General features: G+C 57.7%; 48 protein-coding genes, 1 tRNA gene and 1 pseudogene (2 of these 50 running past the window's edge). 26 read left to right on the top strand and 24 right to left on the bottom strand.

What is annotated here, in order from left to right; translation table 11 throughout:
- Positions 1-183 carry the 5' portion of a 3-hydroxybutyryl-CoA dehydrogenase gene (locus FS819_RS14425; RefSeq protein ID WP_070153043.1) on the bottom strand. The gene continues 690 nt to the left of window position 1, outside the view, so only the first 183 of its 873 coding nucleotides appear in the window; the start codon lies at positions 181-183; its stop codon lies beyond the left edge, outside the window.
- 574 nt (positions 184-757) lie between these two features.
- Between FS819_RS14425 and FS819_RS14420 the strand changes: the two genes are divergently transcribed.
- Entirely contained in the window at positions 758-3,091 is a 2,334-nt protein-coding gene (locus FS819_RS14420) for a methyl-accepting chemotaxis protein (protein ID WP_197434093.1), read from the top strand.
- Positions 3,092-3,285: 194 nt separating this feature from the next.
- Here the strand turns inward: FS819_RS14420 and FS819_RS14415 are convergent, their stop codons facing one another.
- The 5 genes from FS819_RS14415 to FS819_RS14395 all read right to left on the bottom strand — a co-directional run bounded on the left by FS819_RS14415 (position 3,286) and on the right by FS819_RS14395 (position 7,167).
- Positions 3,286-4,215: an electron transfer flavoprotein subunit alpha/FixB family protein gene (locus tag FS819_RS14415; RefSeq protein WP_156547960.1), complete on the bottom strand. Its 930-nt coding sequence runs from the start codon at positions 4,213-4,215 to the stop codon at positions 3,286-3,288.
- A 24-nt stretch (positions 4,216-4,239) separates the two neighbouring features.
- Positions 4,240-4,989, bottom strand: coding sequence for an electron transfer flavoprotein subunit beta/FixA family protein (locus tag FS819_RS14410; RefSeq protein WP_156547959.1), 750 nt, complete (start codon positions 4,987-4,989; stop codon positions 4,240-4,242).
- Positions 4,990-5,389: 400 nt separating this feature from the next.
- Entirely contained in the window at positions 5,390-5,968 is a 579-nt protein-coding gene (locus FS819_RS14405; RefSeq protein WP_156547958.1) for a cob(I)yrinic acid a,c-diamide adenosyltransferase, read from the bottom strand.
- Positions 5,969-6,099: 131 nt separating this feature from the next.
- Complete coding sequence (locus FS819_RS14400) at positions 6,100-6,297, bottom strand: twin transmembrane helix small protein (RefSeq protein ID WP_015917305.1); 198 nt, start codon at positions 6,295-6,297, stop codon at positions 6,100-6,102.
- A 36-nt stretch (positions 6,298-6,333) separates the two neighbouring features.
- Positions 6,334-7,167 (bottom strand): SDR family oxidoreductase, encoded by an 834-nt coding sequence (locus FS819_RS14395; protein WP_156547957.1) that lies wholly within the window; start codon positions 7,165-7,167, stop codon positions 6,334-6,336.
- 109 nt (positions 7,168-7,276) lie between these two features.
- Here FS819_RS14395 and FS819_RS14390 point away from each other — a divergent pair, with 109 nt between their 5' ends.
- On the top strand, positions 7,277-8,173 hold the full coding sequence (locus FS819_RS14390) for a YihY/virulence factor BrkB family protein (protein ID WP_156547956.1): 897 nt from the start codon (positions 7,277-7,279) through the stop codon (positions 8,171-8,173).
- Here the strand turns inward: FS819_RS14390 and gluQRS are convergent.
- On the bottom strand, positions 8,132-9,034 hold the full coding sequence (gene gluQRS / locus FS819_RS14385; RefSeq protein ID WP_156547955.1) for a tRNA glutamyl-Q(34) synthetase GluQRS: 903 nt from the start codon (positions 9,032-9,034) through the stop codon (positions 8,132-8,134). The genes FS819_RS14390 and gluQRS overlap by 42 nt on opposite strands.
- Before the next feature lie 38 nt (positions 9,035-9,072).
- On the opposite strand from gluQRS, the gene FS819_RS14380 reads away from it, so the two are divergent.
- Both FS819_RS14380 and FS819_RS14375 read left to right on the top strand, forming a co-directional pair.
- Positions 9,073-9,726: a DNA-3-methyladenine glycosylase family protein gene (locus FS819_RS14380; RefSeq protein ID WP_156547954.1), complete on the top strand. Its 654-nt coding sequence runs from the start codon at positions 9,073-9,075 to the stop codon at positions 9,724-9,726.
- Between the two features lie 98 nt (positions 9,727-9,824).
- Positions 9,825-10,382, top strand: coding sequence for an HNH endonuclease (locus FS819_RS14375; RefSeq protein WP_015917300.1), 558 nt, complete (start codon positions 9,825-9,827; stop codon positions 10,380-10,382).
- Positions 10,383-10,528: 146 nt separating this feature from the next.
- Here FS819_RS14375 and FS819_RS14370 read toward each other — a convergent pair whose 3' ends face one another.
- Together FS819_RS14370 and FS819_RS14365 are read right to left on the bottom strand one after the other, a co-directional pair.
- Positions 10,529-11,041, bottom strand: a complete 513-nt coding sequence (locus FS819_RS14370) for a disulfide bond formation protein B (RefSeq protein WP_156547953.1) — start codon at positions 11,039-11,041, stop codon at positions 10,529-10,531.
- Positions 11,042-11,064: 23 nt separating this feature from the next.
- Positions 11,065-11,655 carry a YqaA family protein gene (locus tag FS819_RS14365; protein WP_156547952.1) on the bottom strand — a complete coding sequence of 197 codons (591 nt, stop codon included), beginning with the start codon at positions 11,653-11,655 and terminating at the stop codon, positions 11,065-11,067.
- Between the two features lie 238 nt (positions 11,656-11,893).
- Between FS819_RS14365 and FS819_RS14360 the strand changes: the two genes are divergently transcribed.
- The 3 genes from FS819_RS14360 to FS819_RS14350 all read left to right on the top strand — a co-directional run bounded on the left by FS819_RS14360 (position 11,894) and on the right by FS819_RS14350 (position 15,545).
- Positions 11,894-11,978: transfer RNA gene (locus FS819_RS14360), tRNA-Leu, on the top strand.
- 554 nt (positions 11,979-12,532) lie between these two features.
- A complete protein-coding gene (locus FS819_RS14355) occupies positions 12,533-13,900 on the top strand; it encodes an enoyl ACP reductase FabMG family protein (RefSeq protein ID WP_156547951.1) in 1,368 nt (455 codons plus the stop codon).
- A gap of 745 nt (positions 13,901-14,645) precedes the next feature.
- The gene (locus FS819_RS14350; protein ID WP_156547950.1) at positions 14,646-15,545 is read left to right on the top strand and encodes an aminoglycoside phosphotransferase family protein; all 900 of its coding nucleotides are present in this window, start codon (positions 14,646-14,648) and stop codon (positions 15,543-15,545) included.
- 549 nt (positions 15,546-16,094) lie between these two features.
- On the opposite strand, the gene FS819_RS14345 is transcribed toward FS819_RS14350, so the two are convergent.
- The 6 genes from FS819_RS14345 to FS819_RS14320 all read right to left on the bottom strand — a co-directional run bounded on the left by FS819_RS14345 (position 16,095) and on the right by FS819_RS14320 (position 23,887).
- On the bottom strand, positions 16,095-17,228 hold the full coding sequence (locus FS819_RS14345; protein ID WP_234624540.1) for a hypothetical protein: 1,134 nt from the start codon (positions 17,226-17,228) through the stop codon (positions 16,095-16,097).
- The gene (locus FS819_RS14340) at positions 17,228-18,805 is read right to left on the bottom strand and encodes a DUF4150 domain-containing protein (protein WP_197434092.1); all 1,578 of its coding nucleotides are present in this window, start codon (positions 18,803-18,805) and stop codon (positions 17,228-17,230) included. The genes FS819_RS14345 and FS819_RS14340 overlap by 1 nt, the downstream gene beginning before the upstream one ends.
- Entirely contained in the window at positions 18,802-19,929 is a 1,128-nt protein-coding gene (locus FS819_RS14335; RefSeq protein WP_234624539.1) for a DUF2169 family type VI secretion system accessory protein, read from the bottom strand. The genes FS819_RS14340 and FS819_RS14335 overlap by 4 nt, the downstream gene beginning before the upstream one ends.
- A gap of 11 nt (positions 19,930-19,940) precedes the next feature.
- On the bottom strand, positions 19,941-22,205 hold the full coding sequence (gene tssI / locus FS819_RS14330) for a type VI secretion system tip protein TssI/VgrG (protein ID WP_156547949.1): 2,265 nt from the start codon (positions 22,203-22,205) through the stop codon (positions 19,941-19,943).
- A gap of 300 nt (positions 22,206-22,505) precedes the next feature.
- Positions 22,506-23,396 (bottom strand): GGDEF domain-containing protein, encoded by an 891-nt coding sequence (locus FS819_RS14325; protein ID WP_197434091.1) that lies wholly within the window; start codon positions 23,394-23,396, stop codon positions 22,506-22,508.
- A gap of 272 nt (positions 23,397-23,668) precedes the next feature.
- A complete protein-coding gene (locus FS819_RS14320; protein ID WP_156547947.1) occupies positions 23,669-23,887 on the bottom strand; it encodes a hypothetical protein in 219 nt (72 codons plus the stop codon).
- A gap of 586 nt (positions 23,888-24,473) precedes the next feature.
- On the opposite strand from FS819_RS14320, the gene FS819_RS14315 reads away from it, so the two are divergent.
- Positions 24,474-26,129 (top strand): AMP-binding protein, encoded by a 1,656-nt coding sequence (locus FS819_RS14315; protein WP_156547946.1) that lies wholly within the window; start codon positions 24,474-24,476, stop codon positions 26,127-26,129.
- A 12-nt stretch (positions 26,130-26,141) separates the two neighbouring features.
- Here FS819_RS14315 and FS819_RS14310 read toward each other — a convergent pair whose 3' ends face one another.
- The 3 genes from FS819_RS14310 to secA form a co-directional block, all read right to left on the bottom strand.
- Positions 26,142-27,425, bottom strand: coding sequence for a GNAT family N-acetyltransferase (locus tag FS819_RS14310; protein WP_156547945.1), 1,284 nt, complete (start codon positions 27,423-27,425; stop codon positions 26,142-26,144).
- A 20-nt stretch (positions 27,426-27,445) separates the two neighbouring features.
- The gene (locus FS819_RS14305) at positions 27,446-28,849 is read right to left on the bottom strand and encodes a lipopolysaccharide biosynthesis protein (protein WP_156547944.1); all 1,404 of its coding nucleotides are present in this window, start codon (positions 28,847-28,849) and stop codon (positions 27,446-27,448) included.
- Between the two features lie 164 nt (positions 28,850-29,013).
- Positions 29,014-31,713 carry a preprotein translocase subunit SecA gene (gene secA, locus FS819_RS14300; protein WP_156547943.1) on the bottom strand — a complete coding sequence of 900 codons (2,700 nt, stop codon included), beginning with the start codon at positions 31,711-31,713 and terminating at the stop codon, positions 29,014-29,016.
- A 262-nt stretch (positions 31,714-31,975) separates the two neighbouring features.
- Between secA and FS819_RS14295 the strand changes: the two genes are divergently transcribed.
- Positions 31,976-32,845, top strand: coding sequence for a peptidylprolyl isomerase (locus FS819_RS14295; protein ID WP_156547942.1), 870 nt, complete (start codon positions 31,976-31,978; stop codon positions 32,843-32,845).
- Positions 32,846-32,848: 3 nt separating this feature from the next.
- On the opposite strand, the gene FS819_RS14290 is transcribed toward FS819_RS14295, so the two are convergent.
- On the bottom strand, positions 32,849-32,974 hold the full coding sequence (locus FS819_RS14290) for a hypothetical protein (protein ID WP_267967312.1): 126 nt from the start codon (positions 32,972-32,974) through the stop codon (positions 32,849-32,851).
- On the opposite strand from FS819_RS14290, the gene argJ reads away from it, so the two are divergent.
- From argJ to FS819_RS14265, 5 genes are all read left to right on the top strand, one after another.
- Positions 32,928-34,169 (top strand): bifunctional glutamate N-acetyltransferase/amino-acid acetyltransferase ArgJ, encoded by a 1,242-nt coding sequence (gene argJ / locus FS819_RS14285; protein WP_156547941.1) that lies wholly within the window; start codon positions 32,928-32,930, stop codon positions 34,167-34,169. The genes FS819_RS14290 and argJ overlap by 47 nt on opposite strands.
- Positions 34,169-34,972 carry a GNAT family N-acetyltransferase gene (locus FS819_RS14280; protein WP_156547940.1) on the top strand — a complete coding sequence of 268 codons (804 nt, stop codon included), beginning with the start codon at positions 34,169-34,171 and terminating at the stop codon, positions 34,970-34,972. Before argJ ends, FS819_RS14280 begins: the two co-directional genes overlap by 1 nt.
- On the top strand, positions 34,969-35,391 hold the full coding sequence (gene mutT, locus FS819_RS14275; protein ID WP_156547939.1) for an 8-oxo-dGTP diphosphatase MutT: 423 nt from the start codon (positions 34,969-34,971) through the stop codon (positions 35,389-35,391). Before FS819_RS14280 ends, mutT begins: the two co-directional genes overlap by 4 nt.
- Positions 35,392-35,900: 509 nt before the next feature.
- Complete coding sequence (locus FS819_RS14270; RefSeq protein ID WP_070164437.1) at positions 35,901-36,221, top strand: hypothetical protein; 321 nt, start codon at positions 35,901-35,903, stop codon at positions 36,219-36,221.
- A gap of 237 nt (positions 36,222-36,458) precedes the next feature.
- Positions 36,459-36,647: a Flp family type IVb pilin gene (locus FS819_RS14265; protein WP_234624538.1), complete on the top strand. Its 189-nt coding sequence runs from the start codon at positions 36,459-36,461 to the stop codon at positions 36,645-36,647.
- Positions 36,648-36,703: 56 nt separating this feature from the next.
- Here FS819_RS14265 and FS819_RS14260 read toward each other — a convergent pair whose 3' ends face one another.
- Positions 36,704-37,573 (bottom strand): methyltransferase domain-containing protein, encoded by an 870-nt coding sequence (locus tag FS819_RS14260; RefSeq protein ID WP_156547938.1) that lies wholly within the window; start codon positions 37,571-37,573, stop codon positions 36,704-36,706.
- Positions 37,574-37,859: 286 nt separating this feature from the next.
- Between FS819_RS14260 and FS819_RS14255 the strand changes: the two are divergent.
- From FS819_RS14255 to FS819_RS14235, 5 genes and pseudogenes are all read left to right on the top strand, one after another.
- Positions 37,860-38,656 (top strand): annotated as a pseudogene (locus tag FS819_RS14255) (double zinc ribbon domain-containing protein).
- Between the two features lie 51 nt (positions 38,657-38,707).
- Positions 38,708-38,962 carry a glutaredoxin 3 gene (gene grxC / locus FS819_RS14250; protein WP_087729331.1) on the top strand — a complete coding sequence of 85 codons (255 nt, stop codon included), beginning with the start codon at positions 38,708-38,710 and terminating at the stop codon, positions 38,960-38,962.
- Between the two features lie 9 nt (positions 38,963-38,971).
- Positions 38,972-39,829, top strand: a complete 858-nt coding sequence (locus FS819_RS14245) for a carbon-nitrogen hydrolase family protein (protein ID WP_156547937.1) — start codon at positions 38,972-38,974, stop codon at positions 39,827-39,829.
- Positions 39,826-40,254 (top strand): DUF1178 family protein, encoded by a 429-nt coding sequence (locus tag FS819_RS14240; RefSeq protein ID WP_156547936.1) that lies wholly within the window; start codon positions 39,826-39,828, stop codon positions 40,252-40,254. The genes FS819_RS14245 and FS819_RS14240 overlap by 4 nt, the downstream gene beginning before the upstream one ends.
- A 2-nt stretch (positions 40,255-40,256) precedes the next feature.
- On the top strand, positions 40,257-40,838 hold the full coding sequence (locus tag FS819_RS14235; RefSeq protein ID WP_156547935.1) for a DUF3291 domain-containing protein: 582 nt from the start codon (positions 40,257-40,259) through the stop codon (positions 40,836-40,838).
- A gap of 21 nt (positions 40,839-40,859) precedes the next feature.
- On the opposite strand, the gene ubiG is transcribed toward FS819_RS14235, so the two are convergent.
- Positions 40,860-41,618, bottom strand: coding sequence for a bifunctional 2-polyprenyl-6-hydroxyphenol methylase/3-demethylubiquinol 3-O-methyltransferase UbiG (gene ubiG, locus FS819_RS14230; RefSeq protein ID WP_041697121.1), 759 nt, complete (start codon positions 41,616-41,618; stop codon positions 40,860-40,862).
- Between the two features lie 387 nt (positions 41,619-42,005).
- On the opposite strand from ubiG, the gene FS819_RS14225 reads away from it, so the two are divergent.
- Positions 42,006-42,881, top strand: coding sequence for an SH3 domain-containing protein (locus FS819_RS14225; RefSeq protein WP_156547934.1), 876 nt, complete (start codon positions 42,006-42,008; stop codon positions 42,879-42,881).
- Positions 42,882-43,036: 155 nt separating this feature from the next.
- Here the strand turns inward: FS819_RS14225 and FS819_RS14220 are convergent, their stop codons facing one another.
- The gene (locus FS819_RS14220) at positions 43,037-44,464 is read right to left on the bottom strand and encodes a virulence factor family protein (RefSeq protein WP_156547933.1); all 1,428 of its coding nucleotides are present in this window, start codon (positions 44,462-44,464) and stop codon (positions 43,037-43,039) included.
- Positions 44,461-47,073 carry a bifunctional lysylphosphatidylglycerol flippase/synthetase MprF gene (gene mprF / locus FS819_RS14215; protein WP_156547932.1) on the bottom strand — a complete coding sequence of 871 codons (2,613 nt, stop codon included), beginning with the start codon at positions 47,071-47,073 and terminating at the stop codon, positions 44,461-44,463. Before mprF ends, FS819_RS14220 begins: the two co-directional genes overlap by 4 nt.
- 506 nt (positions 47,074-47,579) lie before the next feature.
- Between mprF and FS819_RS14210 the strand changes: the two genes are divergently transcribed.
- From FS819_RS14210 to clpB, 6 genes are all read left to right on the top strand, one after another.
- Positions 47,580-48,854: an aspartate kinase gene (locus tag FS819_RS14210; RefSeq protein ID WP_070153119.1), complete on the top strand. Its 1,275-nt coding sequence runs from the start codon at positions 47,580-47,582 to the stop codon at positions 48,852-48,854.
- Between the two features lie 85 nt (positions 48,855-48,939).
- A complete protein-coding gene (gene ptsP, locus FS819_RS14205) occupies positions 48,940-51,204 on the top strand; it encodes a phosphoenolpyruvate--protein phosphotransferase (protein ID WP_156547931.1) in 2,265 nt (754 codons plus the stop codon).
- Positions 51,205-51,231: 27 nt separating this feature from the next.
- On the top strand, positions 51,232-52,311 hold the full coding sequence (gene prfA, locus FS819_RS14200) for a peptide chain release factor 1 (RefSeq protein WP_234624537.1): 1,080 nt from the start codon (positions 51,232-51,234) through the stop codon (positions 52,309-52,311).
- The gene (gene prmC, locus FS819_RS14195) at positions 52,308-53,189 is read left to right on the top strand and encodes a peptide chain release factor N(5)-glutamine methyltransferase (protein ID WP_156547930.1); all 882 of its coding nucleotides are present in this window, start codon (positions 52,308-52,310) and stop codon (positions 53,187-53,189) included. Before prfA ends, prmC begins: the two co-directional genes overlap by 4 nt.
- Before the next feature lie 426 nt (positions 53,190-53,615).
- Positions 53,616-54,482: a DUF4167 domain-containing protein gene (locus FS819_RS14190; RefSeq protein WP_156547929.1), complete on the top strand. Its 867-nt coding sequence runs from the start codon at positions 53,616-53,618 to the stop codon at positions 54,480-54,482.
- 329 nt (positions 54,483-54,811) lie between these two features.
- Positions 54,812-57,418, top strand: coding sequence for an ATP-dependent chaperone ClpB (clpB, locus tag FS819_RS14185; RefSeq protein ID WP_070153131.1), 2,607 nt, complete (start codon positions 54,812-54,814; stop codon positions 57,416-57,418).
- A gap of 81 nt (positions 57,419-57,499) precedes the next feature.
- On the opposite strand, the gene FS819_RS14180 is transcribed toward clpB, so the two are convergent.
- Positions 57,500-57,671, bottom strand: partial view of a peptidoglycan DD-metalloendopeptidase family protein gene (locus tag FS819_RS14180; protein ID WP_156547928.1) — the end only. The gene runs 1,775 nt beyond the window's last position; the window shows 172 of its 1,947 coding nt (coding positions 1,776-1,947); its start codon lies beyond the right edge, outside the window; the stop codon is at positions 57,500-57,502.

Raw genomic sequence — 57,671 nt, 5'->3', positions numbered from 1 at the left:
GCTATCCTCCATTTTGCCATTGGCAACCTGGCGCGCCATGTTACCGTTAATGGTGGCAAGCCCGGCTTCGATCCGCTCCTTACTCAGGTCATAAAGCGTGACATCATAGCCGGAGAGCGCCGATACATAGGCAATACCGCAGCCCATCTGTCCCGCGCCGACAATTCCAACATTCTTGATCATCACGTCTCCCATCCCTGCCTCGGGGCTTTATCAGCGCCCGCTTCCCATCTCGCTACCGGGCCTTAAGCCTGGCAAACCGTGACGCGCGCAGAGTGTGCCTACGGCTCATCCGGCGTGTCCTGGACGACAGTGATAAAGCCATGTATCGCCGTTTTCCAGCCCTGATCGCAGCCCGTTGCGTTATTCCTGCCGCCCCTTGGCCTCCGCCCCGGGATTATCTCGCTTCTGTCGGCGGAGCGGCCCGGCCTATCCCCAGCGCTTTAGGGTTATTTTAAGCCGCGACGATTAAAGTTGGCAAAAGGGTGGCGCGGCTTTTTCAGGTCACGCCATAAGGATGACTATAGCGCTCTGACGCATTCACTTTGGTCATGGTGTCGTACGCTCACATTTTGTTTATGCATCGATTGTTCAAACTCGGCTGAGGCCTCTGTTTTGATCGATGCACCAGGGGGGAAATCGCATGCGCATTGCGCGTAAGTTGCCATTATTTGTCTGTTTGATCACGATTCTGTCGATCGGAGCAGCCAGTTGGGCCACGTTGATTCAAAGCTCCACCCTGGTCAAAAAAGAAGTGATGCAGAAGCTGGAGGCGACGGCTGACGGTCGACGCAACGAGGCCAGGCTTTATTTCGAAAATCTGGTCACCAATCTGCGGGCTTTTTCCAGCGTCGCCACGACGGGGGAGGCCCTTTACAAGTTCAAGGCGGATTGGCGCTATCTGGGCGAAAAGCCACGCGATGCTCTTGTTGATCGCTACATCACTCAGAATCCCAATCCCGCCGGTCAGCGATTGCAGATGGAGTCGGCCCGTATCGACACCTATGATAGCAACCATGCAAAATTTCATCCGCTGCTGCGCATGGCTTTGCAGCAATACGGCTATGCGGATCTGTTCCTCATCGATCCGAAGGGTAATATCGTCTATTCGGTGCAGAAAAACGAGGAATATGCTGGCAATGTCGCTGATTCCTCGCTGAAAGACGGTCCTTTGGCCAAGGCCTATGCCCAGGTCGCCAAGAGCGATGACCGGCAATTCTATGCGCTGTCCGATTTTACCGCGTATGGTCCGTCCCGTCAGACGGTGGCTTTCCTGTCGACGCCGCTGTTCATGGGTGACATCAAGATGGGCGTGCTGGTCGTCGCCATTCCCTCGGAACGGCTGACCGCAATGTTTTCCAACCGGACAGGGCTTGGCGATACGGGTGAGACCATTCTCCTCGATTCCAATAGCATGATGGTCAATGATTCCGCGCTAACAGGTGAAAAGGATTCTCTTGTCACCAAGGTTGCCGCACCGATGTTGGGCGATGTTTTGAAGGGTGCCAAGGCCAGCGGCCAGATTGAAGGCTATCGCAATATGGTCAGCTATGCGGCAGCCATTCCCTTGTCCTTTGCCGGTCATAACTGGGCTGTCGTCGCGCTGATGAGCGAGAATGAGGCACTGGCCAATGTCGCGCATTTGCGTGATATCGTCCTGTTGATTGCCGCCGGTCTTCTGGTTCTGGCGATCACCGGCGCGGTTCTGTTTTCCCGCTCGCTGACCGGGCCGATCAACCAGTTGGTCGATAGCATGAAACGGCTGGCCGATGGCGATACCAGTGTGACGCTGGCCGGTGAGAACCGGGCCGATGAAATCGGCGACATGGTGCGGTCTGTGGCGATCTTCCGCGATGCGGCCATCGAAAAGGGCCGGTTGCAATCCGCCGCCGAACAGGATCGGCAGACGTCGGAAGCTGAGCGCCTGGCCCGCGAAGCCGCCCGCAACGAGGAAACCGCACGGCTTCAGCAGGCCGTCGATATTCTCGGCGCTGGTCTGCAACGGCTTGCTGCCGGAGACCTGACGACCACTATTGAGACGCCGTTCATGGAAGGCCTTGACCGGCTACGGACTGATTTCAACGATTCGATCCGGCGGTTGGCATCGACCGTGCGCCAACTGTCCGGCAGCACCGGCTCGATCAACGGCACCGCGACCGGAATGGTTTCGGCAACACATGACCTGTCGCGCCGCTCCGAGCAGCAGGCGGCGGCCATCGAGCAGACATCCGCCGTGATCAACCAGATCATGGAAGCCATCCGCACATCTACCGAGCGGGCTGAAAATGCGAGGCGCATGGTGGCGGATGCCAAGACCTCGACCGAACGCTCAGGAGCGATTGTCGGGTCGGCAATTGATGCCATGGGGCGGATCGAAGAGGCATCGCTGGCGATTTCGCAGATCATCAACGTGATTGACGAGATCGCCTTCCAGACCAATCTTCTGGCGTTGAACGCTGGCGTGGAAGCGGCCCGCGCGGGCGAAGCAGGCAAGGGCTTTGCGGTCGTGGCCCAGGAAGTGCGTGAATTGGCGCAGCGTTCCGCCAGGGCCGCCAAGGAAATCAAGGAACTGATCAGCAAGTCTGGCGAGGCGGTGAAAAGCGGTGTCGGTTTGGTGCGCAATACCGGCGACGCGCTGGGCGATATTGCCGGTCAGGTCGTACATATCAACGAGGAAATCTCGTTTATCGCCACGGCTGTCGGTGAACAATCGGAAAGCGTGCGGGAAATTTCCACGGCGATCCGCCAGATGGAAGAAACGACCCAGCAGAATTCCCAGATGGCTGACCGCACCAATTCCGACATGTCGCGGCTGACCAGCGATGCGGAAGCGCTGTCCAATCTGGTGTCGCAGTTCCGGGTGATGGATGGTGAGATCGTTCCCAACCCGGCAGCCTCTTCCTATCGTCCCGCGGCTTCGCAGCAACCGTCTGCCCCCAATACCCGTCAGGCCATCAGGCCAGCCGATCCGGCCAGCAGCCGTCCCGCCGCTTCGCCTGCCCGCGCCTTGATGGGCAAGCTGGCGACTGGGTTGAAGACCGGCACTGGCACGCCCGCCCCGAGCGGTGGCAACAATTGGGAAGAGTTCTGATCAGTCTCCACTGTCCCAAAATACCCCTGAAAAGCAAAAAGGCCGCGGAGATGCGGCCTTTTCCTTGTTTAGAGACTGTCAGGTTCATATTGAACCAGGCAGTCTCTAAGTTCTTTTGTTTTCGTTTGTCTTTTCGGGAAAACCGGATTCCACTTTTCCCTGACAAACTCTAAATTTCGTTGATCAAGGCGCGATCAAAGCGCCTTTTCAAACTCCGGCAGGGCCTCAAACAGGTCTGCGACGAGGCCGTAGTCTGCGACCTGGAAGATCGGGGCTTCCTCGTCCTTGTTGATGGCGACGATCACCTTGCTGTCCTTCATGCCGGCCAGATGCTGGATAGCACCGGAAATGCCGCAGGCGATGTAGAGCTGCGGTGCAACGACCTTGCCGGTCTGGCCAACCTGCCAATCGTTCGGCGCATAGCCTGCATCGACTGCGGCGCGCGAGGCGCCGACAGCGGCCCCCAGCTTGTCGGCCAGCGGTAGAATGACTTCCTTGAACTTCTCCGAGGAGCCAAGCGCTCGCCCGCCCGAGATGATGATCTTGGCGGATGTCAGTTCCGGGCGCTCCGACGACGACAGCGCATCCGAGACAAAGCTGGACAGGCCGGGATCGGCAACCGCTGCTACGGCCTCGACCGCAGCCGAGCCATCGGCAGCAGCGGCAGCAAAGGAGGCGGTGCGCACGGTGATGACCTTCTTGGCATCGCCCGACTGGACCGTCTGGATGGCATTGCCGGCATAGATCGGGCGCTTGAAGGTGTCGGCAGAGATCACTTCAACGATTTCCGAGATCTGCGCCACATCAAGCAGGGCGGCGACGCGCGGCGCGACATTCTTGCCGACCGAGGTGGCGGCAGTGATGATCGTATCGTAGGACGGTGCCAGCGACACGATCAAGGCTGCCAGCGGTTCGGCCAACTGGTTGCCAAGCTCGGCGCTATCGGCCAGCAGCACTTTCGAGACGCCGGACAGTTTGGCGGCGGCGTCTGCGGCGGGTTTGGCACCCGCGCCTGCGACGAGAACATGGATATCGCCGCCAATCTTGGCTGCTGCCGTCAGTGTTTTGGCGGTCTGTTCGGAAATGGTTGCGTTGTCGTGATCTGCCAGAAGAAGAATGGCCATTTTTCTATATCTCCCAATCCGAAATCAAAGCACGCCGGCTTCGTTCTTAAGCTTTTCGACCAGTTCGGCCACTGACTTGACCTTTATGCCCGCCTTGCGGCCACCCGGCTCCTCGGTCTTCAGCACCTTGAGACGTGGCGTGGTATCGACACCGAAATCGGCGGGCGTCTTCTTGTCGAGCGGCTTCTTCTTGGCTTTCATGATATTGGGCAGCGAGGCATAGCGCGGCTCGTTCAGGCGCAGGTCGGTGGTGATCACGGCTGGCAGTTTTACGGCAATGGTCTGCAAGCCGCCGTCGACTTCGCGGGTGACATTGGCCGAACCGTCGCCGATTTCCAGCTTGGAAGCAAAGGTGGCCTGCGCCCAGCCCAAGAGGGCTGCGAGCATCTGGCCCGTCTGGTTGCTGTCATCATCAATTGCCTGCTTGCCGACGATGACCAGGCCCGGGGCCTCGGCTTCAACGATGCCTTTGAGGATTTTGGCGACGGCCAGCGGCTCGACAGCATCCTCGGTTTCCACCAGAATGGCGCGATCCGCGCCCATGGCCAGCGCCGTGCGCAGGGTTTCTTCGGCCTTGGCCGGGCCGATGGAGACCACGACCACTTCCTCTGCCTTGCCCGCTTCTTTCAGGCGCAGCGCTTCCTCAACGGAAATTTCGTCGAACGGGTTCATCGACATTTTCACATTGGCAAGCTCGACGCCGGAGCCATCCGGCTTGACGCGGATCTTGACGTTATAATCGACGACGCGCTTGACGGGCACGAGAATCTTCATGGGGTCCTTCCTTGCTTCACGTTCTTGTGGGCCTTGCGCATGATGACATGCGGTGCCGCCACTGCTTGTTTCCTGCATCATTCCGTAGATCAGCGGTGATTTAGGGAATGATGCAGCCGCGTTTCCACTCTCTCTTCAATGCGATAGCCCCGTTTATCTGCCAGTCGAACCATCGGTGATCCGTTTCCAGGCAAACGCCAGACTGCGGCATTTTGCACGTCGGAGATTGTCAATTGGCGACATGGATACGCATTTTTTCCTCCATGACAACGGTGCCATTCATTCTTGCGATGCTCCTCCCGCAGACTGATGCTCCGAGGCCAGAATTACCTAACTTTTACGTTCACGTCAAATATTGCCTTTCATCCAACCAAAATCGGTTTTCTGCGCGATGCTCTTGCTACCGGTTTTTTCCCGGCACCCAGAGGACATCGGCCTTGCCAATCCCATTGGCATAGCGGGCGGCGACGAACAGGAAATCCGACAGGCGATTGACATATTTCAGCGCCGGTGCCGAGACGGCCTCGCCGGGGATCTGCATCAGATCGACCATGATCCGCTCGGCGCGCCTTGCAATGGTGCGGGCCAGATGCAGATTGGCGGAAGCTGGTGAGCCTGCGGGCAATACAAAGGATTTCAACGGTTCGAGATGGGCGTTCAGCGCATCGATTTCCTGCTCTATCCTGTCCACCTGGCTCTGGACGACGCGCAGGGGCTCCCATTCCAGTTTTTCGCCGGTATCGGGCGTGGCCAGATCAGCGCCGAGATCGAACAGGTCATTCTGAATGCGAAACAGCATGGCATCCAGCACCTCATCGGCTGTCGTATGCAGGCGGGCGACGCCGATGGCGCTGTTGGCCTCATCGATCGTGCCATAGGCATCGACACGCAGATCGTGCTTGAAGCGGCGCGGGCCGCAGACCAGCGCCGTGGTGCCGTCATCGCCGGTGCGGGTGTAGATTTTATTGAGTTTTACCATGGAACCATTCGTCTTGAGACAGCGGGTGGTACCCGCACTATTAGAGCTTGCCTTAGAGCCTGCTCAAGAATTGCTGCTGGCCAGCGGCGATTATTGGATAGGCTGCTAGGAAAAGTGGAGCATGACAGACGCTAGCGACCGCCGCCGGTGATCCATAAGGTCAGCATGATCAGCACAACGGCAATGGCTTGCAGCAGCACACGCATCTGCATCAGCTTGTTGGAGCGGTTGGCATCGCCGCCCTTCATCATGTTGAACAGCCCACGCACCAGAACCAGCGCGACAAGCCCCATGACGATAATGGCCAGAATGGTGGTGAATGAGGACATGATGCGCCGCTAACCTTGATGATGAATGTCTACCGATCAATCCAGCGCCCGCATCAGCCGATAGAAGAGATCGGACGGCATCAGCCGTTTGAGTGCGACGCCCTGTTTCGCCGGCTTCGTGACCAGATAATGTGGCCGTGGACGCTTCGCGGTCAAGGCGTGTTGCAGCACTTTATACACGGCATCCGGTCCAAGCTTGTGGCGGTTTTTCGGACCGGTGCCGTCAAGACGCGCCAATTGCCGCTGGTAATCTGCGGCATGGACCGAATTTTCCACGTCGATATTGCGTTTGATGGCCTCAAGGCAATTGGCGGTGAAGCGGCTTTCTATCGGACCCGGCTCGATCAGGCTGACCATGACGCCACTGCCGTCCAACTCCATCCGCAGGGTGAGCGACAGGCCCTCCAGGGCATATTTGGAGGCCGTATAGGCGCCGCGCCAGCGATAGGGAATGAGGCCGAGAATAGACGAGCATTGCACGATCCGGCCCGACCCTTGGGCGCGCATCACGGGCACGATCCGCCGCGTCAGGTCGTGCCAGCCGAACACATTGGTCTCGAACTGTTCACGAAGCGCCTCCGTTGGCAAATCTTCGACCGCACCTGCCTGGCCATAGGCACCATTGTTGAACAGGGCGTCCAGCCGCCCGCCGGTGCGCGACAACACGGTCTGCGTGAGGGCCGCGATACTTGCCGTGTCGCGGTAATCCATCAGCAGCGCTTCAAGGCCGTCATCCTCAAGCGATTTCAGATCTTCCACCTTGCGCACGGTGGCAAACACCCGCCAGCCATCCTGCTTCAGGGCGCGGGCGCAGTAGGCTCCAATGCCGGAGGAGCAGCCGGTGACGATAATGCTTTTCTGTGCAGCCATATGAGGTTTTCCTCTTACAAATACGATAGGGTCTCCCATATTCGACAGATATAGGCAATTGTGGCAGGCCGCTTGAGAAGCAGTCAGTGAAGAATGAACGGGAGACGGAATGCGGTCCTATCTGGGCAGGCTTTACAAGGTGGCCTTCGATGCGGTCTGGCATTTCACCGAGGACGATGGTTGGGCGATGGCGAGCCATGTGGCGCTGTCGATCCTGCTGGCCGTGTTTCCCTTCCTGATTTTCGGCACGGCGCTTGCCGGTCTTCTCGGTGCCAATACATTTGCACCAACCGCCATCCATTTCATCTTTGATACCTGGCCAGAGGAAATCGCCAAGCCGATTTCCGAGCAAGTGGTGCAGGTGCTGACCATTCCGCGCGGCCGGCTCTTGACGATTTCCGTGCTGGCGGCGGCCTATTTTGCCTCCAACGGGGTTGAAGCGCTGCGCACGGCACTGAACCGGGCCTACCGGGTCACGGAAACCCGGCCCTGGTATATTACCCGGCTTATCAGCCTCGGCTTTGTCATCATGGGGGTTGCCGCCTTCGCTGTGATCAGCGTGCTGCTGATCGCCGTGCCGATCGCGCTGCGCTTTGCCGAGCGGCAATTTCCGCTTTTGAAGGATTTCCTGGCGCTGGTCTCGAACTGGAGCGTGCTTGGTACGTTGATCCTGCTGACCATCGGCCTGACGATTTCGCATCTCTGGCTCCCGGCGGATCGGCGGCGTCTGATCGACGTTTTGCCCGGCATTTGTCTGACATTGCTGCTCTGGCTGCTGGGGGCGCTGGCCTTTGCCGCCTATCTCGCCACCTTTGCCAATTATGCCGCCACCTATGCCGGTCTGGCCTCGGTTATGGTGGTGATCATATTTCTCTACATGCTGGGTGTGCTGTTCTTGATCGGGGCGGAATTTAACGCGGCGCTGATGAAGTTTTCCAGGCCGCGCACGCGATCACGGCGAATGTCAGACCGCAATCCCCACCAGCCTACGGATGTCGAGGGGTGATAGCCCATCTGCGCGCAAATGCCGGAGCCCTGCCGATTGCAGGCTTTTCGACAGTTTGCGCCCATCCTCGCCCATCATCAGTCGATGGTGCGTATAGGCCGGAGCGGGCAGGCCAAGCAGGCTCTGCAACAGGCGGTGGACGGCGGTAGCCTGGTAGAGATCCTCGCCGCGCACCACATGGGTCACGCCCTGGAGCGCGTCATCGACCACCACCGACAGATGGTAGCTGGACGGTGCATCCCAGCGCCAGAGAATGACATCGCCCCAGATCGTCGGGTTGGCGTCGATCTGCCGCACCGTGTCGCCTTGTCTTTCCTCCCAATGTAGGGTGCCGCCAACCATGGAGAGGGCTTTGCCTGTATCCAGACGTAGGCTGTGGCGCTCGCCCCTGTCGATCCGTTGCTGCGCCAGTTGCCGGTCCATCTGCCGTTCGTCAGACGGATAATGCCAGGCCCCATCGGGGTCGCGGGGCCAGACCTTGCCTTGCGCCTCTGCTGTCTGCGCCTGCCGCTTGATCTCGGCGCGGCTGAGAAAAGCCGGATAGACCAGATCCATAGCCTGAAGCTTTGCCAAGGCTGCACGATAGGCGTCGATATGCTCGGACTGGCGGCGCACCGGCTTTTCCCATGTCATACCGAGCCAGGCAAGATCCTCGTAGATCGCCGCCTCGAACTCAGGCGTGCAGCGGTCGATGTCGATATCTTCGATCCGTAACAGCAGCCTACCACCGGCGGTCTCAGCCATATCCGCATTGATCAGTGCCGAAAGGGCATGGCCGAGATGAAGATAGCCATTTGGGCTCGGCGCAAAACGAAAGACTGGTTTTTGCGGAACGACTAAAGGAAACTGGAAATTGGACATGGTGTGTTTTGGCATGATTTGGCAGGTGAGGAAAAGAGATGGGCGAGACGATGCGTATTCGTAGCCAGGCGGATCTTGCCACCGGCCTTGAGGCCTTGCTTGGTATCGATCCCCGGCTGCATGCCATTGCCCGCGAAGCCGGACCTTTGCCGCTTCGGTTGACGGAACCGGGTTTCGAAGGGTTGGCCTTTATTATCGTCTCGCAAATGGTGTCGCGCGCCAGTGCTGATGCGATCTGGCGGCGGCTTTGTGGGGCGATGGGTATAGCCGACCCCGCCGCCTATCTGGCGCTGGGGGATGCAGCGCTTTCGCTGGGTCTTTCGCGCGCCAAACATGCCTGCCTGAGCGGTCTGGCCACTGCCGCCCAGGCCGGAGACATCGACCTCCTGGCAATCCTCGATCAGCCGGTGGAGGCGGGCATTGCTGAGCTGACCCGGCTGCGCGGCATTGGGCTGTGGACATCGGAAGTTTATCTGATGTTTTGTGGCGGTCACGCAGATGTGTTTCCAGCCGGTGATGTGGCGTTGCGGGCGGCTGTGGGGGATGGTCTTTGCCTTGCCGCGCGCCCGGACATCCGCGAAACCACCCGAATTGCACTGGCCTGGCGGCCATACCGCGCCATTGCGGCACGGTTGTTCTGGGCCTTTTATGCGGCGCGTTTACGACGCGAAGCGGCGCCGGTGCCGGTCTGATGGAGAATCAGTTCACTGCTTATTTATTGGGCTTCACAATCCTGTAACAGCAAGCCTAATATAGAGGGAGCAGATGCCGAATCGATCAGGAGAACGCCTTGACGATTGCAGTTTCGCCCCAGTCCTTGCCAGCGCTTGTGCTCAACGCTGATTATAGGCCACTGAGTTATTATCCCTTGTCGTTGTGGTCCTGGCAGGACGCGATCAAGGCGGTTTTCCTTGACCGTGTGAATATCATCGCCGAATACGATCATTCGGTCTGTTCACCCAGCTTTTCCATGCGGCTTCCCAGCGTGGTCAGCCTGAAAACCTATGTGCAGCCGACACGCAATCCCGCCTTCACACGCTTCAACGTGTTTCTGCGCGACAAGTTTCAGTGCCAATATTGCGGCTCGCCTGACGACCTGACCTTCGATCACGTCATTCCCCGCGCCCATGGTGGGGAAACCACCTGGCAGAATGTCGTGGCGGCGTGTTCGCCTTGTAATCTGCGCAAGGGATCGAAATTGCCGAAACAGGCCAATATGTTCCCGGCCCAGAAGCCCTATCAGCCAAGCGTGCAGGACCTGCATAATAATGGTCGGTCGTTTCCACCCAATTATCTGCATGAAAGCTGGGTGGATTATCTCTATTGGGATTCTGAATTGCAGCCTTAACAGTCCGTCCAATAATCGCCGCTGGCCGTCTGCAAATGGCAATTTCTGCGCTTGCCGAGCCTCACGTACCTTAAGTACGCTCCGTTCCGGTTCTCGAAATCACCATTTTCGCCAGGCCAGCTGCAATTCTTGAACAGACTGTAGCCTTATGTCCTTATGCGCCGTGCGCCCCAGAAGGCGATGGCGGCGAGAACGAGGCTGGTCAGGACATTCCAGCCGGCCAGTGACACGCCGAAAATCCTCAGCGCTGCTTCCGTGCAGGACGGCCCTTTGAAGCTGTTGAGCTGCGAGAGGATATCGCCGCTGCTGTTGAAGCCCGCGCCGCTGGTGGCCGAGCAGGCGCTTGGGCCCTCCCAGAAATGCCATTCAACGCCGGCATGGTAGACGCCAAGACCGGCGCTGACGATCATGATCAGGCCGAGAAGCAGGATCAGGCTTTTCGTGACTTTGGCGGGTAGGTTGATGATGGCGGCGATGACCGTCACCAGTCCGATTGCAGCGCCGATATAATAGGGCTTGCGCTGCAACAGGCAAAGCTCGCAGGGAATATAGCCGCCGAGATATTCAAAGGCCAAAGCCGAGCCGACGACCCCCGCCATGCCAAGGGTCAACAGGAGGGCAGGGGCAAGACCGGGCCGGGTGGACGAAAGCGTGGTCATGATGGTTCTCCGTTCCTCATCTTTCAATGGATAAGGAGGCGATAGGCGACGAACAGGGCGATCAGCACGACAGCGCCGATGGCAGCGATCAGGCCGAGGCGTTTTTCAATGAAATGGCGGATCGGCTCGCCATAGCGACGCAGCAGCCAGGCCAGCAAGAAAAACCGGCCTCCACGCGCGACGATGGCGGTCATGATGAACAGCCAGATATCCACATGCGCGACGCCCGACAGGATCGTAACCACCTTGATCGGCGGCAGATGAGCCAGACCGGAGGTGATCAGCAGCAGCACCACCGTCTCGTAATCGACCGACAGGCGCAGCTGGTCGAAGGCATCGGCCTTGCCGTAGAATTCCAGGATTGGCCGGGCAATGCTTTCATAGGCGTAATAGCCGAGAAACCAACCGGCTATGCCGCCCAAAACCGAGGTGATGGTGGCAATGGTGGCATAGCGCCAGACCTTTTCCGGCTTGGCCAGCGCCATGGGCAAGAACAGCACGTCGGCAGGCACAAGAAAGATCGAGCTTTCCACAAAGGAGATTGCCCCAAGCCAGGCTTCCGCGGATTTGCGGGCGGCAAGCGACATGGTCCAGTCGTAAAGGCGTCGCAGCATGATCGCTCCTTGGTCCTATGCAGAGGGTCTTTGCCATTGCGGCGCAGCATTCAAGATGACGAAAGACTGAATATCTGCCGTTCCGTCAAGTCTTTATGCGCAAAGCCCATGGGCTGTAAATGCGGCGAAAACAGCGATATCGCCCGGATGCCTGACTTTTGCGTGAAACCGCAAATTTGTAAAAAACCCGGTTGACCGCCCCCCCTTATTCCGTGTAGTTCGTCCTTCTACTCTAAGTGCCCCTTTGGCGGAATTGGTAGACGCGCCTGACTCAAAATCAGGTTCCGAGAGGAGTGCTGGTTCGATTCCGGCAAGGGGCACCATCAATATCATTGTTATATTGAAATCATTCAGAGTTTCAGGTGTTTTTGTCCCACCTTTTGCCGACGCTGGAATGCGTGGAATCAAACAGTTAATCCTCCAGATAATCATGATGGCCAGTGTTGTCGCTAAGCGGCCATGATTGCGACCGATAGCGGAAATCACTTGTGCTTTGCGCCTCCCGTGCCGGTCGTTCTCGCCACCTGCATTCGTTCGTGGGGGCTGTCGGTCTGCTGTTCGAGCAGTCACGTCCGGAATGCGGTCGATAGTGGAATTCGACAAAGATAGAACGCGCCAACATTGAGCCTCAGACAGCGCAATAGCTTTGCAAACATCCGCGGACGAGCACTTCCAGCGAACTCGTTTGGGTATCGCCGCTCCGATCTCCAACCGCCTCGGCATTTCGCCGCATGGTCGCAACAGAAGAGACCGAGTTCACGTTTTGAAATGAACGGTCACCGAAAATGAGTTCCCATTCGGTGCCAATGCGGGCATGTGTTTGTGAAAGCCCGTATGAGCCACTGCTCGACGACACACGAATCAAAGAGCTGACAGCATGGACACTCCGGTTTCACTAAATCGTCTTTCCGAGAACACGGTCTTTCGTAAGGGCGATGTTTTCGTACTCTTCGGCGAACTGTTCGGTCGCGGATACGCTACTGGATTGCTCGATGAAGCCAGGCGGGCAGGAATGGAGATTGTGGGGATCACTGTTGGGCGGCGCGACGAGAACAACGCGCTGCGACCGCTCGACGCCGAGGAACTGTCTTCGGCCGAGGCCCAGCTGGGCGGCAGGATCATCAACATACCTCTTATGGGGGGGTTCGATCTCGATGCGCCCGAAGACGGCTTAACTCCCACCGATCTCCTGGCAAAAATGACGCTTGAGAGCTGGGAACACGACAAGCTCGACTGGGACTATATCGCGCAATGCCGCGACATCGCCACTGCGCGTTTTACGGAGTCGCTTTCGAAAGTCATGACCGTTCTCGACGGAATGATCGCCGCTGGCCGCAATGTCTTCTTTGCCCACACAATGGCTGGAGGCATCCCGAAGGCGAAGGTATTCTTGGTCATCGCCAATCGAATCTACAAGGGGACCGGAAGTCGCCACATGTCGTCGCAGACCTTGCTCGACAGTGACATGGGAAAACTCATCCTGCAGAATTTTGACGAGGTTTCCGCAAACACCTTTCGCCATCTCATTGATTTCAGCGCGGCGATCCGCGAGCGCGTGGAAGCTTCGGGTGGTCAAGTCCGATATACGGCCTATGGTTACCACGGATCGTCAGTCCTCATTGACGGAAGCTATCGTTGGCAGACCTACACCAACTATACCCAAGGCTATGCGAAGATGCGGCTCGAAGGCATTGCAGAGCAAGCCTGGGCGAAAGGGATCAAGGCAACTGTCTATAATTGTCCCGAAATCCGGACCAATTCCTCCGATGTGTTCACGGGTATCGAGCTGCCCCTGATACCGCTGCTGCTTGCCTTGAAGAAAGAAAACGGTGGCAAATGGGCAGACGAACAGTGGCAGGCCTGCCAGCAGCTTCTGGCAGATGGCATAACCATGAAGGATGTGTTCCAGAAGATCGCCGACATGCAGGCCAGCGAGGTCATGCGTCCGTTCTATGATTTTTCGGCATGGCCCATGGCAAACAGCCAGTCACAGGCCGATTTGACCATCAGCACGTCCAACGGGATCACCCAGATGCATCGCAATAGCAAGGAGATGATCAGCGACCTCCTGAGCGGTCTCGTTGTGAAGGCAACCGGACAGCTGATTTTTGGCGAATCTTCAGACCCCTCCGGTCCCGTCCTATGGCTCAACCACGATATCGTGGCTCGGCGACTGAACGCTTCCCACCCGCATTCAAAGTCTCCCGCGCCTGGAATGGAATCTTCGCCCCTTGAGATGGTGTGACAGCTTCTTAAGCTTAATTTGAAAGCTGGGTGTTAGGCCATGAAGCGACGAATCTTGCGACAGGAACCGCCGCCCATTCTGGTCATTCACCATGCGGTAAGCGGTCCTGAAATCCGACGTTCGCGAGCACCCCACGTCATGGGCCCGGTCGTATGACACGGCAAAGAAGGCTATGATCTACGCATAGTTGACAAAAAAACGCCATCGTCGACGCACTGAAGTACCACATGTCGAGCGCATCGATATATTAAACTGCGAATTCAAGTTTGACGCCATTGGTATGTTGTACACGTTGTAGAAGATCGAGACGCCCGCTCCACTGCGATCGGGTAGCGCGTGGACCACTCCAGGGCGGCGCTCGTGTAAAGGATCCGCTCACCAAGGCGATGATAGCGTCCTGCACTGTTTGGTCTCGGCGGGTGAAACACTTGGTGAACTCTATCCGTCAGACCAGAGCGGTAGAATGTACCGGAAATCTTCTTGAATACGTCACGGGCTTCAGCCCTCGCGGCAGGTCTTACTCGCGGGGATCATTTCCACGTTTATGAAAGCCGCATGACGTCTGCTTCAGGCCAATAACGGAAGTCGGCGAACCGAGTTGCTCTGGCCGTTTTCGTCTTTTGCGCTCGAAAAGCAGTGAGACTGGAGACGGTCTCATTTCGGTCATTAGCGTCACAAATCGTCGATTCAAAAAGTCGTCATATATAAAGGTTACGGCAGCGTAGATGTTTGAGGAATGGCGGCGATGCATAGCGATCAAATAAACATCAACGCGGCGCACGTGAGAGATTTGATCGCTGACCAGTTTCCGCAGTTTCGAGGCGAAGAAATCATTGAACTGGAAACAGCAGGCACGGCCAATGCGATCTTTCGAATTGGTGCCAAGCACGCTGCCCGCTTTCCTCTGCGGATGATGGATACCGCCGAATGCACCCGTTTACTGGAAGCGGAAGCCAGAGCCAGCGCGGAATTCACCGAATGTTGCCTCTTTCCCAGTCCTAAGCCAGTCGGAATCGGGCGGCAAAGTTCTGACTATCCGCTGCCGTGGTGTGTACAAACTTGGATCGAGGGACAAATTTCTACGCCGACTGGACTATGCAACTCGCCTGTTTTTGCGCTCGATCTTGTAAGACTGATCATTACACTTCGCACAGCGAATTTGAACGGACGGACATTTGAGGGCCGGGGTAGAGGCGGAAATTTGACCGATCATGATGGATGGATGGAGGTGTGCTTCTCTAAGAGTGAACACCTTCTTGATGTTGATCATCTACGCAGCATGTGGAGAAGCCTTCGCGAATTGCCATCTCCAAATCGCGAAGTGATGAGCCACAAGGACATCATTCCTACAAATCTCTTAGTCAATGGCGAACACTTGGTTGGAGTGCTTGACACTGGCGGTTTTGCTCCTGCCGATCCATCGCTTGATCTCGTCGCCGGTTGGCATCTGCTAGATCGGGATACTCGAGCGGTCTTCCGTGAAGGTCTGCAAGTTGATGACCTTGAATGGCACCGAGGCGCGGCATGGGCATTCCAGCAAGCGATGGGCTTAGTTTGGTACTATAAAGACACGAACCCTATAATGGCCGACTTGGGCCGAAGCACAATTTCTCGGCTCATTGAGGATTACCCATCGCAGGTCTAGTTAATAGTTTTCAGTGACTGCTCATGATCATTCAATCTTCAAAACCACCGGTTCGCTTCTTCCCTTCGTTCCATTTAAATTCGACGCTTCACGCGCCAGACACACAAGCGCGAAAAGGCGACGGGGAATTAGCGGTCACTATATTCAGCGGCAAGTGCGCCGCCAGAGCAGGTAGATGCCGCCGGCTACGAATGCATAAGCAATACTCAGCAGTGGCCCGGTCACAAAGGTCACAACAAACGGGCAAGCAACATCATTGCATTCGTAGATCCCACTTAGCCCGGACCATACAGCCGTCTGATAGCCCAGGAAAATGCACAATACCGTCATTACGACGAATATAGTCGCAATCTTGAAAGCCTTCATGACTGGTGTTTCATGCATATTTGTGAGGCAGCGTTGGATGTTTACCTCGCTCTTGTTGCCAGTTTGCAATTAAAATCAGGTGCTTACTGCCTTTCGAAAGGGGTCGCACTTTCGGTGCCGTTCCACAACCAACTAACCTAAATGTTCAACACTCGCGTTAAATCGGCAATCGTAGCCACTTCGTCATTGCTTAGTCTTTGGCAATCCTTTGAAATCACGCTCCAGCAGTTCTGGAGGAATTGCGATATTAGTCCAACGTTCCCCGTCAAAGGTGTGAACACCATGCTTATAGTCGAAGTAATAAAGAACGTCGTCAACAGCCTGAATTTTTAGCGGCGTTGGAACGTTACGGTTTATACTGGCGTCAAGAACGGGTTTCAGTGGCGACAAAATGTGACCGTCAAACCAATGCAAAGCATAGCCTGAAGCAATGACGATCTGGCCATTAAACCGGGTGATGCTCAACAGACTTTTATCCTTATCACCATGAAAGGCGACATTGCGGAACCCGTCAGCCAAATTGCCTTTAAGAATTACTCCGCTTCCGCCAACTGCCCAGATTTGCTGAGGAGAGTCGATAAAAATGTCTCTCAATTCATCATCTGTACCTGTTTCAAGACGTTTCCATTCATCGTCTTTCTGCACCATAAGGAATCCAGTCGATACCTTTTCAAAACCTTGATCTTTGGCCCACCGCTCAGCTTGAGCGTTCAGTTCTTCAAAGCGTTTTAAATCGCCAGCTGCGGCAGCCTCTAACTGCGCCTTTTCGATGTCTTCGGGTGTTCTCCAGTACCTAGGAACAATAGTTCCGACTGCGTATAATTCTTCAGTCTCCGATTTCATCAAGGCAGAAAACCGACCTTGATGTGCGACAACGGCATCGCCTATCTGCACCCTTTGCCAGGACGCATTTGAATCTCGTTTATAGAGTTGCCCCCCAGCTCCAAATGCAAATAGTTGACCATCGATATATGAGATTCCTGTAATGCTGCCCGAGCCATCTGCGTCTTCGCTGTAAATTCCTGCTCCAGGAATTTTCTCAGTTGGCACCCCAGCATCAATAAAATAAATATCTCCTTCATCACTCACGGCGACAAATGGATTATTTTCAGCAGTACCATCAGGACGCGCAGTGATGCCAGAAATGTTCCGTTTGACTTCTATCCTGCTCCAAGGTTGAGGAAAATTACCGTCGTATTCAAGAATGATGGAAAATGGATCATCGGCGCGAAGCTCGTGAAGTGCAATACAGAAGTGGTTCCTAGAAATTGCGTAGGCCGCGCGAACATTTTGTGCTTCTTTCATTTTAATAGACATCAATAATGTCCTTTCCGCATAACTTCGATTGCATCATTCGACGGTAACGATACCGTAGTTCTTCCAGGCTTTGCCATTATAGGTAACATTTGCGCGAACGCTGCCGACTTTGCTATTTCCTTGCATTTTTCCGGAAGTTCTTTTATTGAGTCGATCGATACGGTTGCTGCCCTTACGATCCTAATCATCGGTGCAGTACCTGTTGGTACATTTTGTTGTCCAATTGCGTCGAGGTCTTTGTTAAGAGACTGGTGCAGACCAGTGTGCCATTCTTTAAGCAGACATATGGCCATGCCGTTTTGAAATGAAGGCGCTCCCTTTATCCGATTTTGCCCAGCTATTCGCTGGGCCCGGTCACCCCAGCCAAGCGCCATATCGGGAACAATATGATGGGATTCCCCTGGGCAGATTTTGCTTATTACGCTATGTGGCCCAACTAAACAGGCCCCCTTAGAAACACTTTCCGCCGCGACCCGGACATTCGCTTTTGCCAGCGCGTCTGCATTTTTTTTGCTCTCTTCGTAGGTTTGCGGACGGGCTACGTCGCGGCCCTCCAAAATACCTTGAATTTCTTCTGCTGTAGCCGTTCTTAGATCGACGGGCCTTCCGGCCAGTGACGAAAGTATATCATTCGCTAGAGGTATACGTTCCTCGGCTTGAATGACTAACCCATATTTACCTGAAAAATCCCAAGCGCTTCCGTCTGCTATACTATCCAGCGAGACAGGTGTTCTACCTCCCAGCAATTTACTGTTAATGATTGCGTTTTGCCCGGCCTTCGAGTTTACAATTTGAAATGAGCGAGCTTCGGCATCACGCTCACTAGCAGGCAGACTTGCGTCTCTCAGTGCATCTTCAATCAAAAAGCCGAGTACCCCCAAGCGTCGTAAAAGGCCTTTGCCCATACTCGTGGGTAGGTCTTTGGGGATAGAAGAAGGACGGGGAAGCGTTTGTGTGGGCGCACGCGAGATTCCATTAGCGGTAGTGGCTGTAGATCCAGCCGCAAAAAAGAGACCGCCCCCGGCATCAGTCATCGACCCCGTTGCTGCCTGAGCAACTTGCACTGGCTGATCTTGCCATCGCAGAGACCCCGGTACCTGGTCATCATCCTTCGGCGGATCATAGGTTGAGGTGTCCCGCACAAAGATCGCTTCGCCCTCTGTGTTCCCGTTGTTCATCTTGAACCGGTCGAGATGGCGAATGACGTAAGAGCCTTCGGCTCGAACCTGATCAGCATGACCAACGGGTTCGCAGATGCTTTCGACCGTGCCGGAATTGACGCCTTTTTTGACACCTGGCTTATCGCCATGCACATGGGTCGTGCAGGAGCGCATGACCATGGCCTTCTTTCCTGTGAAGCGCACAGAGGGCGTATAGTTCTGGTCGTGGCCGCAGAAGTCTACGATGGGGTATGGAATAGCGACAACGGATGAGCCGAGGGGTGTCCAGCAGACATCCGGGGCAAGCGAGACGATCCGCGCTTCGTCGAGATCGCGCAGGCCCTCACGCGGCTGTTTCGTCGTCCAGGGTTCGGGATAGCCCGGTTCGCCAAGGTAGGGGTCGCGGGGGATGCTCATGCGTTCTCCCTCGCTTGATTGGCCGATACGTCGGTCGATGGGTCTGGTGAGGGCTTCACCCGAACACGGGTCAAAGTCAGCGTCGTTTCACCAGCTTCCGGCAATGGGAAACGTACACGCCAGGTCAGCATCACGATATTCTCCGACCGCCAGTCGAAATGCACACCATCCAGTTTGAGAACATGCCACTCATCCCGGTCTTCGCGCTGGCAGTGAACACCGCATGTCAAGCCTGGCAGGCGGCCTCTTGCCTGGCCAAAGCGCGGATGAAGATGATCGAGCTGGTAGGCTTCGTCTCCCGTCAGATATGGTGTGGCGATCAGATCGGGATGAGCACACTGCCAGAAGCGGGCATCGAAATCTCGCGGGAGGAGGGGATGACGTTTGCTCAGCCAGGCTTCGTCATAGGTTCCAGCATATTGCTGCCGTGGCCTCCACCAAGGAGAGACAAGGCCTAACCCTTGCGGCTCGTATTGCTTTCGCCAGTCCAGGCTTTGATCGACATTGGTGATCTGTGGCGCTGGGACCGGTTCCGTATCGTGGGGCATATCCAAATGGACGATGCCGCAGCCGAGTGGATTGCGGCGCTCCACGTCAACAGGGCTCTCTGTGGTGGGATCGCCCGTACCTGGAATGATGCCACCGAATGCTTTCGACCAACACAATGGCACCATGCCTGTTGGCTGCGCTTGCGTCAGCGCCCAGTCCTTGATGACCCGCTTTGGTTCCTTGGCCGAAAAGCCCGCCCATTTTTCTTGAATTTTGGGCCGCCAATGCCGCTCGCCATGTACCTCGACAGCCTTGGAAACGGGACCGATACGAAGGATCGATTGCCATGACGTAGTGGGGTTGCCATCAGGCGCATAGGCGTTTCCGAGGAAGGTGATATCCGTACCCGGCTTGTCCGGCGTCAAGTCCGATTGCCGTAACAAGACGCTGGCATGCGGATCGGCTTCATAGGCATCCTCCCACTGAAAGCTCTCCTGCTGCGGTGCGATATCAAGGCCGCCGTCCTGGACATGCATAAACGTTCCCCGCATGGAAACGACGCAATCCAGATTGCCTTCGGAATCGAATTGCCTGAAGGCCATCGCAGGAAAGGGGAGGCGGTTAATCAGTTCCACCTGCCCACTCCTCAGTTCATGTCAATCGGCTTGCCGCGCAGCTGAAAGTGATCCGTGGCCACGAAATTAAACGTCTTGCCCAGGATGATCACTTCGCCGTTCGACTTCATGATGAACTTGGAGTCTCCGCATTCGATGACGAACTCTTCACCCACCGCAATCTTTTTGAACTTTCCGACGCTTTCCAAAGAGGTCTGCCCAACATTGGTGACCTTGCTAACCCCGATCTGCTCGGCCCGCGCCACACCGATGGTGTCGGATTTGAATGCGCCGACGATGGTATTCATGATGCCGGGCATTGGAAAAAGGCTAGAAGCATCATCACCAACGCCTGTGCCGGAACCGGCAAGAGCCGTGCCCGCATCTGTTCGTGGACTAGAGCCAGCCACAACACCTTCGCGAGCCATCAGACCACCCGCCCCTAAGAAACCCAGGGCAGAGGAGGCAAGCGTTGTGGCAAAGCTCGCAAGGCCTGGTCCACTACTGCCAGCGATCTGGCCCGCCTGAGCGAGCATACCTGCCGTCTGACCGGAAATACCTTGCACGGCTCCCATCAGAGCCATAGCCATCGGCCCAGTACCGCCGACCACTGTGTTTACCGATCCGCCGATCTCATGCTTCTGGTTGCCGCTAACCTCTACAGCGCGGTTGCCACCAATAGACGCCACTTCATGGCGGTCGATACGCTTGGTGCGGTCATTCAGCACGCGTGTCGTCTGGTCCTTCTGGGCATGGAAGAACATGTTCTCTTGGCCCTTCTCATCCTCGAAGGTCATCTCGTTGAAGCCGCTGCCCTTGTGGGTGTTGGAGCGCAGCACCATGCGGGTCTTGTTGGCCGGAAGGTCGTAGGGCACGGGATTGGCCGGATTGGGAACCACGCCAATCACCAGTGGCCGATCCGGATCGCCATCCACGAACGACACCATCACTTCCATACCAATCCGGGGAATGACCTGCGCACCCCAACTGCCACCGCCCCAGGCCTGATTAACCCGCACCCAGCACGTGTCGCTGCCATCCTTCTTTGCCTTGCGATCCCAGGGATACCAGAGCTTGATGCGTCCGTATTTGTCGGTGTGGATTTCTTCGCCCGATGGCCCTGCAACAATCGCCACCTGCGCACCCTCGATGCGCGGGCGCTTGGTCTCCCGGTGCGGCGTTAGCGGAACGCGTGATGGAATGGCCTCGAATGCGTTGGCATATTCCATCTCATTGCTGGCCGTCTCATAGGAGCGGTCCACCACCCGATGCATGATGCGGGTAATCACATGCTCTTCGTATTTATGCTCCGGATGCGGCTCCTCGTAAGGCGTGAACCGTCGGCCGGCTTCCAGAAAGCGGACATTGGACTGGCCCTTCACCCGCTCATGATCGGCTTCTGTCGCCTGGGTTCGAAACGTTTCCGCCTGTTCGGCCTCTTTGATATCGGAGATACGGGCCGGATATTCGTAGAGTTCGCGCTGCTTGGCCCCCGGCATCTGGATCAGTGACGGCGTGACATTCAGCGGCACAGTGCTGGGCGTCTCAAAATTCCAGTCCGCACCGGCGCGCTGGCCGGGGACATAGGAGAACTGTCGCATCCATTCGTTGATGTGGTTGCGGTCCGACGAGCCCTGGGCTAATCTGACTTTATCGACACCTTCTGCCGCAGCCGATGGCTTGCTCCAGGCCACCTTGCTGTCGCTGACCTTCAGGCGGTGAACGCCGGTTTCATGTTCAAACCAATAGAACAACCCGTCCTGCTCGAAGCGGCGCAGCAGGTAATCGATGTCCGTTTCATTCCATTGGACAGAATATTCACGTGATGGCGGCGTCTTGTGCAGAGGGGCGGATGCGGCGGCTGGAATGCCATGCTCGGAAAACAGTGTTTCCATCACCTGCATCGAGGTCATATTCTGCCAGATCCGGCAATCGGACCGGCGCGACAGCAGCCACAGTTGCGGACGGATGGTCAGTGTGTAGGAGCGCAATCCGCGGGTCACCGGCGGTCCCTCGGACAGATTGGTCACCAGCCCGTTGAACGGCCGGCGCACGCCATCACCGTCCAATTCGCCCTGGCGGATTTCCAGGGACACATCGACCAGCTTGCCGATCAGCTCTTCAGGCTTCACAGCCTCACGCTTGGCGCGCACCGACAGAGTGATCTCAAACAGACGATTGACACCTTCGTCCACCATCATGCTTTCCGGCAACAACTGGTCTTCGCCCAAGGGCGACGACAGTTTCAGCACACGGCTCGCTTGAATGAAATCGGTGGATGACAGAACGTCGTCCATGGAAAGCCCCCCACTTATCGCGTCATCAAATTTCAACAACTGCCGCGTTGAACGCCCACTCGGTCAACGCGTGAAAATATCTTGTTTGCGTCATTACCGTGTCGACAATAGACTTCCCTCCTAAAAGGTCAAGGTGCTGGCTGCCTTAGCGGAGGCCTGATTGCCAGGCGAACTTATGGCCTTTCGCTGTTCGGACTATATCCAGTCATTTACGACGGAGTTCAACATGGCAGTCACGGGCTCCCTAAGCCAATGCTGGCCCGGTGACAAAAATGCTGCGGTCTGGTGGCTGGCTTTTCGTCACAAATAGCTGAGGGCGTTTTGAGGTTCGCAGTGGATGCGGTTGCGGCCATGTTGTTTGGCGCGGTAGAGCGCCATATCGGTGGCGGCCATAAATTTCTGGAAATTTGAAAAATGATCGGCGGATTGGGCAAGGCCAAAGCTGGCGGTGATCCTGCCAGGTGCCAGTGGTTCGAGACAAATATTTTCCAGGCAGGTGCGTAGACGCTCGGCAATCGCCTGGGCTTGAACCAGATTGGTGCCCGGTAGAAGAACGCAGAACTCCTCGCCGCCGATCCGGCCTGCCAGATCGTTTGGCCGTAGATTGTTGCGGATTGTCTGCGCTGCTGCGATCAATGCTTTATCGCCCGTTTCATGGCCGAATGCGTCATTGATGCCCTTGAAATGATCCAGATCGAAGAGAAGAAGACACATGGGATCGCCGCTGCGGCAGGTCTCTTCAAGAGCCTCGGTCCCTTTTGTCAGAATGAACCGGCGGTTTGCCAATCCGGTCAGGGGATCGGTATTGGCTTGAAGGGTCAAGGTTTTGAGAGAGCTGTCCAATTCTGTTACCAGGGCTGAAACCGCCCGGGCGACAGTGCCGATTTCATCTTTCGTCTTGACCGCGATGGCAACAGGTGACCCTTCCTGCCGATATCGGGTTATGGACTGGTTGAGCTGGCGTAGCGGTTGAATGATCCGCCAGAGCGACAGCAGGCAGCCCGCCGTTCCGGCCAAGGTCGATATCAGCAAGACCAGCAGAATGCTTGCTTCACTCAGCGCACCGCCACCAAGGACATGGCCGACCACCGCCAGAAGCGGCACGTGAATGGAGATAAAGCAGATTACAAAAATCTTTGTTATCAACGACGAACGTATCGCCCGGGCCGTCATATGCGGCCATCCAGTCATCCAGTTTTTCTTGAGCATCCCTGTAAACTTCAATCGCCCTTTGTACAACCGCCAGGGTAGATAGGGATGATCGTTGCTTAAAAAAGCATATCCCAGATATTTTTAGGCTTTTTGGAATTTCGGCCATGCAAGCCGCCAATGAATCACAGTCCAATTTGTTTGTTTTCAAAACTATTTTATAGATTAACAAGATGGCCATTCATCGACATATGGATATTGCCCGCTCATTGAACGGGCAATATCCACCTTGTATCAAGGCAAAATCGGTAAGCTTATGGGGTGCCCGTGCTGGTGCCTGTCCCTGAACTATTGCCGGTGCCGCTTCCAGGCGTAGCAGGTGCGGTTGTGGTGCTGCCTGTTCCGCCGGTGCCACCGGTCGAGGAACTGGTGCCGGGGGTTGATGTCGAGCTTCCGCTATTGGAGCTGCTGTCATCTCCGCAGGAGGCCAGAAGCCCGAGAAGAGCAACGACCGGTACGATTTTCTTCAGCATGTGTATCCTCCTTTTATGCTCCGCACGTTTTTAGGTGCGTGAGCCTTTAAACCAGGAAAATGCCGCAGATCTTCGTCGCAAAGGCGGCATGTCCGCGACGTTTCCGTGGTTTAGCATAGCGCTTTCACGGGCGCGTTACCGCCTTTCAACCCTTCTGGCTCAGAATTGTTCCAGCAAAAGTGGAACCGATTTTGCGACCAAAAAACCGACGGGCTGACGATACCTGATGGCTTCATCAGGCGATTTTCAGGACATCAAGGCCTGACGCCCTCTCTCCAATGTGCATGGGACCACAGTATTTCCCCGGGCTGCTGCATAATATCTGCCTTACACCGGTTGGAGTTTGAGGTGAAAATTATGCAGCGGATATAAAGCGCTACAGTAAACCTGCTTGCGCCAAGTCGGTGCGCGGCGCTGTCGTGTGCGCTTGCGAGATGGATTGTGCGACTGCGAAAGGAATGATAGGTTTTTCAAGTGACGTTTTTCTCTATTTGACAAAAACGCTGATCCTGGATCTGCGACAAACTCTCTGAATGTTTGGCCAGTGCAGGGGAATGCGACAGGGAACTCATTCAGGACAAGATCGATGTTTCTACCTGCCGGCGCTTCCTATGAGGCTCTCTGTCATGCTTTTTCCTGGTCCATACCAGCTCGTTTCAACATGGGACGGGCCGTGTGCGACGAGTGGGCAGCCCGCGAGCCGGACCGGGTCTGTCTTGAGCATTTTTCACCTGACGGTGCGCATCGGACCTTAACCTATGGGGCGCTTGCTGCACGATCCAACGCATTCGCGGATGCTCTGAGCCAGCTCGGCATTGGTGCTGGGGAGCGGGTTGCCTTGCTCCTGCCGCAGGGGTTCGAGACAGTCATCGCCCATGTGGCGATTTACAAGCTTGGCGCGATCGCTCTGCCGCTGGCCTTGCTGTTTGGTGCCGATGCATTGGAATACCGGCTGAAGACGGCGGGCGCCTGCGCGGTCATCACCAATGATTTTGGTTTGTCGCGCCTGGAGCCGATCCGGGCCAGCCTGCCGGACCTTCGGCAGATTATTTCCATTGGCGAACCTTCGCCCGGCATCCTCTCCTTCGAAAACCTATGGCAGAGCGGTTCCACCTCTTTTGACGGGCCGCAGACCGGCGCTGATGATCCGGCGCTGATGATCTTTACCTCCGGCACAACAGGGGCACCGAAGGGCGCTTTGCATGGACATCGCGTGCTTGCCGGTCACATTCCAGGCTTCCAGCTTGCCCATGACGGTCTACCTCAGCCGGGGGACAGGATCTGGACGCCTTCGGACTGGGCCTGGGCTGGCGGGCTTTTGAATGTGCTGATGCCAGCCCTGATGCTGGGTGTTCCCGTCGTGTCGTCGCCTGCCCAGAAATTCGATCCCGCCATGGCCTTTCGCATCATGGCGGAGATGAAGGTGCGCAATGCCTTCATTCCGCCCACCGCCCTGCGGCTGCTCAAAACGGTGGACAATCCACGCCAGCATTATGATCTTGTGCTGCGTTCCATTGGTTCGGCAGGGGAATCTTTAGGCCGGGAAACCTATCAATGGGTCAAGACGGCGCTCGGCATCACCCCCAATGAATTCTATGGGCAGACCGAATGCAATTTCGTGCTGTCATCGGCGGCCCGGCTGGGCGTCACCAAGGCAGGCGCCATCGGCAAGCCGGTGCCGGGCCACCGCGTGGCAATTATCGATGACAAGGGCAGGGAACTGCCAGTCGGCAAGGTCGGACAGGTGGCGATTGCCCGGCCCGATCCGGTGATGTTCCTGGAATATTGGAATGATCCGCAGGCGACCCGCCAGAAATTCATCGGCGATTGGATGCTGACCGGTGATCTCGGGCGCCAGGACAGCGAGGGCTATGTGGAGTTTTTCGGTCGCGACGACGATGTGATTACGTCATCCGGCTACCGTATCGGCCCGGCGGAAATCGAGGATTGTCTGGTTGGCCATCCGGCTGTGCGCCTGGCGGCGGCGGTGGGCAAGCCCGATCCGATACGAACTGAAATCGTCAAGGCCTATGTGGTGCTCGCGCCGGGGTTTCAGGCTGGACCGGCCCTGGCCCGTGACATTGCCGATTGGGTGAAGCAGCGGCTGTCCATGCACGAATATCCGCGTGAAGTGGAGTTTATCGCCGATATGCCGCTGACCACCAGCGGCAAGGTGATCCGCCGCCTGCTGCGTGAGCGCGATGAACCGCAACAGGCACAGCCGGGCATGATGACGGGCTGATATTTCGCAATATCAGCTGTCTTTTTGCCGTCTGCCCAGCACTTTGTCACGCAGGATGCGGGCAATATTGCGGGTGTTGCGATAGAGATGCAATTGCGCCGCCACCTGGCGGACGTCGCGGTCAGCATTGCGCTTCAGGCCGATGACCATGGTTCCCATGTCTTCCCGCTCCCGCCAGAGCCTGCTCATCACCGGGTGATCGGGCATGGCGCAGGAATCGGTGCGCAGAATATTGGCATCGTCCAGATGCCATTCCGTCAATCGAGCCACCAGAAGCTTGCCCGGCGAATATCGTGCATAGCGCTCATCATAGGCAGTCTTCCACGTATAGGCTTCAGCACCCATAATGAAGACGACCATGGAGGCAATGGCCTTTCCATCGAGATCGAGCGTATGGATGCGGACCGAATCGCGCTCGGCCAGGTTGGTCATCGCCTCACGGGCAAAGGCGGCTCGCAGCCGGTCCATGACAAGGGCGCTGCGCTTGCGGCCTTTCCAGCCGCTGGCTTCGAGTGCCAGGAATTCCTCCATACGCACATGCAGATCCTGCGGCTGGCGGGCGACAGAATAGGTCAATTCGCCCTGCTGACCCAGCAGGCGCATCTGCCGGCGCATTTCGCGCCAGTGAGACTTGCCGATGGCTTGGCGAAGATAGGTTTCTCCATCCTCCAGGCTTTCGAGCATTGGGCGTTGGTAAGGATTTGTTACGGTCAGCGGCAGGTCACGGCTGATCGCCACGGCCCTTAGCAGTTTTGTGACCGGCCCATCCATTCGCAGATCCGGCAGGACCAGAACGGAGGGCAATTTGGCTTTTGGATCGCTTAGTCCCTCGAAAAGGTTGTCGAGCGTTTCCACCGCATCCTCAGCATCGACCAGAGGCGTGCCAAGCGGGCCGAAGGGGTTGGACCAGACGCGAACAATGGATGGACCGACTGCAAATCCCGGTTTTTCCACGGAGAAAGGCATCAGCAACCGGATCCGGCTACGGCCCTGCCGCTCGTCGCGGATCAGTGCCATGCGCACTTCACGCTCGTCCAGACGGGGGATGGCGGGGGCCAGAAACCGGGCCGAGAAGAAGACATTCTGCTCCAGCGCCCGGTTTGTCAGATAGTCCATTTCCTGTTCAAGGTCGTAGCTGGTCTGGCGCGGATAAAGCCAAAGATCGCGGCCAGGGCGTCCAACGGCAATCTGGCCATCGGCGGGCGGACGATTGACCGGTGCAGACACGGTATGCAGAATCGGGCGCTCGGTGCTCGTTTCCCGGCTGGTCTCGTCGGTTACCGGTAAAGTGTTCATATCCTACAACCTGGTTCGCTTCATGCGTGCCTGTCTTGCTTCATACGAGACAATGGGTCGGCAAAGGCAAATAAGACAATGCCAAGCGCATAGCGCACGGCAATGTGTAACAAGATCGCTTCCACCAACATTGCCGAGGCGGCAGCCGTTGCCGCGCCGGTGAGGCCATAAAGCGGAATTAGAGTCACATTCAGCCCGATATTAGATGCTAAAGCAATCACATATAGTAGCACACACAATTTTTGTCGCCCCGCCATGGTCAGGAGCATCTCACCGGGGCCGATCAGCGCCTTGGTAAGTGCACCGGCAAACAGAATGGCCATCAACGGATAGCCTGCCGTGAAATTCGGGCCGAACAGACCGAGCAAGACTTCGCCTGCTGCCAGAACCAGTAGACCGATGATCAGCGACGGCCAGAAGCACCAGCGGGCCATTCTGCCGGCAAACAGGGCCAGCGGTCTGATATCATCTTCGTTCATCAGTGCTGAAAAGCGTGGTCCGGCGGCGGCCTTGACCGCGAAATAGACGAATTGCACCAGGGCCATGGTTTTTGCTGCGGCAAAATAGATCCCGACCTGGTCGGGGGGCAGGTAAAGCCCGACCACCATGACGTCGGAATTGGTCAGCAGAAACAGGAAGCCCTCGATCAGGAAAATCGGGATAGCAACGCGAAACCAGACCATGAAATCGATCCTGCGAGGTCCCCGCAGATATTTACGCCGCAGGCGCCAGTGAATGGTGGCGAACTGGCTGAGCGTCGTGACATAGGTGGCGGCAAGGGCCGCCTGCATGGCGGTGGTTGCAGTGCGTGGCGCACCCAGCATGATGGCCAGCAGCATGAAGGCCAGGATCAGCACTGGCCTGACGATATAGGTGGGGCTGAGGGCGGCAACAGGCCAGCTATTGGCTCGAGCCGTCCCGTCGAGCACATCGCCAAGCGCAATCATCGGCAGTGCGAACAGGCCGAGAAACAGGGGCGTCAGATAGTAGCCGGCAATCCGATCTCCAAACAGATTCAACAGGATAAGACCGGTTACAGTCAGACAGCTGGCGAGGCCAAGAGCGAAGATCCGGATGGTGACGGTGATGCCACGGATTTCAGGAATTTCATCTCGAGCGTGATATTGCGGCAGAAAGCGGATGACGGTCGAATGAAAGCCCAGGCAGGATAGATTGCCGAACAGCACGACCAAGACCCAGACGAAAACGAAAATACCATATTCGAAATCGCCCATCAGCCGGGCCTGGACGATCTGCGAGAAAAAGGCAATCGCTGCGCTGACGATGCGGATGGCAAAGGCGATCAGCGCCATGCGCTGGGCGCGGGCCACATCGTCGTGAGCGGACAAGGCGGCGACGATCCTGCGCAGCGGGCCATGCAGCCGTGCTGGCAGGAGATGTTCCACCCTCTGGATAACCGCCATGATAAACACGCAACACTCACAGGCACATATGCGACAGGGCATTCAGTCTTGGCAGCTTAGGGTTAACAAAAGCCTGCCCGTCAGTGTCTGAATAGCCTATGCCTGGGAGAAATCGGCCAACGCATCTGGCTGGCCGATTTTGATTGTCTTATGCCAGCCTTATCTTACGCCAACAGGGCGCCGTGGCAGTGCTTGAAGCGCTTGCCGGAGCCGCAAGGACACATTTCGTTGCGTCCAACCTTGCCCCAGGTCGAGGGATCGGCGGGATTGCGGTTCTCAGGCGTGACGACGCCGTCTGCGGCGGCAAATTCATCCTGGCCGGTCTGCGGATCCTCGTGGTGACCATGCATGATCGGCAGGGTCGGCTCCGGGGGAGCTTCACGGACGATTTCCACCCGCATCATCTGGGCGGTGACGCCTTCACGCATATTGGCGAGCAGCGCCTGGAACAGTTCGAACGCTTCCGCCTTGTATTCCTGCAAGGGATCGCGCTGGGCATAGCCACGGAAACCCACCACCGAACGCAGGTGGTCGAGGTTGACGATATGCTCGCGCCACAGGTTATCGATGGTCTGCAACAGCACCGACCGTTCGATATAAGCCATGATTTCCGGGCCGAAGCGCTCGGTCTTCTCAGCCATCACCTCGTCAGCGGCTTTCTTGACCCGTTCAACGATATCGTCTTCGGCAATGCCTTCTTCCTGCGCCCAATCCTCGATGGGAAGGTCGAGGTTGAGGATTCCGGTCATCGCCGTCTTCAGGCCAGCCACATCCCATTGTTCGGCATAGGCCTTTTCCGGGATATGGGTGCGCACGATGGTGTCGATCAGCTCGTGGCGCATGTCGTCGATGGTTTCGGTCAGGTCTTCGGCATCCATCAGCTCGACGCGCTGTTCGAAAATCACCTTGCGCTGGTCGTTCAGCACGTCGTCATATTTCAACAGGTTCTTGCGGATGTCGAAATTGCGTGCCTCGACCTTTTTCTGGGCCCGTTCCAGCGCCTTGTTGATCCAGGGGTGGACGATGGCTTCGCCTTCCTTCAGGCCCAGCTTCTGGAGCATGCTGTCCATGCGGTCGGAACCGAAAATCCGCATCAGGTCGTCCTGAAGCGACAAGTAGAATTTCGAGCGGCCCGGGTCGCCCTGGCGGCCGGAACGGCCACGCAGCTGGTTATCGATGCGCCGGCTTTCATGGCGCTCGGTGGCGATCACATAGAGGCCGCCTGCGGCCAGCGCCTTTTCCTTCAGGGCTTTGACTTCCTCGCGGATCGCCTGTTCCTTGGCATCGCGTTCGGGGCCAGGCTCCATGCCTTCCAGATCGCGCTCAAGCCGCATGTCGATATTGCCGCCAAGCTGGATGTCGGTACCGCGACCGGCCATGTTGGTGGCAATGGTAACGGCGCCCGGCACACCGGCCTGGGAGACGATGTAGGCTTCCTGCTCGTGGTAGCGGGCATTCAGCACGCTGAAATCGGTAAATCCGCTCTGGCGCAGCATAGTGGCCAGCAGTTCGGACTTTTCAATCGACGTCGTACCGACCAGGACCGGCTGATTGCGGGATGCGGAGGCCTTGATTTCCTCGATGATTGCCTTGAACTTTTCCTCAAAGGTCCGGTAGACCTCATCATCCTCGTCGATACGCAGGATCGGCAGGTTGGTCGGCACTTCGATGACGCTGAGGCCGTAGATGTCCTGGAATTCCTCGGCTTCGGTATTGGCCGTACCGGTCATCCCGGCAAGCTTGGAATACATCCGGAAATAATTCTGGAAGGTAATCGAGGCCAGGGTCTGGTTTTCCGGCTGGATCGTTACCTTTTCCTTGGCTTCCAGCGCCTGGTGCTGGCCTTCCGAATAACGGCGGCCTGGCATCATCCGGCCTGTGAACTCGTCGATAATGACGATTTCGTCATTGCGGACGATATAATCCTTGTCGCGCTGGAACAGCTTGTGGGCCTTCAGCGCATTGTTGATATGATGGACGATGGCGACATTTTCGACGTCGTAGAGAGAGACACCCTTCAGCAGGCCAGCGTCTTTCAGCAGGTTTTCCAGCTTTTCGGTACCGACTTCGGAGAAATTGGCCGATTTCTGCTTCTCGTCGATCTCGTAGTCTTCGGCGCTCAGCATCGGAATGAAGGCGTCGATGGTGGTGTAGAGATCAGAGCGGTCGTCGAGCGGTCCGGAAATGATCAGCGGCGTGCGTGCCTCATCGACCAGGATCGAATCCACTTCATCGACGATTGCGTAATTATGGCCGCGCTGCACCATCTGGCCGCGCTCATATTTCATGTTATCGCGCAGGTAGTCGAAGCCAAGCTCGTTATTGGTGGCATAGGTGATGTCGCAGCCATAGGCCTCGCGGCGCTCATCGTCGTTCATGCCATGCACGATGACGCCGGTGGTCAGGCCGAGGAAGCTGTAGAGCTTGGCCATGATGGCGGCGTCGCGGCTGGCGAGATAATCATTGACCGTCACCACATGCACGCCCTTGCCGGACAGTGCGTTGAGATAGACGGCGAGCGTTGCCACCAGCGTCTTGCCTTCGCCGGTCTTCATTTCGGCAATGGCATTTTCGTGCAGGATCATGCCGCCGATCAGCTGCACATCGAAAGGCCGCATGCCGAGCGCCCGGCGCGATGCTTCGCGCGCCACGGCAAAGGCCGGGATCAGAATGTCGTCGAGCGTCTTGCCCTTGGCAAGCTCACCCTTGAATTCCTCGGTCTTTGCGGCCAGCTCGGCATCACTCAATGCCTTTATGCTGTCCTCCAGCGCGTTGATGGCGGCCACGCGAGGCTTGTTCCCCCGGATGCGGCGTTCATTCGAGGAGCCGAAAATTTTGCGGGCGATCCCACCAAGACTGACCATGTCCATGGTCCTTTCTGAATTCCGTCACGAGGTTGAAACCGAAGCCCCGGGTCTACTCCCGGTCGCTCACGGCCACATGACAGTGGAGATTGGCGTACCGCCTCCGGAAACTGCTCTGGACGCGGAGTTGCGTGACAGATAAGAGGGGGGTCGAATTATGTCAACGGGACAGCATGCACCACAAGTGCCACAATCGCGTGGTTTAGGGTGTTTTTGACCCGATTGACAGTCGCAATCGGCCTCTTTATCGAAGGGTTATTAAATGCTGCGTTCTCACAAACTCGTCCTGGCGGCCTGTGCCGCCCTTGTGGCGCTGTCTTCCTACGCCCATGCCGACGATGCTGTCGTTGCCAAGGTCGGCACTCTGGAAATCCACCAGTCCGAGCTGGATCTGGCGATTGCCAACCTCGATCCCCAGTTTGCCCAGATGCCGGATGACCAGAAAAAGGTTGCGGCTTTGTCCGGCGCCATCGATGTCAAGCTGCTGGCCGGCAGCGCCATTGGCGAAAAAATGCAGGACGATCCGGCCTACAAGCAGCGCATGGCTTTCATTGCCGACCGCGAATTGCACAATGCCTATTTCAAGAAGCATGTCGTGGACGTGACGACCGATGAGGAAGTCAAGGCGCGCTACGAGAAGGAAATCGCTGCTCTGCCGAAGGAGCAGGAAATTCACGCCCGTCACATTCTGGTGAAGACCGAGGATGAAGCCAAGGATGTGATCAAGCAGCTGGATGGCGGCAAGGATTTTGCCGAACTGGCCAAGGAAAAATCGACCGATTCCAGCGGATCGGACGGCGGTGACCTCGGTTTCTTCTCCAAGGGCCGCATGGTGCCTGAATTTGAAGAAGCTGCCTTTGCCCTGAAGCCCGGCACCTATACCAAGACCCCGGTCAAGAGCCAGTTCGGCTTCCACGTCATCAAGGTCGAAGAGATCCGCGACGCGGCTCCGCCGAAGTTCGAAGATGTGCAGCAGCAGGTTCGCCAGCTGGTGATGCGTGACAAGTATCTGGCCCTGCTGGAAAAGGCCAAGACCTCTGAAAAGGTCGAGATCGTCGATCCGGCTCTGAAGAAGGGCTATGAGGATATCAGCAAGCAGCAGGCCGATCCGGACGCTGCTCCAAAGCCATAAGCATTAGCTGGCCGCGCTGCACAGGGTGTGCAACGCGGCCATCACGTTTCTATCCTTGTCTTTTCCGGGGCCGTTTCCAGCTATGTCAGCCAGTGTTTCTCCTCTTGCGCCGAAATCTTTTGCCGACATGCCCGCGCTCCGCGGCGTCTCCATGGCAACAGCTGCTGCGGGCATCAAATACAAAAACCGTACCGATGTGCTGTTGATGGTGTTTGACCGTCCAGCCAGCGTTGCGGGGGTCTTCACCCGCTCCAAATGCCCATCTGCACCGGTGGATTTCTGCCGGAAAAACCTCGCCCATGGTGTGGCACGCGGCGTGGTGGTCAATTCCGGCAATGCCAATGCCTTTACCGGCACCAAGGGCCGGGCTGCGACCGAGCTGACGGCCAAGTCGGCGGCATCGGCGCTCAAATGCGATGAACATGAAATTTATCTGGCCTCGACTGGCGTGATCGGCGAGCCTTTGGATGCGACGAAATTTGCTGGTGTGCTTGATGATATGGCCTGCGACGCCAAGGGCGATTTCTGGCTGGAAGCCGCTAAGGCGATCATGACAACGGATACTTATCCGAAGGTCGCGACCCGCAGCACTGAGATCGGCGGCGTCAAGGTGACGATCAACGGCATTGCCAAGGGTGCGGGCATGATCGCGCCTGATATGGCGACCATGCTGTCCTTCATCGTCACTGATGCCGATATCGCGCCCGTTGCCTTGCAGGCATTGCTGTCGGCGGGTGTCGGCCCAAGCTTTAATTCCGTGACGGTCGATAGTGATACTTCGACCTCCGACACGTTGATGCTGTTTGCGACCGGGGCTGCGGCCAGTGACGGCCAGCAGCGTGTTGAGACTGCCGACGACGCGCGTCTCGACGGGTTCCGGGCAGCGCTCAACGATCTCTTGAAGGATCTGGCCCTCCAGGTGGTGCGTGATGGCGAAGGTGCGCGCAAGATGGTGGAAGTCACCGTCAAGGGCGCCGAAAGCGACGCCGCTGCCAAGGTCATTGCCCTTTCGATTGCCAATTCGCCCTTGGTGAAGACGGCGGTTGCTGGCGAAGACGCCAATTGGGGCCGGGTGGTTATGGCTGTCGGCAAGGCGGGCGAACTGGCTGACCGTGATCGTCTGGCCATTTGGTTCGGCGACGTGCGCGTTGCTGTTAACGGTGAGCGCGATCCGGATTATTCTGAAGCGGCAGCCACAGCAGTGATGCAGGGCCAAGACATTCCGGTCACGGTCGAGCTTGGGCTTGGGTCGGGGACAGCCACGGTCTGGACCTGCGATCTCACCAAGGAATATGTGGCCATCAACGGGGATTACCGGAGCTGATGGCGGTGGATCAGTCACCACACGCGCCGAACCTGCCGCAGGTCCGCAGGCTGGAAGCCGTCAGCTTTCGCGCCTGGCCCGCAGCCTCGGTTCAATATGACGGCAGCTGGCAGGTCCGGCTGACAGGCGGCCATCCGTCGAAGCGGGTCAATTGCGTGGTGGCGCTGGACCGCTCCGATATCCGCGATATCCGTCTGCGGCTGGAAAAGGCGGAGCGTAAATTCGAATCCTATGGCCGGCCCATGGTGTTTCGCGAAACGCCGCTGGCGCCGCCGCAAGTGATCGATGTGCTGCGCGAGGATGGCTGGACCCGGTTTGACGAAAGCCTGGTCATGGCGCTCGATCTGGCCGAGCTTTGCGATCTCGATGTGATGGACCACCTGCCGACCCAGGATATCGGTCGTTTCGTCGATGCCAGTCTGGCGCTGCGCAATGAGGATGCCGCGTCGAAGCCAGCTCTTGCCGAATTGATCAGCAATATCAAGCCGCCGCTTGGCCTGTTTCTGATCGAGGTGCCTGACAATGGCCCGGTAGCGGCTGCCATTTGCGTGCAAGACAATGATCTTGCCGGATTGTTGCAGCTTGCCGTGGGTGAAGCCTATCGGGGCAAGGGAACCGGTCTCGAACTGACCTATGCGGCCCTGCGCTGGGCACGGATCCGGGGAGCGAAAAGCGCCTGGCTCCAGGTGCAGGCCGATAACGGCCCGGCGCTTTCGCTCTATCAAAAGCTCGGCTTCAAGGAAGCCTACCGCTATTGCTACTGGCGTCACGAAACCGCCGCCAAGGCAGAGGGTGAAGAATGACAGCGCCAGTACCAGTGCTTCGGCCCATTCTTCTGGTTGCCGCCTGCGCTCTGCTGGACAGCGACGGACGCATTCTGCTGGCGCAAAGGCCGGAAGGAAAATCGCTGGCCGGGCTCTGGGAATTTCCCGGCGGCAAGGTCGAAACCGGCGAAACACCAGAGGAAACCCTGGTTCGTGAGCTGGAGGAAGAGCTTGGCATTGCCACGAAAATTCCCTGTCTCGCGCCGCTGACCTTTGCCAGTCATACCTATGAAACATTTCATCTGCTGATGCCGCTCTATGTCTGCCGTCGCTATGAGGGCATGCCGCAGGGGCGGGAAGGCCAGGCTATCAAATGGGTCAAGCCCCGCGATCTGCGGTCCTATCCGATGCCGCCAGCCGATGAGCCGTTGATCCCATTCCTGCTGGATTTGCTATAGGCTTTGCCTTTAGAGCTTGTCAGGACAACCGGAATCCGAGTCCGATTTCAGCAATTATCCAGCAGATTTGCCCTTTGGGCCGGTGTGAAATGCCGGGATAAGCCCACCAGATGGGCCATTGCTCACCGGTTTTTATCGGCGATTAATAGAAAGTTAATCCTCAAACCGGCATTATTCCCTCATCATGCACAGGCGCTTCGTGCATCGTCTTATGTGCGTTGGGCGTCGGATGGCATGATCGCATGGGGCGCGGTATCGTTCGATAAAAAATAACGCAGTGATCTCAGGGCTTTACGGTTCTATCGTGCAGGGTTTCACCTGCTGCGGTGTATTGATGTCGAGACCCTCTTGGGCGCGATATCAAGAATCGAATCGGGTCATGGGGTGAGCAACAGGGGCTTTGCATTGTCAGTGATGCAAAACCTCCTGATCTATCTGGTCGATTGTGGGGCAATCGTCCGGCGGGCCATGGTCCGGGAAGAAGCCCTTTGGATTTTGTGAGGTTTGCGATGACGCAGAAGGATTTCGGAAAGGGCGGACGGCAGTCGCGACGTGCGACTTCCAGGTCCGGCAGAGTTGGCGTTGTCAATCTTGCCTTGCTGTTTGCCGTCACGGCTGTTGCGGTATCGCTGGTGCTGACGCCGATGCTCGCAGACAAGACCACGTCCGGCCAATTGGCCGCACGACCCGCTGATGTCGATCGGATGAGCACCGGCTCCATTCCCGGCGAGCGCGACGCTGGAAAGCGCTATACGATCCGGCGCAGCGTCTTGCAGGAGACGCCCGGTTCCGTCTGTATCGTCAATCCCGGTAATGGGGATGCCTGCTGATAACCCGTGATGGTATGGGCTACTGCATAATTCTTTAAACCGGAATCGGTTTAAAGAGAAAATTATGCAGCAGATATAAATCGCTACAGCGAACCTTTGTGCGCCATATATGACGCACGGCGCTGTAGGCGGTTTTGAAACCGGAAATATTTGAAAACAAACAGACAGAGCGTTTTGGGATGACAAAACGTTCGCTTCGATCACCCATGCGGGGGCGCATGGTTTTAGGCTAGGGGTATGATGGGGCTTTTACGCCGGTTTTCCGGCTTGTCGGCGATTTTTCGCCAAACGTCTGGTGCAACTGCAATCGAGTATAGCCTGATCGCCGGGTTGATCGCGGTGACGCTTTATCTGGCGCTTGGCGTTTATTACGAAGCGCTGGACAGGCTGTTTGATTCCATTATTGCTGCCATGCCGCAAGCCTGATCGGCGGCGCTTTCAGGCTTGCGAAAAACACTTGAATGATCCTTTACGGCTTGCCGCTACGGGTTTCCGCCCAGTGCGTCGGCGAGGCGAATTTTTGCAGATCCCGGCTTGAGCGGTTTGGGCTGGCTTTCATGCGGGGCCCAGCCTGACATGTAGATGATCGAGAAACTGGCGCGAATGCGGCCATCGGCATCGCTATAGCGTTCGGCATAAAGTTCGGCGGCGCGCAGGAAAAATTGCCGTGTCAGCGGTTTGCGGCTGCGGGCGGCCAGCGGATTGGCCATGCCCATGGCTTTGAGATCGCGCATCAGCGCCAGAATTCCATCATATCGCACCGTATAGGTCTCGACATCGACGACCGGAAGGGCAAAGCCCGCCCGCTGCAACAATGCGCCCATATCGCGCACATCGGCAAAGGGCATGATGCGGGGGCTTGCTCCGCCGCTGATCTCGATCTCGGTCGTCAACAGCACATCGCGCAATTCGCCAAGCGTTCCGGCTCCGGGCAAGGCTGCCAGCAACAGACCGTCAGGCTGGAGCGTCCGGCGCATCTGGATCAGCAGGCCCGGCATGTCATTGGCAAGATGCAGGGCAAGCGGCGAAAGCAGCAGATTGGCGCTTTGCTCGCCAAGTGGCAGATGCTCGATAGGGCCGGGGATCAGCGTTTCCCCCTGTCGGGCGAAGCGGCTGCTGGTTTCCACCCGCTGCAATTGGTCGATCCGTCCTGTTTCCAGACAGGCCCTCCCGACCCTGCCATCCATGCCATGCAATTCGACTGCCTTCTCAAACCGGCGCTCGACCACGGCCAGTCGCTCGGTCAGTTCTTGCGCGACGATATCCAGCAGGAAACCGGCTCCGGTATCACCTGCGCCGAAAGCACGCTCGCGGTTGCGGACGACGAGATCAGGATCGAATAGCGGCTCCATGGGAACCTCCCGTTGTTGTTCTTCGAGAAACCAAGTGCCTACTGCATAATTGCGGCAATCGAAATCGATTTGCGTAGAAAATTATGCAACGGGGATCACGCAGTCGCATGTTTACCCCAGGAATACGGGTTCTGGACGGGTCTTTGCTGAGCATGCTTTCAAGCGGCTTGAATTCATTTGTGATTCGGATGCAATATGTGTTTTCTTCTCCTTTGTGGTGTGTTCATCCGGCTTGGATGAGATCGACTAGGGTATACCGCCGGGGATGCGGGCCAAAGGAGGCGGCATGGCACATATCCGGCAGGCCAACGACAGCATTGTGGCCCTGGCGCATCGCGGTTTTCGGGGGACGCAAACGCTTGGCCGGTCGCTGCGCGATCTGGTCTATCCCCCCGGCTGCGCCACCTGCGGTCTGCCGGTTGCCAAGGCTGGCAGCCTGTGTTCCGATTGCTGGTGTTCGGTGCGGTTCATCGAGCGGCCCTATTGCGAAATTCTCGGTCTGCCTTTCGGTTTTGATCCAGGCCAGGCCAGGGCATGGTCTGCGCCGAAGCCATTGCCAATCCTCCGGTTTTCGACCGGCTGCGAGCTGCCGCTGTGCATGATGGCGCGGCACGCGATCTGGTCCATCGGCTGAAATATGGCGACAGGACCGATCTGGCGCCGATGATGGCGCATTGGATGATCCGGGCTGGTGGCCAGGAACTGCTCCGGGCCGATGCAATCCTGCCGGTGCCGCTGCATCGCTGGCGGTTGTTTTCGCGCCAATATAACCAGTCAGCGGAACTCGGTCGGGCGCTGGCCGGGCTGTCAGATAAGCCTTTCCTGCCGGGGGTTCTGACGCGGGTGAAACGGACACAAAAGCAGGTCGGGCTGACGGAAAAGGCTCGGGCAGACAATGTTCGCGGGGCTTTCAAAGTGGCGGAAAACCGCCGCGATCAGGTGTTTGGCCGTCATCTGGTGCTAGTCGACGATGTCTACACGACAGGGGCCACAGTCAGTGCCGCCACCCGTGCGCTGAAGCGGGCGGGGGCAGTGGAAGTCACGGTCTTGACCTTTGCAATGGCGCTTGTAACACCTATATGAGGTTACAATACTGATAGACATTATTTCATCAACAATGAACCGGAGACGAGCATGGCGTCCGTGATCATCTACACGCGGAAATACTGTGAATATTGCGCTCGCGCCAAGGCGCTTCTGACCACCAAGGGTGTTGCTTTCACCGAGGTCGATGCCACAGGCAATGCGGCACTGCGCCAGGAAATGGTCGACAAATCCGGTCGTAACACCTTTCCGCAAATCTTCATCGACGCCACCCATGTCGGCGGTTGCGATGATCTGCATGCGCTGGAACGGGCCGGAAAGCTTGATCCGATGCTGGCGGCCTGAGGATAGATCATGACCATTGCGGTTGCAGCCCTGCAAATGTGCTCAGGCACCGATCTTGAGAAGAATGCCGCTACCATGGCGCGTTTGGTGCGCCAGGCAGCAGCAGCAGGGGCGATCTATGTCCAGACCCCGGAAATGACCGGGGCCTTGCAGCGTAACAGGGACGCTTTGCGGGCCATGTTGCGCGATGACGAAAATGACTTGATTGCCGTGACGGCGGCTGAGCTGGCTGCGGAACTGAAGATCCATGTCCATGTCGGCTCGACGGCGATTGCCCGTGCCGATGGGATGATTGCCAATCGCGGTCTGTTGTTCGGGCCGAATGGTCGGCGGATCTGCACCTATGACAAGATCCATATGTTTGACGTGGATCTGGACAATGGTGAAAGCTGGCGGGAAAGTGCCGCTTATGCGCCCGGCAAGAACGCTTGCGTGGCTGATTTGCCCTTCGCCAAACTCGGCTTTGCGATTTGCTACGATGTGCGGTTTCCCTCGCTGTTTCGCACCGAAGCCATGGCGGGTGCCGACATTCTGACGGTGCCGGCGGCTTTCACCCGGCAGACCGGCGAGGCGCATTGGCATATCCTGCTCAGGGCGCGGGCCATCGAGAATGGTGCGTTCGTCATTGCCGCCGCCCAGGGCGGCACCCATGAGGACGGACGCGAAACCTATGGCCATTCGCTGATCATCGATCCCTGGGGAAAAATCCTGGCGGAAGGCCCGGCTGCGGGCGAGGCCGTGGTGATGGCCGAGATCGATCTTGATGCCGTCAAAGCGGCGCGGATGAAGATCCCCAACCTCAAAAATGGCCGTGATTTCAATCTCGACATGGTTCCAACGCTCGCCAAGGGAGGGCAGACGGTTTGATCCGCTATTCCCTCATCTGCGATCAGGCCCATGAATTTGAGGGCTGGTTTGCGCAAAGCGATGATTTCGACCGCCAGAAAGCCAGCGGCTTTTTGACTTGCCCGGTCTGTGCTTCCGCCTCCATTTCCAAAAGCCTGATGGCGCCGATGGTGTCGACGGCGCGGGGCAAAGAAGAACGCCAGAAGGTCGCCTATGACGCTGCCCAGCGTGAAGCCTTCCTGAAGTTGAAGGAGGTGGTTGCGACCGTCAGGGCCAATAGCGAAGATGTCGGTGAGCGGTTTCCCGAAGAGGCCCGCAAGATCCATTACGGTGAGGCTGATGCCCGGGGGATTATTGGCAATGCCAGCCCCGACGAGGCGCGCGCCCTGATCGAGGAAGGGATCGAAATTGCGCCTCTGCCGGTTCTGCCTGACGATGTGAATTGAGCATGTCATCCACCCATCATCTCGCGCTCTATAATTTCGGCCTGCATGTCGCGCCATCTGGAGATCCGATCATTCAGGGCTTTGTTGACCGCGAGCCCCTCAATTTTGAAGCCGCTACGCGCTCCACGGGTTTTATCGGTCGTTCGGGTTATGAGGGCGAACCGGGGCCGGAAAGCTGGGGCGTGCAGGTGTTTCCGCGTTTTATGGACGGTAGCGGCTTTACCTCCGGTCCATCGTCTCTTTCGCTCTGGCAAGACCCGGAGACGCTGATGGCCTTCACCTATAATGGGGTCCATGCCGACGCCCTGAAACACGCTCGCCACTGGAATGTGAAGCAGACCTGGCCATCTTTGGTGCTGTGGTGGGTGCCTGCAGGCAGCAGGCCGCAATGGTCGGAGGGGGTGGAAAGGCTCGAGCATCTCGCCGATCACGGCCCGACGCCCTTCGGTTTCACGTTCAAGCAGGCTTTCGCTGAGGATGGTACGCCCTATCACCTTGATCGAGCGCGGATAAAGCAGCTTGCCAGCGACAATTGCTCTCGTCAGCAAGACTTGCTGGAACGTCTCGTCTCAATGCCGGTATGAGATGGGCCGGTCTGAGATGGTTCACTCTGGGGTGGACGTCGGCCTGCGGGTCAGCATCATGTAATTGACATCGGTGTCGGTAGACAGATTCCACTGATTCTGGAACGGGTTGAAGAATACGCCGACAGTCTCAGACACGTTCATGCCTGCGCCGAGGATTGGTTTTTCCAATTCTTCTGGGCGTACCAGTTTTTCATATTGATGGGTGCCCCGCGGCAGCCAGCGCAGAACGTATTCGCAGGCGCCGATGGCGAGAGCGGCAGCCTTCAGGGTGCGATTGATGGTGGAAATCAGCATGATTCCGCCGGGTCGCACCATGGAGGCGCAGGTGGAGATGAAATACTCGACATCGGCCACATGCTCGACGACTTCCATGTTCAGGACGATATCGAAGCTTTCGCCAGCAGCGGCGAGGGCCTCGGCGGTGACGGCCCGGTAATCCACGCTTACGCCGGTCTGGGCGGCATGGGTCTGGGCAATGCCGATATTCTTGGCTGACGCATCGGCGCCCAGCACGTCGGCACCCATGCGGGCAATGGGTTCCGATAGCAAGCCGCCGCCACAGCCGATATCGAGAACCCGCAGGCCCGATAGCGGCTGATTGGAGCGTGGATCGCGCTGATAGTTCTCGCAGGCCTTGTCGCGGATATAGGCAAGACGCACCGGATTGATCTTGTGCAGCGGCTTGAATTTGCCGGTCGGGTCCCACCATTCGGCAGCCATGGCAGAAAAGCGGTCGACCTCGGCCTGATCGATGGTGCTCTTGGCGGTCTCGCTCATCGGGTTCTCCTGACTGGGCTGCATTCCATAGCTTTGTTGATCCGGGCGGATATCTCAAGGCTCACTACCGCGTTTTACGCTGCCGCGCCATCCTTGAGGCGCAGCCGCTTCGCCGTCTCTTGCGTGAGGTCGGACGATTCAGGCTTAAAGTCAACAGTGAGCGACACTTTGTCATCTCTATAAAAATGGGGTCATCTCCATGACATTGCCCGCTCCTAAAATACGCTGCCTCAAAAAAGCCGGAGGACATTGCTTGACATAAGCGGGTCAAATGCGGGTGGGGCGCGGGGGGAACAAATTGCTCCTGATGGCGTTATCATGCCGCATGAACCCAATTCCAATTGGCGGGACAAGCCAAGGTCAGGGACGGCCAAGGAGATCAGATCGATGAAACCACTTTACCTGTCGGCCTTTGCAGGGCTGATGGCAGTTGCTTTGCCGGCTGCCGCTGAGGCGGCCCAGGCATTTGCGACGGCGAATGTTAACCTGCGGGCCGGGCCCAGCACACAATATCCCCCTGTTCTGGTCGTTCCAGCCGGTAATTCCGTGCGGATCTTTGGCTGCCTGTCTTCGGCCAATTGGTGCGATGTCGGTTATGCGGGCTATCGCGGCTGGATTTCCGGCAGCTATTTGCAGACCCAGTATTCCAACCGCCGGGTCTATGTGGATCCGGATTATTACCAGCCGCTCGGCATTCCGACCGTCACCTTCCAGGTCGATAATTATTGGGACCGCTATTATCGCGGCCGCGATTTCTATCGCGAGCGGGATCGCTGGCGCCGGGCGCCGCCACCGCCGCCGGTCTGGCGTCGCGATGGTCCACCGCCCCGCTTCATGGGTGGTGATGGCCCCCCGCCTCCCGGCGCACCTGACATGGATCGCCGTCGTGGACCTGATCCGAGGATGCAAGATCCGCGAATGGACGGCGACCGTGACCGGATGATGCGCGATGACCGGCAGAGGCCTCGCCCGGATGATCGTCGGCCAGATGACAGGCGACCAGATGACAGACGCCCGGACGACAGGCGTCCCGATAACAGAGGGCCGGATAACATGCGCCCCGGTGATATGCGTCCAGGCGATCAGCGTCGTGACCAGATGCAGCCGCCACAAGGCCAGCGTCCTGATCGGCCAGACCGCAACGCTCCGGATGGAAACCGTCCGCCTCCTCCGCCACCGCCGGGTCAGGCTGCCCCGCCTCCGCCGCCGCCGCCACCGGGTGCAGCCTGCGCGCCCAACACGCCGAATTGCCCGCCACGGTAATTGGCACGGACACGGGATACAGACATCGAAAAGGGCCGCTTTATGCGGCCCTTTTTCATGCGGTTAATTTAAAGCTTGTCGCGCACTCTATATGGTGTGCAAAGGTCATATGGTGCGCAAAGGTAGAGCAGGATGTGAGCGCCGGGCCTGCTTTATCAATCCAGCTTGCGGGTTTTCAGCCGATCCAGAAGCAATTTGGCCAGGGCTTCATAGTCGCCATCGAAATGGTGACCGCCTTCAAGCTTGACGACATCGACCTTCTTGGGGTCGAGCTTGTGGCAACCGTCATCTTCCTCGTCATCGGCGCCATACAGGCATTGCACCAGGCCTGCCGGCATTTTGGCGACTTCTTTGGTGGGGTCACCGCCAGCGCCGCTGCTTTTCGCACCCAGCCAGCCGGTTACGGAAATCTCGAAATCGGATGCCTGCGACATTGACAGGAGCGATACCTGGTTGATTTTCTGGCGGATATTGTCTGGCAGGAGATTATAGACCGGCGGGCTAATGTCCGCGCCGAAGGAGAAGCCGACCAGCATCACATGCTTGACTTTCCAGCGTTTGGTAAAGGCGGTGATGATGCGGGCGAGATCGTCCGCCGTTTCCTGCGGTTTGCGCTCCGACCAGAAATAACGCAGGGAATCAACGCCGACGACGGGCAGGCCTTCACTCTGGAAATAAGAGGCCATTTCGCTGTCAATATCGCGCCAGCCACCGTCGCCGGAATAGATGATCGCCATCGTATCGAAGGCGGGTTTGTCGACCTCCATCAACGTCAGCGGCAAGCCGAGAGGCGAGGCCTCCTTGGCGGTGGCCGCGATCATCACGTCAATGCCATCCGACAGGGTCTGGGCAGCGGGCTTCTGGCTGTCGGCCACGTCGATATCGGAATGATCCTTCAGGAGATCGGCCACATGGGCACGCCCGGCAGGATCGGCAGAGGGCGAAAACCGGACGCTTGCCGGATCGGGAAGCGCGCCGTCAGTCAATCCATAGACGATGCCGCCATTCTTTTCGGTCTTCACCGCCGGCGTGCAGAACTGCTCGGGCAGGGGAATGACCTCGCCGGGATCGACAGCCAGCGTTTCGCCGATGGTTGCATTAGGTGTCTGGGCCAGGATCGCCAGCGCCAGCGTGCCGCCTTCGCCGATGCCCGCCACCAGCGGCGGCAGGTAATCCGCACCGCCGACACGCCGCTGGATCTGATGGGACAGATCCTCGATGTCGGAAACGGTATAGATGCAATCGTCCTCATCGGATGACTTTAGATCGGCCTGCAGGGATTGCAGATAGCGCGGCGTATCGATGCCGACGACAATCGAGCCGTTACTGCGCAATCTTTCAGCCTCAGTCTTCATCTTGTCGCTCCAGCCGTCCTTGTCGGACAGTAGGAAAACGATGGATTTCGGTTTGTCGTCCGGCATGGCGATGACCGGATCAGGTATCGTGCCTGTTTCGTATTTTGAGTCCTCGGCCAGGGCTGGTTGCACGAAAACAGCCGTGGACGATGCCCATGCCAGAACGGCGGCGGCCAGACAATTACGGGCCAGACCGCCCTTGGTGAGACGAGAAGTTGACGATTTCATTTCTTTACCACGCCTTTCAGACCGCCACCGATCAGGAGAGTTGCGTCCAGGAGCGCGATGACCGGACTGAGGCCGCCTGACACGGCGAGATAGCGGGGTTGCCATTCGGGATGAAACTTTGTCTTGAAAGCCCGAAGCCCCTTGAAATTATAGAAGCGCTCACCATGCTCATAGAATGTGTTGGCAATGCGATCCCAGACCGGGGCCACATCGCGTCTCGACAGGCCTGATAGGGGCGCCATGCCAAGGTTGAAATGTCCGTAACCTTCGCTGCGCAGATGGGTCAGCAGGCTGACGAACAGATAGTCCATCGATCCCTTCGGTGCCTCTGGCGAAAAGCGCATCAGGTCGATGGATGACTCGGCCTTGGTTTCCGTCACCAGAATATTGGCAAAAGCGACGATCCGGCCTTCGAAACGCAGCACAATCACCGGCTGGCTCAGGATATAGTCATCGGTGAAGGCGCCGAGGGAAAAGCCCTTTTCCTTGGCGCGGTGCTGGGCAAGCCAGCCATCCGACACAGCGCGCAGATCCTCGAGAATTCCAGGCACGTCGGCGAGGGCGATGATTTCATAACTCAGCCCGTCGCGCTCGGCCTTGGCGGCGCTCTGGCGCAGATTGGCCCATTTCCCGCCCTTCAGGTCGAAGCGAGAGAGATCGACGACCGCCAGTTCTCCCAGTTTGAAGGCCTGCATGCCGGCATCGGCAATCGCCGGCAGCAGCACGGGCGAAGCCTGGTAGAAGACGGCCCGGCAGCCGGCCAGACGAGCCGATTCGACGAATTGCCAAACCAGTTCGTCGCGGGACTTTTTCGGCCCGACCGGATCGAGAAAGGCGATCCACGAGCGGCCCTGCTTGCCATACATCAGGAATGCCAGGCCATCCGGTGAAAACATCACGGCCTTGTCGCCGGTGCGCACCAGATTGCTATCGGCCACATCCGACTTGCTGAGAATGGTGACGGCCTTCTCGATATCTTCCGGGCTTGACGGCGTCACCGCGGGCGCTGCGGGGCGTAGTAGGCTGAAGACCGCCAGCGCTGACGAGAAGATCGTCAGGCCCAGCATGGCGCGCAGCGAACGCGGCGCTTCTTCCGAAAACTCGAATTCCCACCAGAGCGAACGGGTGTAATCGACATCGCGATAGACGAAGAACAGCATGAAGCAGGCAAAAATGCAGATCAGGGCGATGGCGGTCAGCCAGGACGAGGTCAGCACCTGGCGAAACAGAGAGGCGGGGCGAATGAACAGCCGCTTGCTGGCGAACAGGCCGATCAGCAGGATGGCCAGCGCCGAGGCTTCCAGCACCGCAAAGGCTTTCAGCAGCGACAGGACCAGGGCGGTCGATGCTCCGACCATCGCCGCCCACCACGCGCCGTCCAGCCGCTGGGCAAGGCCGCGCGCCGCGATGACCAGAAACAGCCCGAGCAGGCTGGTGAAGAAATGTGCGCCTTCCACCACGGGCAGCGGCACGATGTTTTGCAGGAATTCCAGATTGCTTTCCGGCGTCGGCGTGACGCTGGAGAAAATCAGCATGACGCCGAGAATAAAGGTTAGCGCGCCGAGAAGTGCAGGTGATATTCGGGCCGCCGTGCGCCCGACCCCAGCCAGCGCCGGGGTTTTGGAATAATGGCGCAGCTCGGTGATCGTCACCAATACGATGGCCAGAATCAGCGGCAAAACATAATAGATCAGGCGGTAGACCACCAGCGAGGCAAGCACCGCGTCGATATTGGTGGTCGGGCCAAGGGCAGCGATGATGACGGTTTCAAACACGCCGATACCGGCAGGCACGTGGCTGAGCACGCCGATCCCGATGGCAATGGAATAGATTGCAAAGAAGGCCGGCCAGGAAATGGCGGCCTGTTCGGGCAAGAGCGCATAGACGACCGAGGCGGAAAAGGCCAGATCAGCCACGGTGACCAGAAACTGCCGCGACAGGGTCGGGGTATCGGCCATCCGCAGGGTCACGCCGGCAAAGGTCAGGCTGCGGCGCTGGCCGATGACGATCAGCACGGCAAAGCCAAGGACGATGGCAATCGCCAATCCGCGCAGCCAGAGCGGGTTGATATTCAGCAGCGGCGCGATTTCCGACGACATCGGAATAAGCGATAGCGCGGTGACAGCGGCAAGCCCCAGGCTGAAGGACAGGGTGACGAAGGCGATGACACGACCGATTTCATCCGGGGCAAGGCCTGCCCGCGAATAGGCCCGGTAGCGGATCGCGCCACCCGACAGCATGCCGAAGCCCGCCGCATTGCCAACCGCATAGGCACTGAAGGCGGTCAGCGCCACTTCCGCCATCGGGCGTTTGCGGCCGATGAATTCCATGGCGTTCCAGTCGTAGAGACACAGTGACAGGAAGCTGAGCGCGGTAAACACCACTGCCAGCAGGATCTGGTCATACCCTGTGGTGGCCATGGCCGAGACGACGTCGTCATAGCTGACTTCTTCCGTCAGCCGGTAGATCGCCAGCGCCACGGCGGCGAAAATGACCAGCGTGAACACGGCGGCAATCGCCCTGCCATAATCGGCAAGGGCCGCCCGCCATCCGGACCTGGTCGGCGACTCCGCGCTTTCCTGGTTCTCGGATTGTATTTCGGCTGCCATGCGATCGTCCCTTTCATTGACTGCTTTTGACTGCCGTGACCGGTTCGCGGCAGCACTTTATATGTAGCGCCTATGCCCAGTTGGCATCCGCCGCATGAATTTCCCCTGAAACCCTGACAGGTTTAAGGAAATATGCGGTAAATCTTATACCAACTGCCATTAAAAATGGCAGTTGGTATTCCTTTTTCGAATATCTCAAGCCTTTGACGCATTTGAGATATTCGAAACTCGCTTAAGGCGAGGATGCGTTAGCATCTTCGAGCCTTGGTATTAACGGTATTGGACATGTTGCCGTTCTCTACTGAATTATCGCTGAATGGGGTATCCCAAATTCATGACAAAAACGTTTGCATAGAAAGCGGCACCGATGCCGCCTCAATGCAGTGAACTTGCCGTTGCACCTTGGCCCCGAATTGTCTAAAAGCCCGCCAGCCGCATTGTGAAATGCAGAGATTGGTTTCAGCCGGACATGTCCGGCACAGGTTTGAGGTCGAGACGGTCGGGCCATGGCGCGCATTGTGATGAAATTCGGCGGTACATCCGTCGCCAATCTTGAACGCATTCACAACGTGGCGCGGCATGTGAAACGTGAAGTGGATGCCGGCCACGAAGTTGCCGTGGTGGTTTCGGCCATGTCCGGCAAAACCAACGAATTGGTGGACTGGGTCCAGACCATGCCCAAGGTCGCCGGTGCTGCTTCGCCTTTCTATGATGCGCGCGAATATGACGCTATCGTGGCCTCTGGTGAACAGGTGACATCCGGTCTGCTGGCCATCGCCCTGCAATCGCTCGGTATCAATGCCCGCTCCTGGCAGGGCTGGCAGATCGCCATCAAGACCGACAATGCCCATGGCGCGGCTCGCATCCAGGACATCGACGGTTCCGATATCATCCGCCGCATGGGCGAAGGCCAGGTCGCCGTAGTCGCCGGTTTCCAGGGCATCGGCCCGGACAATCGCATTGCCACGCTAGGCCGCGGCGGGTCCGATACCTCGGCGGTGGCAATCGCGGCAGCTGTCAAGGCTGACCGTTGTGACATCTATACCGATGTGGATGGTGTCTATACCACCGATCCGCGCATTGAGCCCAAGGCACGCCGCCTGAAAAAAGTGGCGTTTGAGGAAATGCTGGAAATGGCTTCGCTTGGCGCCAAGGTATTGCAGGTGCGCTCCGTCGAACTGGCCATGGTACACAAGGTGCGCACGTTTGTGCGCTCCAGCTTTGAAGATCCCGATGCTCCGGGCATGGGTGACGTGCTGAACCCGCCCGGAACGTTGATTTGCGATGAGGAAGAGATCGTGGAACAAGAAGTTGTGACCGGCATTGCCTATGCCAAGGACGAAGCCCAGATATCCCTGCGTCGGCTGGCCGACCGCCCCGGTGTCTCGGCGGCGATTTTCGGGCCTTTGTCCGAATCGCATATCAATGTCGATATGATCGTCCAGAATATTTCCGAGGACGGTTCCAAGACCGATATGACATTTACCGTCCCGTCTGGTGATGTGGACAAAGCGCTGCAGGTGCTCTCCGACAACCAGGAAAAAATCGGCTTCGACGTGGTGCAGAGCGAAAAGGGCCTGGTCAAGGTCTCGGTGATCGGCATCGGCATGCGCAGCCACGCAGGGGTTGCGGCGACCGCTTTCCGTGCACTTGCCGATAAAGGCATCAATATCAAGGCGATCACCACCTCCGAGATCAAGATTTCCATCCTGATCGACGGTCCTTACGCCGAATTGGCTGTTCGCACTTTGCATTCCTGCTACGGTCTCGATAAGGCTTGATCAACGGGTGGGAATTTGCCACCCTTGATCACTACCTCCGGGCGCATTTCGCGCCTGGATTGTCATTATCGGGAGCATGCACGCGATGAGAGACCTTTCCGCAGGTCCGCGCGTCCTCCTCAAGCGGCTTCGCGAATTGATGGCGGAGCCCCTTGAGCCTCAGGAGCGTCTTGACCGTATCACTCGTCAGATCGCGAGCAATATGGTTGCCGAAGTTTGCTCCGTTTATGTGCTGCGCTCCGATGGTGTTCTGGAGCTTTATGCGACCGAAGGTCTCAATCCCGACGCGGTGCATCTGGCCCAGCTGAAAATGGGGCAAGGTCTGGTCGGTACCATCGCGGCATCCGCCCAACCGCTCAATCTTTCCGATGCGCAGGCGCATCCCGCTTTCCGCTATCTCCCTGAAACCGGTGAGGAAATTTATCATTCCTTCCTCGGCGTGCCGATTTTGCGGGCTGGCCGCAGTCTTGGCGTTCTTGTCGTCCAGAACAAGGCGCAACGGAATTATCGGGAAGACGAGCTTGAAGCGCTTGAAACCACGGCCATGGTGCTGGCCGAAATGATTGCCACTGGCGATTTGAAGAAGATTACCCGGCCTGGCCTTGAACTGGACCTGACGCGGGCCGTGACCATCGATGGCGACAGCTATAGCGAGGGCATCGGCCTTGGCCATGTCGTGCTGCACGAGCCGCGCATCGTCGTCACCAATCTGTTGAACGAGGATACCGAGACCGAGCTGAAGCGGATGGCCGAATCGCTCGGCTCGCTGCGCATTTCCATCGATGACATGCTGTCGCGCCGCGAAGTGGCGATGGAAGGCGAGCATCGCGAGGTTCTGGAAACCTACAGGATGTTTGCCCATGACCAGGGCTGGGTGCGGCGCATGGAAGAGGCGATCCGCAACGGCCTGACGGCGGAAGCCGCCGTCGAAAAGGTTCAGAGCGATACCAAGGCGCGGATGATGCGCCTGACCGATCCCTATATGCGCGAGCGCATGCATGATTTCGACGATCTTGCCAACCGGTTGCTGCGCCAGCTGACCGGATTTTCCGGCAGTAGTGCGGAAAGCTTCCCGGCTGATGCAGTGATTTTCGCTCGTGCCATGGGTGCGGCGGAACTGCTCGATTATCCACGCCAGAATATTCGCGGTCTGGTGCTTGAAGACGGTGCCGTCACCAGCCATGTGGTGATTGTTGCCCGCGCCATGGGCATTGCCGTGGTCGGGCAGGCAGCCGGTGCCGTGGCGCTGGCTGAAAACGGTGATGCGGTCATCATCGACGGCGATGACGGCAAGGTGCATGTGCGCCCGATGGTCGATCTTCAGGCCGCCTATGAGGAAAAGGTCAAGCTGCGCGCCCGCCGTCAGGAACAGTTTAAGGCGCTGCGCGATGTTGAGCCGCTCAGCAAGGACGGCCAGCGAATCAAATTGCAGATGAATGCCGGATTGATGGTTGATTTGCCGCAATTGGCGGAATCGGGGGCCGAGGGCATCGGCCTGTTCCGCACCGAGCTGCAATTCATGATCGCCTCGACCATGCCCAAGGCCGATGAGCAGGAAGCGCTTTATCGCAATGTGCTGAAACAGGCGAAGGGCCGACCGGTCACCTTCCGCACGCTGGATATCGGCGGCGACAAGGTTCTGCCCTATTTCCGCAGCCATGAAGAAGAAAACCCAGCTCTCGGCTGGCGCGCCATCCGGTTGTCGCTGGACCGGCCCGGCCTGTTGCGTACCCAGATGCGGGCATTGTTGAAGGCCGCGACCGGCGGCGAATTGAAGATGATGCTGCCGATGGTCACGGAAGTGTCGGAAATCCGCGCCGCCCGCGAATTGCTGCAAAAGGAAGTGCATCATATTTCCAAATTCGGCCACGGCCTGCCAAAGCGGCTGCAATTTGGTGTGATGCTGGAGGTCCCAGCCCTGATGTGGCAACTCGATGAGTTGATGCAGGAAGTGGATTTCGTCTCGGTTGGCTCCAATGACCTGTTCCAGTTTTCTATGGCGGTGGACCGGGGCAATGCCCGGGTGTCCGACCGGTTTGATAATCTGGGCAGGCCTTTCCTGCGCATTCTGCGCGATATTGTCCGCGCCGCTGACCGGCATGATACGCCGGTGACGCTGTGCGGCGAGATGGCGGGAAAGCCGTTGTCATCCATGGCGCTGTTTGCTATCGGCTTCCGCTCGGTGTCGATGTCGCCGACGGCCATCGGCCCGATCAAGGCCATGCTGTTGCAATTGGATATCGGCAGGCTTTCCGCTGAGTTGAACGCGCTGCTGGACGACAACAGGCCAAGCGAGCCGATCCGGGCTTTCCTGACACGGTTTGCCGAACAAAACGGCGTTCCGGTCTGATTTCTGAAGAAAAACAAGAGGTAAAGGGTGGCGAAGCTTCCTGTCGATAAAATGCGCGAGCTTGAGCGCCGGTTTGGCGAAATCGAGGCGCGCATGTCCGCCGGGCCTGCTGCCGATGTCTATGTCAAGCTTGCCTCGGAATATTCGGAGTTGCAGCCGGTGGTCAAAGCCATCCGGGAACTGGGGCTGGCGGAAAAGGAAGTTGCCGATCTGAAGGCGCTGCTGGCCGACAAGTCCACCGACCGCGAGATGCGCGATCTGGCGGAAATGGAACTGCCGGATGTCGAGGCACGGCTGGAAGGACTGGAAAAGGAAATCCAGATCCAGCTTCTGCCCAAGGATGCCGCTGACGAGAAAAGTGCGATCCTGGAAATCCGCGCCGGAACGGGCGGGTCCGAAGCGGCGCTGTTTGCTGGTGACCTGTTTCGGATGTATGAGCGCTTTGCGGCGGGCAAGGGCTGGAAAGTCGAGGTCCTGTCTTCCAGCGAAGGCGATGCCGGCGGCTTTAAGGAAATCATCGCCACTGTGACCGGCCGCGGGGTGTTTTCCAAGTTGAAATTCGAATCCGGTGTTCACCGGGTGCAGCGCGTTCCCGATACGGAAACGCAAGGGCGTATCCATACATCAGCTGCCACCGTGGCGGTTTTGCCCGAGGCCGAAGAGATTGATATCGAGGTTCGGGCTGAAGACATTCGCATCGACACGATGCGCTCCTCCGGGGCAGGCGGCCAGCACGTCAACACCACGGACTCTGCGGTGCGCATCACCCATCTGCCGACTGGTCTGGTGGTGACCAGCTCGGAAAAATCCCAGCACCAGAACCGGGCGAAGGCCATGCAGGTGCTACGCTCGCGTCTGTTCGACATGGAACGCCAGCGGGCCGACAGCGAACGGTCGGCGGATCGCAAGAGCCAGGTTGGCTCTGGTGACCGGTCCGAGCGGATCCGCACCTATAATTTCCCCCAGGGCCGGGTTACCGATCATCGGATCAACCTGACCCTCTACAAGCTCGACCGGATGATGATTGGCGAAATCGATGAAGTGGTCGATGCCCTGATCGCCGATTATCAAGCTGGGCAATTGGCACAACTCGGCGAACAGGCATGACAGGCGCACCGGTGACGCTAAAGCAGGCGATCACTGCCGCCCGTCTCCGGTTTGCGCAAGCGGCTATCGCCGATGCGCCAGGTGATGCGCGGACCTTGATTGCCGGTCTTCTTGGACTGACGGCGACCGATCTTATCGTGCAGGACAGCCGGGTATTAAGCGCCGATGAGACGAGCCTGATCGAGGCCGCAATCGCGCGGCGGCTGATGTTTGAGCCTGTCCACCGGATTTTGGGACGCCGGGCCTTTTACGGTCTGGAACTGGCCCTGTCGCCAGCAACATTGGAACCGCGACCCGATACGGAAATCCTGATCGAGCGTGTTTTGCCGCATCTTCATGCCATGGTGGCGAAGAATGGTAGCGTCCGCCTGTTGGATATGGGGACGGGCACCGGTGCGATTGCATTGGCGCTTTTGCAGGAATGTCCGGCAGCTACGGCATTGGCGACCGATATTTCCGCCGAAGCGCTGGCCATGGCGCGGCAGAACGCCGCAGCCAATAACCTTGCAGACCGGTTCGAGACGCTGCAAAGCCATTGGTACGAGGCTTTGTCAGGCCGTTTTGACATCATTCTGTCGAATCCGCCCTATATCGTCAGCAGGGTGATTGAAGATCTGGCCCCTGACGTTCGGCTTTACGATCCTGCCGTAGCACTTGACGGTGGCGACGATGGGCTGGATGCTTACCGTGCAATTGCCGCTGGTGCAGCCGATTTTCTGAAACCGGGCGGTCTGGTTGGGGTAGAAATCGGTTATGATCAGGCGATGGCGGTGACGCAACTTTTCGCAAACAATAGCTTCGTTCTTGTGGAAAGCGCAAAGGATCACGGCGATAATGATCGGATTCTGCTGTTTGCTCAGACCGGACCGCAACTATAGTGGTATTCACCAAGGAACTTTCTGCAATGCAAAGAAAGGGCTTGGTTTTCGAAAGGAAGCGGGATAGGTTGCAAACACGCACCGGGCAGCGGGGAATGAACAAAGATTCGTTTGGCTCTGGGTCGACCGCAAACATGCCTCCTTAAGGAGACGGTAGCGGCGCGAATGATCCTGGTGCGTGGATCAAATAATTTACTGCTTGATTCCTTAAGCCGAGGTCGGGTTAAGGGCGAAAATTATGCAGAATGTTAACGTGTTACAGTCGACCCTCACGCATTTTATAGAATGCAAGGAGCTGTGATAGTCACCAGCGGCCGTATGTTGCATTGGCGCAGTATGCCCCGCAGCGCGTGGAGCCCCGGTTCGATTGAGCGAACGGGCCGCGTCGCCCTCATATCAGCAAGACAGAAATCAGGTGAGTAATCGATGAGGCCAGGACAGCAAAACAAGCGCAGTCGGGGGCGTAGCAGTGGCGGCAGCAATAATAACAACGGAAACAATTTCAACCGCAAGGGCTCCAACCCGCTGACCCGCACCTATGACAGTTCGGGCCCTGACGTGAAGATCCGCGGCACGGCGCAGCATATCGCTGAAAAATATATGGCGCTGGCGCGCGATTCGCATAGTTCCGGTGACCGGGTCATGGCCGAGAACTATTTGCAGCATGCAGAACATTATAACCGCATCATTGCCGCCGCTCAGGCGCAGATGCAGGAGCGGGTCCATCGCGACGATCGCGACTATAATGACCGCGACGGTTCCGACATGGATGGCGACGAGGGCGATAACGGTCTGGACCGTGGCTACCAGCAGCAGCCAGAAATGCCTGTTCAGCAGCCCCGCATCCAGCAGGAACGGGTTCAGCCAGAGCGCGCCCAGCAGGAGCGCACCGAACGTCAGGACCGTCCAGAACGGGCCGAGCGGCCAGAACGCACGGAGCGTCCGGACCGCCGCGAGCGCACTCATCAGGACCGCCGACCACAGCCGATTGCCCAGCCGCAGCCTGAGCTGGACATTGCCGGAAGCGGACCGCAGCCGGTGATTGAGAAGACCCCGGTCGAAGCTGAATTTGCCGCTGAGGAAAGCGCACAGCAGGCCAGCGCAAAGTCGGATCGGCCCCAGACCCGCCGCCGCACGCCCGCTGCCCGTCCGCGCCGTCCGCGCCGCACAGCTGAAGAGATTGCGGCCGAAGCGAATGGTGAGGCGAGTGCCGAAGGCAAGCCACCGGCCAAGGGTCGCGACAAGGCCAATAATGGCGATGCTCCGGCTCTTGCCGATATCGTTTCGGAATAATATCCATCGGTGATTGAACCAGACAGACTCTGGCCAGACACACTCGGAAATGACCGATGACCAAAATTAGCCCCTTCTCCTTTTCTGGAGCAGGGGCTTTTTACTTTTGGGTGGTTTGTTTTCGGTCGTTTGCGCTTCATCAAGAGCGGCTGTTTTTTTGTCGCAAGCCGCTCTTTAAAGGGCAAAATCGCCTCCCCATATCAGCTTTGACGAATTGAACGGAATCCCTTTAAAGGATTGGATTCAATCACCGGGCCTGCCGAATGGGGGCCTGATCCTCAAAAACCATGCCGTGCCTTGACGGGCGGCCTGGAGACTGGAGAGCGAAAATGAACGTTGAAAAATATTCCGAACGGGTGCGCGGCTTTTTGCAGTCTGCCCAGACGCATGCGCTGTCGGAAGGCCACCAGCAATTTACCCCTGAACATGTGTTGAAAGTGCTTCTGGATGATGAGCAGGGCATGGCCTCCTCGCTGATCAGCCGCGCGGGCGGCGATCCAAAGGAAGTCAGGATTGCCAATGATGCGGCGCTTGCCAAGCTGCCGAAAGTGTCTGGTGGCAATGGTCAGGTCTATCTTGCCCAGCCCCTGGCCCGGGTGTTTTCCACCGCAGAAGACGCGGCCAAGAAGGCGGGCGACAGTTTCGTTACCGTTGAGCGGCTGCTGCTGGCCCTGGCGGTCGAAACCTCGGCATCCACATCTGCCAGCCTGAAAAAGGGCGGGGTTACGGCTGCGGCGTTGAACCAGGTGATCAATGATGTCCGCAAGGGACGCACCGCCGACACCGCCAATGCCGAACAGGGCTTCGACGCTTTGAAGAAATATGCCCGTGACTTGACGGCAGAGGCACGAGAAGGCCGGCTCGATCCGGTGATCGGTCGCGATGATGAAATTCGCCGCACGATGCAAGTCCTGTCGCGCCGCACCAAGAACAATCCGGTCCTGATCGGTGAACCCGGCGTTGGCAAGACGGCGATTGCCGAAGGCCTGGCTATTCGTATCGTCAACGGCGATGTGCCCGAAAGTCTTAAAGACAAGAAACTGATGGCGCTGGATATGGGCTCCCTGATTGCCGGGGCCAAATATCGCGGTGAATTCGAGGAACGCTTGAAGGCCGTGTTGAACGAAGTTCAGGCCGATAACGGCGAGATCATCCTGTTTATCGACGAAATGCACACGCTGGTCGGCGCGGGCAAGAGCGATGGCGCCATGGATGCGTCCAACTTGCTGAAACCCGCACTGGCGCGTGGCGAATTGCATTGCGTTGGGGCAACGACGCTGGACGAATATCGCAAGCATGTGGAAAAAGACCCGGCGCTTGCACGGCGTTTCCAGCCTGTGATGGTGGATGAGCCGACGGTGGAGGATACGATTTCCATCCTGCGCGGCCTCAAGGAAAAATATGAGCAGCATCACAAGGTTCGGATTGCCGATTCGGCCATCGTCGCAGCTGCGACCTTGTCGAATCGTTACATCACCGACCGCTTCCTGCCGGACAAAGCCATCGACTTGATGGACGAAGCTGCCTCGCGTCTGCGCATGCAGGTGGATTCCAAGCCGGAAGAGCTGGATGAATTGGACCGCCGTATCATTCAGTTGAAGATCGAGCGGGAAGCCCTGAAAAAGGAAACCGACATCGCGTCCGCCGACCGCTTGAAGCGGCTGGAAAGCGAATTGGCCTCGCTGGAAGAAGAAGCCGATGCGCTGACGGCCCGCTGGCAGTCGGAAAAACAGAAGCTGGGTCTTGCGGCCGATCTCAAGCGTCAGCTTGATGAGGCGCGCAACGACTTGGCCATCGCCCAGCGCAAGGGCGAATTCCAGCGTGCCGGCGAACTTGCCTATGGCGTTATTCCAGGCCTCGAAAAGCAGTTGACCGATGCCGAGGCAAAGGATGCCTCTGGCGCGGCCAGCATGGTGCAGGAAGTGGTGACACCCGACAATATCGCTCATATCGTCTCGCGTTGGACCGGCATCCCGGTGGACCGGATGTTGCAGGGCGAACGGGAAAAGCTGCTGCGCATGGAAGACGAGCTGGCGAAATCGGTGGTCGGGCAGGGCGATGCGGTGCAGGCCGTATCGCGGGCCGTGCGCCGGTCGCGGGCCGGACTTCAAGACCCAAACCGGCCGATTGGTTCCTTCATCTTCCTCGGTCCGACTGGCGTCGGCAAAACAGAGTTGACCAAGTCGCTGGCTCGGTTCCTGTTTGACGATGAAACGGCCATGGTTCGCCTCGACATGTCGGAATATATGGAGAAACACTCCGTATCCCGGCTGATCGGCGCGCCTCCGGGCTATGTCGGCTATGAGGAAGGCGGCGCTCTGACGGAATCGGTGCGGCGCAAGCCTTACCAGGTCGTGCTGTTCGATGAGATCGAAAAGGCGCATCCCGATGTCTTCAATGTGCTCTTGCAGGTTCTGGATGACGGTCGTCTGACCGATGGTCAGGGCCGCACGGTGGATTTCAAGAACACGATCATCATCATGACGTCCAATCTCGGGGCCGAGTACCTGACAGCCCTTGGTGAAAACGAGGATGTCGATAGTGTTCGCGACCAGGTGATGTCTGTGGTTCGGGCTTCTTTCCGTCCCGAATTCCTCAACCGTGTTGATGAGATCATCCTGTTCCATCGCCTGCGGCGCAGTGAAATGGGTGCGATTGTTGAGATCCAGATGCAGCGGCTCCTGGCTCTGTTGGCTGAACGCAAGATCACTGTCGATCTTGGTGGAGATGCGCGTGATTGGATGGCCAATAAGGGCTACGACCCGGTTTATGGGGCAAGGCCGTTGAAACGGGTGATCCAGAAATACTTGCAAGACCCGCTGGCCGAGCAGATCCTGTCAGGTGAAGTGCTAGATGGTAGCGAGGTGAAAATCACCGCCGGTTCGGACCGGCTGCTGATCGAGCCGGTCAAGCCGATGGATCAGGTCGCAGCCTAAGACCATCCAGCGTCCCCTTTATTCGAACCTCATTGATGGCGGCTTTCGGGCCGCCATTTCCATGTCATGTCGATTGTTGCATCAATTGTTGGCAGCAAGCTGCCGATTTTTCTCGGCACTGCTCAAGAGATCGTCGATGCGCTGCCGTTCTTGCTCGAATTTTGCCAATGTGCCGCCGTTCAGCGACTTGCCGTCCGGCAGACGAACCTTCATCGGATCGACCTTGGTGCCATTGACGATGATTTCATAGTGC

Origin of the sequence: Allorhizobium sp. Av2 (assembly GCF_021462805.2) — a bacterium.
In the GTDB taxonomy this organism is placed as follows: domain Bacteria; phylum Pseudomonadota; class Alphaproteobacteria; order Rhizobiales; family Rhizobiaceae; genus Allorhizobium; species Allorhizobium vitis_G.
Note: the sequence above shows the minus strand (reverse complement) of the source record. Positions and strands in the feature narration are given on the sequence as shown.

Excerpts from the sequence above, each read along its gene's own strand:
- FS819_RS14405 (WP_156547958.1), bottom strand. The coding sequence starts at position 5,968 with ATGGTAAAACTCAATAAAATCTACACCCGCACCGGCGATGACGGCACC.
- FS819_RS14355 (WP_156547951.1), top strand. The coding sequence starts at position 12,533 with ATGGACACTCCGGTTTCACTAAATCGTCTTTCCGAGAACACGGTCTTT.
- FS819_RS14315 (WP_156547946.1), top strand. The coding sequence starts at position 24,474 with ATGTTTCTACCTGCCGGCGCTTCCTATGAGGCTCTCTGTCATGCTTTT.
- prmC (WP_156547930.1), top strand. The coding sequence starts at position 52,308 with ATGACAGGCGCACCGGTGACGCTAAAGCAGGCGATCACTGCCGCCCGT.
- FS819_RS14400 (WP_015917305.1), bottom strand. The coding sequence starts at position 6,297 with ATGTCCTCATTCACCACCATTCTGGCCATTATCGTCATGGGGCTTGTC.
- FS819_RS14415 (WP_156547960.1), bottom strand. The coding sequence starts at position 4,215 with ATGGCCATTCTTCTTCTGGCAGATCACGACAACGCAACCATTTCCGAA.
- FS819_RS14305 (WP_156547944.1), bottom strand. The coding sequence starts at position 28,849 with ATGGCGGTTATCCAGAGGGTGGAACATCTCCTGCCAGCACGGCTGCAT.
- FS819_RS14280 (WP_156547940.1), top strand. The coding sequence starts at position 34,169 with ATGGCGGTGGATCAGTCACCACACGCGCCGAACCTGCCGCAGGTCCGC.
- FS819_RS14370 (WP_156547953.1), bottom strand. The coding sequence starts at position 11,041 with ATGACCACGCTTTCGTCCACCCGGCCCGGTCTTGCCCCTGCCCTCCTG.
- mprF (WP_156547932.1), bottom strand. The coding sequence starts at position 47,073 with ATGGCAGCCGAAATACAATCCGAGAACCAGGAAAGCGCGGAGTCGCCG.
- clpB (WP_070153131.1), top strand. The coding sequence starts at position 54,812 with ATGAACGTTGAAAAATATTCCGAACGGGTGCGCGGCTTTTTGCAGTCT.
- ptsP (WP_156547931.1), top strand. The coding sequence starts at position 48,940 with ATGAGAGACCTTTCCGCAGGTCCGCGCGTCCTCCTCAAGCGGCTTCGC.
- FS819_RS14410 (WP_156547959.1), bottom strand. The coding sequence starts at position 4,989 with ATGAAGATTCTCGTGCCCGTCAAGCGCGTCGTCGATTATAACGTCAAG.
- FS819_RS14265 (WP_234624538.1), top strand. The coding sequence starts at position 36,459 with ATGATGGGGCTTTTACGCCGGTTTTCCGGCTTGTCGGCGATTTTTCGC.
- tssI (WP_156547949.1), bottom strand. The coding sequence starts at position 22,205 with ATGGACGACGTTCTGTCATCCACCGATTTCATTCAAGCGAGCCGTGTG.
- gluQRS (WP_156547955.1), bottom strand. The coding sequence starts at position 9,034 with ATGTCCAATTTCCAGTTTCCTTTAGTCGTTCCGCAAAAACCAGTCTTT.
- mutT (WP_156547939.1), top strand. The coding sequence starts at position 34,969 with ATGACAGCGCCAGTACCAGTGCTTCGGCCCATTCTTCTGGTTGCCGCC.
- FS819_RS14350 (WP_156547950.1), top strand. The coding sequence starts at position 14,646 with ATGCATAGCGATCAAATAAACATCAACGCGGCGCACGTGAGAGATTTG.
- FS819_RS14270 (WP_070164437.1), top strand. The coding sequence starts at position 35,901 with ATGACGCAGAAGGATTTCGGAAAGGGCGGACGGCAGTCGCGACGTGCG.
- FS819_RS14290 (WP_267967312.1), bottom strand. The coding sequence starts at position 32,974 with ATGTCGGCAAAAGATTTCGGCGCAAGAGGAGAAACACTGGCTGACATA.
- FS819_RS14245 (WP_156547937.1), top strand. The coding sequence starts at position 38,972 with ATGACCATTGCGGTTGCAGCCCTGCAAATGTGCTCAGGCACCGATCTT.
- FS819_RS14310 (WP_156547945.1), bottom strand. The coding sequence starts at position 27,425 with ATGAACACTTTACCGGTAACCGACGAGACCAGCCGGGAAACGAGCACC.
- FS819_RS14365 (WP_156547952.1), bottom strand. The coding sequence starts at position 11,655 with ATGCTGCGACGCCTTTACGACTGGACCATGTCGCTTGCCGCCCGCAAA.
- FS819_RS14340 (WP_197434092.1), bottom strand. The coding sequence starts at position 18,805 with ATGAGCATCCCCCGCGACCCCTACCTTGGCGAACCGGGCTATCCCGAA.
- FS819_RS14390 (WP_156547956.1), top strand. The coding sequence starts at position 7,277 with ATGCGGTCCTATCTGGGCAGGCTTTACAAGGTGGCCTTCGATGCGGTC.
- FS819_RS14225 (WP_156547934.1), top strand. The coding sequence starts at position 42,006 with ATGAAACCACTTTACCTGTCGGCCTTTGCAGGGCTGATGGCAGTTGCT.
- FS819_RS14320 (WP_156547947.1), bottom strand. The coding sequence starts at position 23,887 with ATGCTGAAGAAAATCGTACCGGTCGTTGCTCTTCTCGGGCTTCTGGCC.
- FS819_RS14260 (WP_156547938.1), bottom strand. The coding sequence starts at position 37,573 with ATGGAGCCGCTATTCGATCCTGATCTCGTCGTCCGCAACCGCGAGCGT.
- FS819_RS14380 (WP_156547954.1), top strand. The coding sequence starts at position 9,073 with ATGGGCGAGACGATGCGTATTCGTAGCCAGGCGGATCTTGCCACCGGC.
- ubiG (WP_041697121.1), bottom strand. The coding sequence starts at position 41,618 with ATGAGCGAGACCGCCAAGAGCACCATCGATCAGGCCGAGGTCGACCGC.
- FS819_RS14295 (WP_156547942.1), top strand. The coding sequence starts at position 31,976 with ATGCTGCGTTCTCACAAACTCGTCCTGGCGGCCTGTGCCGCCCTTGTG.
- FS819_RS14220 (WP_156547933.1), bottom strand. The coding sequence starts at position 44,464 with ATGAAATCGTCAACTTCTCGTCTCACCAAGGGCGGTCTGGCCCGTAAT.
- FS819_RS14395 (WP_156547957.1), bottom strand. The coding sequence starts at position 7,167 with ATGGCTGCACAGAAAAGCATTATCGTCACCGGCTGCTCCTCCGGCATT.
- FS819_RS14235 (WP_156547935.1), top strand. The coding sequence starts at position 40,257 with ATGTCATCCACCCATCATCTCGCGCTCTATAATTTCGGCCTGCATGTC.
- argJ (WP_156547941.1), top strand. The coding sequence starts at position 32,928 with ATGTCAGCCAGTGTTTCTCCTCTTGCGCCGAAATCTTTTGCCGACATG.
- FS819_RS14420 (WP_197434093.1), top strand. The coding sequence starts at position 758 with ATGCAGAAGCTGGAGGCGACGGCTGACGGTCGACGCAACGAGGCCAGG.
- FS819_RS14345 (WP_234624540.1), bottom strand. The coding sequence starts at position 17,228 with ATGTCTATTAAAATGAAAGAAGCACAAAATGTTCGCGCGGCCTACGCA.
- FS819_RS14210 (WP_070153119.1), top strand. The coding sequence starts at position 47,580 with ATGGCGCGCATTGTGATGAAATTCGGCGGTACATCCGTCGCCAATCTT.
- secA (WP_156547943.1), bottom strand. The coding sequence starts at position 31,713 with ATGGTCAGTCTTGGTGGGATCGCCCGCAAAATTTTCGGCTCCTCGAAT.
- FS819_RS14190 (WP_156547929.1), top strand. The coding sequence starts at position 53,616 with ATGAGGCCAGGACAGCAAAACAAGCGCAGTCGGGGGCGTAGCAGTGGC.
- FS819_RS14325 (WP_197434091.1), bottom strand. The coding sequence starts at position 23,396 with ATGACTGGATGGCCGCATATGACGGCCCGGGCGATACGTTCGTCGTTG.
- grxC (WP_087729331.1), top strand. The coding sequence starts at position 38,708 with ATGGCGTCCGTGATCATCTACACGCGGAAATACTGTGAATATTGCGCT.